Origin of the sequence: Salipiger aestuarii (assembly GCF_003259905.1) — a bacterium.
GTDB classification, from domain to species: domain Bacteria; phylum Pseudomonadota; class Alphaproteobacteria; order Rhodobacterales; family Rhodobacteraceae; genus Salipiger; species Salipiger aestuarii.
In genome coordinates this window covers 109,302-165,137 of sequence record NZ_QLMG01000001.1, presented here as the reverse complement: position 1 = coordinate 165,137, position 55,836 = coordinate 109,302, and the positions used below count along the sequence as shown (strand labels likewise).

At 65.3% G+C, this 55,836-nt stretch carries 55 protein-coding genes and 1 pseudogene (2 of these 56 running past the window's edge); 25 read left to right on the top strand and 31 right to left on the bottom strand.

Going from position 1 to position 55,836, the window contains the following annotated elements; translation table 11 throughout:
- On the bottom strand, positions 1–478 hold the 5' portion of the coding sequence (locus tag ATI53_RS00875; protein ID WP_111549483.1) for a haloacid dehalogenase type II. 194 nt of this gene lie to the left of the window's left edge; only the first 478 of its 672 coding nucleotides appear in the window; its start codon is at positions 476–478; its stop codon lies off the left edge, out of view.
- A 179-nt stretch (positions 479–657) separates the two neighbouring features.
- On the opposite strand from ATI53_RS00875, the gene ATI53_RS00870 reads away from it, so the two are divergent.
- From ATI53_RS00870 to ATI53_RS00855, 4 genes and pseudogenes are all read left to right on the top strand, one after another.
- Complete coding sequence (locus ATI53_RS00870; protein ID WP_009506212.1) at positions 658–1,086, top strand: FKBP-type peptidyl-prolyl cis-trans isomerase; 429 nt, start codon at positions 658–660, stop codon at positions 1,084–1,086.
- Between the two features lie 100 nt (positions 1,087–1,186).
- Positions 1,187–1,490: pseudogene (locus tag ATI53_RS00865) on the top strand (DnaJ family domain-containing protein).
- A 73-nt stretch (positions 1,491–1,563) separates the two neighbouring features.
- Entirely contained in the window at positions 1,564–2,784 is a 1,221-nt protein-coding gene (locus ATI53_RS00860; RefSeq protein ID WP_009506217.1) for a class I SAM-dependent methyltransferase, read from the top strand.
- A 130-nt stretch (positions 2,785–2,914) separates the two neighbouring features.
- Positions 2,915–4,858: an acyl-CoA synthetase gene (locus ATI53_RS00855; protein ID WP_111549482.1), complete on the top strand. Its 1,944-nt coding sequence runs from the start codon at positions 2,915–2,917 to the stop codon at positions 4,856–4,858.
- Here ATI53_RS00855 and ATI53_RS00850 read toward each other — a convergent pair.
- From ATI53_RS00850 to ATI53_RS00835, 4 genes are all read right to left on the bottom strand, one after another.
- Entirely contained in the window at positions 4,851–5,150 is a 300-nt protein-coding gene (locus ATI53_RS00850) for an ArsR/SmtB family transcription factor (protein ID WP_111549558.1), read from the bottom strand. The two genes, ATI53_RS00855 and ATI53_RS00850, sit on opposite strands and share 8 nt — an antisense overlap.
- A gap of 160 nt (positions 5,151–5,310) precedes the next feature.
- A complete protein-coding gene (locus tag ATI53_RS00845) occupies positions 5,311–6,021 on the bottom strand; it encodes an alpha/beta fold hydrolase (protein WP_111549481.1) in 711 nt (236 codons plus the stop codon).
- Positions 6,021–6,800, bottom strand: a complete 780-nt coding sequence (gene pcaD, locus ATI53_RS00840) for a 3-oxoadipate enol-lactonase (protein WP_009506227.1) — start codon at positions 6,798–6,800, stop codon at positions 6,021–6,023. The genes ATI53_RS00845 and pcaD overlap by 1 nt, the downstream gene beginning before the upstream one ends.
- Positions 6,801–6,918: 118 nt before the next feature.
- Positions 6,919–8,478, bottom strand: coding sequence for a bifunctional metallophosphatase/5'-nucleotidase (locus ATI53_RS00835; RefSeq protein WP_111549480.1), 1,560 nt, complete (start codon positions 8,476–8,478; stop codon positions 6,919–6,921).
- Positions 8,479–8,615: 137 nt separating this feature from the next.
- On the opposite strand from ATI53_RS00835, the gene ATI53_RS00830 reads away from it, so the two are divergent.
- The 5 genes from ATI53_RS00830 to arsC are packed head-to-tail and all read left to right on the top strand — an operon-like array spanning position 8,616 to position 11,138.
- Positions 8,616–9,257 (top strand): hypothetical protein, encoded by a 642-nt coding sequence (locus ATI53_RS00830; protein WP_146609863.1) that lies wholly within the window; start codon positions 8,616–8,618, stop codon positions 9,255–9,257.
- Positions 9,245–9,352, top strand: coding sequence for a VPLPA-CTERM sorting domain-containing protein (locus ATI53_RS00825; RefSeq protein WP_111549478.1), 108 nt, complete (start codon positions 9,245–9,247; stop codon positions 9,350–9,352). The genes ATI53_RS00830 and ATI53_RS00825 overlap by 13 nt, the downstream gene beginning before the upstream one ends.
- A 57-nt stretch (positions 9,353–9,409) precedes the next feature.
- Positions 9,410–9,748: a DUF952 domain-containing protein gene (locus tag ATI53_RS00820; protein WP_034453291.1), complete on the top strand. Its 339-nt coding sequence runs from the start codon at positions 9,410–9,412 to the stop codon at positions 9,746–9,748.
- Positions 9,745–10,803: a quinone-dependent dihydroorotate dehydrogenase gene (locus ATI53_RS00815; protein WP_111549477.1), complete on the top strand. Its 1,059-nt coding sequence runs from the start codon at positions 9,745–9,747 to the stop codon at positions 10,801–10,803. The genes ATI53_RS00820 and ATI53_RS00815 overlap by 4 nt, the downstream gene beginning before the upstream one ends.
- Positions 10,800–11,138 (top strand): arsenate reductase (glutaredoxin), encoded by a 339-nt coding sequence (gene arsC, locus ATI53_RS00810; protein ID WP_111549476.1) that lies wholly within the window; start codon positions 10,800–10,802, stop codon positions 11,136–11,138. Before ATI53_RS00815 ends, arsC begins: the two co-directional genes overlap by 4 nt.
- 4 nt (positions 11,139–11,142) lie before the next feature.
- Here the strand turns inward: arsC and ATI53_RS00805 are convergent, their stop codons facing one another.
- The 9 genes from ATI53_RS00805 to ATI53_RS00765 all read right to left on the bottom strand — a co-directional run bounded on the left by ATI53_RS00805 (position 11,143) and on the right by ATI53_RS00765 (position 21,657).
- Positions 11,143–12,363: a phenylacetate--CoA ligase family protein gene (locus ATI53_RS00805; RefSeq protein WP_111549475.1), complete on the bottom strand. Its 1,221-nt coding sequence runs from the start codon at positions 12,361–12,363 to the stop codon at positions 11,143–11,145.
- 43 nt (positions 12,364–12,406) lie between these two features.
- Complete coding sequence (gene thpR, locus ATI53_RS00800) at positions 12,407–12,964, bottom strand: RNA 2',3'-cyclic phosphodiesterase (protein WP_111549474.1); 558 nt, start codon at positions 12,962–12,964, stop codon at positions 12,407–12,409.
- A gap of 9 nt (positions 12,965–12,973) precedes the next feature.
- The gene (locus tag ATI53_RS00795) at positions 12,974–13,795 is read right to left on the bottom strand and encodes an ABC transporter ATP-binding protein (RefSeq protein ID WP_009506243.1); all 822 of its coding nucleotides are present in this window, start codon (positions 13,793–13,795) and stop codon (positions 12,974–12,976) included.
- A gap of 60 nt (positions 13,796–13,855) precedes the next feature.
- Positions 13,856–15,148 (bottom strand): ABC transporter substrate-binding protein, encoded by a 1,293-nt coding sequence (locus ATI53_RS00790; protein WP_009506245.1) that lies wholly within the window; start codon positions 15,146–15,148, stop codon positions 13,856–13,858.
- A 43-nt stretch (positions 15,149–15,191) separates the two neighbouring features.
- Entirely contained in the window at positions 15,192–16,268 is a 1,077-nt protein-coding gene (locus ATI53_RS00785; RefSeq protein ID WP_009506247.1) for a branched-chain amino acid ABC transporter permease, read from the bottom strand.
- Positions 16,269–16,352: 84 nt separating this feature from the next.
- Positions 16,353–17,306, bottom strand: coding sequence for a branched-chain amino acid ABC transporter permease (locus ATI53_RS00780; RefSeq protein WP_111549473.1), 954 nt, complete (start codon positions 17,304–17,306; stop codon positions 16,353–16,355).
- 10 nt (positions 17,307–17,316) lie between these two features.
- Complete coding sequence (locus ATI53_RS00775; RefSeq protein WP_051989525.1) at positions 17,317–18,162, bottom strand: ABC transporter ATP-binding protein; 846 nt, start codon at positions 18,160–18,162, stop codon at positions 17,317–17,319.
- 88 nt (positions 18,163–18,250) lie between these two features.
- Positions 18,251–20,215, bottom strand: coding sequence for an AMP-binding protein (locus ATI53_RS00770; RefSeq protein ID WP_111549472.1), 1,965 nt, complete (start codon positions 20,213–20,215; stop codon positions 18,251–18,253).
- A 155-nt stretch (positions 20,216–20,370) separates the two neighbouring features.
- Positions 20,371–21,657, bottom strand: coding sequence for an Nramp family divalent metal transporter (locus ATI53_RS00765; RefSeq protein ID WP_009506254.1), 1,287 nt, complete (start codon positions 21,655–21,657; stop codon positions 20,371–20,373).
- Between the two features lie 134 nt (positions 21,658–21,791).
- Between ATI53_RS00765 and ATI53_RS00760 the strand changes: the two genes are divergently transcribed.
- Both ATI53_RS00760 and ATI53_RS00755 read left to right on the top strand, forming a co-directional pair.
- Positions 21,792–23,663 (top strand): PAS-domain containing protein, encoded by a 1,872-nt coding sequence (locus ATI53_RS00760; protein WP_111549471.1) that lies wholly within the window; start codon positions 21,792–21,794, stop codon positions 23,661–23,663.
- A complete protein-coding gene (locus ATI53_RS00755) occupies positions 23,660–24,361 on the top strand; it encodes a response regulator transcription factor (protein WP_009506258.1) in 702 nt (233 codons plus the stop codon). The genes ATI53_RS00760 and ATI53_RS00755 overlap by 4 nt, the downstream gene beginning before the upstream one ends.
- Before the next feature lie 2 nt (positions 24,362–24,363).
- Here the strand turns inward: ATI53_RS00755 and ATI53_RS00750 are convergent, their stop codons facing one another.
- Positions 24,364–25,155 carry a hypothetical protein gene (locus ATI53_RS00750; protein WP_146609862.1) on the bottom strand — a complete coding sequence of 264 codons (792 nt, stop codon included), beginning with the start codon at positions 25,153–25,155 and terminating at the stop codon, positions 24,364–24,366.
- Positions 25,156–25,271: 116 nt separating this feature from the next.
- Positions 25,272–25,715 carry a DUF2383 domain-containing protein gene (locus ATI53_RS00745; RefSeq protein ID WP_009506260.1) on the bottom strand — a complete coding sequence of 148 codons (444 nt, stop codon included), beginning with the start codon at positions 25,713–25,715 and terminating at the stop codon, positions 25,272–25,274.
- Positions 25,716–25,838: 123 nt separating this feature from the next.
- On the opposite strand from ATI53_RS00745, the gene ATI53_RS00740 reads away from it, so the two are divergent.
- Entirely contained in the window at positions 25,839–26,348 is a 510-nt protein-coding gene (locus ATI53_RS00740) for a GNAT family N-acetyltransferase (RefSeq protein WP_009506262.1), read from the top strand.
- 20 nt (positions 26,349–26,368) lie between these two features.
- Here ATI53_RS00740 and ATI53_RS00735 read toward each other — a convergent pair whose 3' ends face one another.
- The 4 genes from ATI53_RS00735 to ATI53_RS00720 all read right to left on the bottom strand — a co-directional run bounded on the left by ATI53_RS00735 (position 26,369) and on the right by ATI53_RS00720 (position 29,311).
- Positions 26,369–26,800: an acyl-CoA thioesterase gene (locus ATI53_RS00735; protein WP_009506264.1), complete on the bottom strand. Its 432-nt coding sequence runs from the start codon at positions 26,798–26,800 to the stop codon at positions 26,369–26,371.
- A complete protein-coding gene (locus ATI53_RS00730) occupies positions 26,797–27,555 on the bottom strand; it encodes a TIGR02186 family protein (RefSeq protein WP_009506265.1) in 759 nt (252 codons plus the stop codon). The genes ATI53_RS00735 and ATI53_RS00730 overlap by 4 nt, the downstream gene beginning before the upstream one ends.
- A complete protein-coding gene (locus ATI53_RS00725) occupies positions 27,552–28,460 on the bottom strand; it encodes a sulfite exporter TauE/SafE family protein (RefSeq protein ID WP_009506266.1) in 909 nt (302 codons plus the stop codon). Before ATI53_RS00725 ends, ATI53_RS00730 begins: the two co-directional genes overlap by 4 nt.
- A 182-nt stretch (positions 28,461–28,642) precedes the next feature.
- On the bottom strand, positions 28,643–29,311 hold the full coding sequence (locus ATI53_RS00720; protein ID WP_009506268.1) for a TetR/AcrR family transcriptional regulator: 669 nt from the start codon (positions 29,309–29,311) through the stop codon (positions 28,643–28,645).
- A gap of 140 nt (positions 29,312–29,451) precedes the next feature.
- Between ATI53_RS00720 and ATI53_RS00715 the strand changes: the two genes are divergently transcribed.
- From ATI53_RS00715 to ATI53_RS00705, 3 genes are all read left to right on the top strand, one after another.
- Positions 29,452–30,765 carry an efflux RND transporter periplasmic adaptor subunit gene (locus ATI53_RS00715; protein WP_009506270.1) on the top strand — a complete coding sequence of 438 codons (1,314 nt, stop codon included), beginning with the start codon at positions 29,452–29,454 and terminating at the stop codon, positions 30,763–30,765.
- Between the two features lie 54 nt (positions 30,766–30,819).
- Positions 30,820–33,954 (top strand): efflux RND transporter permease subunit, encoded by a 3,135-nt coding sequence (locus tag ATI53_RS00710; protein WP_009506272.1) that lies wholly within the window; start codon positions 30,820–30,822, stop codon positions 33,952–33,954.
- A gap of 153 nt (positions 33,955–34,107) precedes the next feature.
- Positions 34,108–34,983, top strand: a complete 876-nt coding sequence (locus ATI53_RS00705) for an MBL fold metallo-hydrolase (protein WP_111549469.1) — start codon at positions 34,108–34,110, stop codon at positions 34,981–34,983.
- A 97-nt stretch (positions 34,984–35,080) separates the two neighbouring features.
- Here ATI53_RS00705 and ATI53_RS00700 read toward each other — a convergent pair whose 3' ends face one another.
- From ATI53_RS00700 to ATI53_RS00690, 3 genes are read right to left on the bottom strand one after another with little or no spacing between them, the layout of a single operon-like run.
- The gene (locus ATI53_RS00700) at positions 35,081–35,971 is read right to left on the bottom strand and encodes an amino acid ABC transporter permease (protein ID WP_009506274.1); all 891 of its coding nucleotides are present in this window, start codon (positions 35,969–35,971) and stop codon (positions 35,081–35,083) included.
- A 3-nt stretch (positions 35,972–35,974) separates the two neighbouring features.
- Positions 35,975–36,790, bottom strand: a complete 816-nt coding sequence (locus ATI53_RS00695) for a transporter substrate-binding domain-containing protein (RefSeq protein ID WP_111549468.1) — start codon at positions 36,788–36,790, stop codon at positions 35,975–35,977.
- 28 nt (positions 36,791–36,818) lie between these two features.
- Complete coding sequence (locus ATI53_RS00690; protein WP_009506276.1) at positions 36,819–37,664, bottom strand: amino acid ABC transporter permease; 846 nt, start codon at positions 37,662–37,664, stop codon at positions 36,819–36,821.
- 162 nt (positions 37,665–37,826) lie between these two features.
- Here ATI53_RS00690 and pheT point away from each other — a divergent pair, with 162 nt between their 5' ends.
- Complete coding sequence (gene pheT / locus ATI53_RS00685; protein ID WP_111549466.1) at positions 37,827–40,220, top strand: phenylalanine--tRNA ligase subunit beta; 2,394 nt, start codon at positions 37,827–37,829, stop codon at positions 40,218–40,220.
- 64 nt (positions 40,221–40,284) lie between these two features.
- Here the strand turns inward: pheT and ATI53_RS00680 are convergent, their stop codons facing one another.
- Positions 40,285–40,620 (bottom strand): carboxymuconolactone decarboxylase family protein, encoded by a 336-nt coding sequence (locus ATI53_RS00680; protein WP_034453296.1) that lies wholly within the window; start codon positions 40,618–40,620, stop codon positions 40,285–40,287.
- A 109-nt stretch (positions 40,621–40,729) separates the two neighbouring features.
- The gene (locus ATI53_RS00675) at positions 40,730–41,407 is read right to left on the bottom strand and encodes a GntR family transcriptional regulator (RefSeq protein WP_009506279.1); all 678 of its coding nucleotides are present in this window, start codon (positions 41,405–41,407) and stop codon (positions 40,730–40,732) included.
- 67 nt (positions 41,408–41,474) lie between these two features.
- Between ATI53_RS00675 and ATI53_RS00670 the strand changes: the two genes are divergently transcribed.
- Positions 41,475–43,169, top strand: coding sequence for a thiamine pyrophosphate-binding protein (locus ATI53_RS00670; RefSeq protein WP_111549465.1), 1,695 nt, complete (start codon positions 41,475–41,477; stop codon positions 43,167–43,169).
- Positions 43,170–43,704: 535 nt separating this feature from the next.
- Here the strand turns inward: ATI53_RS00670 and ATI53_RS00665 are convergent.
- The 3 genes from ATI53_RS00665 to ATI53_RS00655 form a co-directional block, all read right to left on the bottom strand.
- Positions 43,705–44,055 carry a hypothetical protein gene (locus ATI53_RS00665; RefSeq protein WP_009506282.1) on the bottom strand — a complete coding sequence of 117 codons (351 nt, stop codon included), beginning with the start codon at positions 44,053–44,055 and terminating at the stop codon, positions 43,705–43,707.
- Between the two features lie 147 nt (positions 44,056–44,202).
- Positions 44,203–45,663, bottom strand: a complete 1,461-nt coding sequence (locus ATI53_RS00660; RefSeq protein ID WP_111549464.1) for a D-alanyl-D-alanine carboxypeptidase family protein — start codon at positions 45,661–45,663, stop codon at positions 44,203–44,205.
- Between the two features lie 276 nt (positions 45,664–45,939).
- Positions 45,940–46,647, bottom strand: coding sequence for an HAD family hydrolase (locus ATI53_RS00655; RefSeq protein WP_009506284.1), 708 nt, complete (start codon positions 46,645–46,647; stop codon positions 45,940–45,942).
- Between the two features lie 123 nt (positions 46,648–46,770).
- Here ATI53_RS00655 and clpS point away from each other — a divergent pair, with 123 nt between their 5' ends.
- The 4 genes from clpS to hemF are packed head-to-tail and all read left to right on the top strand — an operon-like array spanning position 46,771 to position 49,928.
- A complete protein-coding gene (gene clpS / locus ATI53_RS00650) occupies positions 46,771–47,133 on the top strand; it encodes an ATP-dependent Clp protease adapter ClpS (RefSeq protein ID WP_034453299.1) in 363 nt (120 codons plus the stop codon).
- Between the two features lie 24 nt (positions 47,134–47,157).
- Positions 47,158–48,135: a class I SAM-dependent methyltransferase gene (locus tag ATI53_RS00645; protein ID WP_111549463.1), complete on the top strand. Its 978-nt coding sequence runs from the start codon at positions 47,158–47,160 to the stop codon at positions 48,133–48,135.
- A 44-nt stretch (positions 48,136–48,179) separates the two neighbouring features.
- On the top strand, positions 48,180–48,974 hold the full coding sequence (locus ATI53_RS00640) for an SDR family NAD(P)-dependent oxidoreductase (protein WP_111549462.1): 795 nt from the start codon (positions 48,180–48,182) through the stop codon (positions 48,972–48,974).
- A gap of 54 nt (positions 48,975–49,028) precedes the next feature.
- Positions 49,029–49,928 (top strand): oxygen-dependent coproporphyrinogen oxidase, encoded by a 900-nt coding sequence (hemF, locus tag ATI53_RS00635; RefSeq protein ID WP_111549461.1) that lies wholly within the window; start codon positions 49,029–49,031, stop codon positions 49,926–49,928.
- 10 nt (positions 49,929–49,938) lie between these two features.
- Here hemF and ATI53_RS00630 read toward each other — a convergent pair whose 3' ends face one another.
- Positions 49,939–50,577 carry a LuxR C-terminal-related transcriptional regulator gene (locus ATI53_RS00630; protein ID WP_240778538.1) on the bottom strand — a complete coding sequence of 213 codons (639 nt, stop codon included), beginning with the start codon at positions 50,575–50,577 and terminating at the stop codon, positions 49,939–49,941.
- 485 nt (positions 50,578–51,062) lie between these two features.
- On the opposite strand from ATI53_RS00630, the gene ATI53_RS23770 reads away from it, so the two are divergent.
- The 4 genes from ATI53_RS23770 to ade all read left to right on the top strand — a co-directional run bounded on the left by ATI53_RS23770 (position 51,063) and on the right by ade (position 54,456).
- Positions 51,063–51,476, top strand: a complete 414-nt coding sequence (locus tag ATI53_RS23770) for a putative pterin-binding protein (protein ID WP_223865872.1) — start codon at positions 51,063–51,065, stop codon at positions 51,474–51,476.
- A gap of 208 nt (positions 51,477–51,684) precedes the next feature.
- Positions 51,685–52,125, top strand: a complete 441-nt coding sequence (locus ATI53_RS00615; RefSeq protein ID WP_083840687.1) for a histidine kinase dimerization/phospho-acceptor domain-containing protein — start codon at positions 51,685–51,687, stop codon at positions 52,123–52,125.
- Positions 52,126–52,230: 105 nt separating this feature from the next.
- The gene (locus ATI53_RS24315; RefSeq protein WP_223865876.1) at positions 52,231–52,731 is read left to right on the top strand and encodes a response regulator; all 501 of its coding nucleotides are present in this window, start codon (positions 52,231–52,233) and stop codon (positions 52,729–52,731) included.
- A gap of 27 nt (positions 52,732–52,758) precedes the next feature.
- Positions 52,759–54,456 (top strand): adenine deaminase, encoded by a 1,698-nt coding sequence (gene ade / locus ATI53_RS00605; protein ID WP_111549456.1) that lies wholly within the window; start codon positions 52,759–52,761, stop codon positions 54,454–54,456.
- On the opposite strand, the gene ATI53_RS00600 is transcribed toward ade, so the two are convergent.
- Together ATI53_RS00600 and ATI53_RS00595 are read right to left on the bottom strand one after the other, a co-directional pair.
- Complete coding sequence (locus ATI53_RS00600; RefSeq protein WP_009506294.1) at positions 54,457–54,864, bottom strand: hypothetical protein; 408 nt, start codon at positions 54,862–54,864, stop codon at positions 54,457–54,459.
- Positions 54,865–54,903: 39 nt separating this feature from the next.
- A protein-coding gene (locus tag ATI53_RS00595) for a lytic murein transglycosylase (RefSeq protein WP_009506295.1) crosses the window boundary here: on the bottom strand, positions 54,904–55,836 show its 3' portion. 246 nt of this gene lie beyond the right edge of the window; 933 of the gene's 1,179 nt are visible here — the last part of the coding sequence; its start codon lies off the right edge, out of view; its stop codon occupies positions 54,904–54,906.

Genomic DNA, 55,836 nt, shown 5'->3' with positions numbered 1-55,836 from the left:
GATCGTAAACGGAGCGGGCGGGTTTGAAGACGCCGACGTCTTCGACCGACAGCACCGCCTCAAGCCGGGCGCCGATCCCGGCGCTGGACACCGCAGCCTCCAGCATGTCGGGCGAGCCGTTCGACAATATCGCCGCGCGCAGCCCTTTGGCCAGCAGCGCATCCAGCATCGCGGGCACTTCGGGATAGGCATCCAGCACGAAATACAGATCCATCAGGCGCGCGCGCAGGGCGTCGCCCGTCAGCCCGTGCCGTTCCATCGCCCAGTCCAGCGCATTGCCGGTGACCTCGCGAAAGGGGACGTGATCGCCGGTGATCGCCCGCAGCCAGGAATACTCCAGCTGCTTGCGGCGCCAGTCCTCGGACAGCGGCTGCCAGATGTCGGCAAGTGCCGGATCCGCATCCGCCGCGCGGCGCGCCGCTGCGGAAACATCGAACAACGTGCCGTACGCGTCAAAAACGCAGGTGGTTATGGTCATGGCATTCCCCTTTGCGGCAAAGCCTTGCACGGCGGCGGGCGATGGAAAAGGCCCCCCGTTTGCAATTTCTGCCAAGTTTGGGTACCCTGCCGGGGAGAAATACGAGCACCCGCTTTCGGCGGCCTCGTCCATTCACGCGATTTGCAAGACACGCAATCCCAGACACGAACGGAGAAACCATGACGCAGGTCAAGACCGGCGATACCGTCCGCATCCATTACACCGGCACGCTTTCCGATGGCACCACCTTTGATTCCAGCACGGGCCGCGATCCGCTGGAATTCACCGTCGGGTCGGGCCAGATCATTCCCGGCCTCGAAAAGGCGATTCCCGGCATGGCTCCCGGCGAGAAGAAAACCGTCGAGATCGCCCCGGAAGAGGCCTACGGCCCCGTCCACGCCGAAGGACGCCAGGCGGTGCCCCGTCAGGAAATTCCCGACGACATCCCGCTTGATCTGGGCACCCAGTTGCAGGTTCAGACCCCGAACGGCCAGACCATGAACGTCACCGTGGCCGAGGTCACCGAGACCGAAGTGACGCTTGACGCCAACCACCCGCTTGCCGGCAAGGATCTGACCTTTGCCATCGAACTGGTCGAAATCGCCTGATGACAGTTGCGGGGGCGGGGGGCACTGCGTCGCCCCGCCCCTGGCTTCCGCCTGCTCTTTGACCCTGCCCCCTGCCCCTGCCCCCTGACCCTGTGCGCCCATGGATCACCCCCTGATCGACCTGATCGACGCGCGTATCCGAAAGGCGCAGGCCGACGGCGCCTTTGACAACCTGCCGGGCGCGGGAAAACCTCTGCCCCCCCCGTGACGATCCGCAAAACGCAGTCTTTGACCGTATCCTGAAGGCCAACGGCGCGGTGCCCGAGCCGGTGTCGCTGATGCGCGAGATGTCCCGCCTGCGCGCGCAGCTGGCGAACACCGCCGATCGCAGCGGGCGCCGCCGCATCCTCCAGGACCTGTCGCTGTTGCAAGCCCGGCTTGATATCGCGCGCAAGTGCCCCTGAGCCTGCCCCTGGCGCTTGAACCCGTGCCCAACTGCGTGGCACATGGCACTGTCGCGCACTTCAGGGGACAAACATGGTTACCGTCAAACAGCAATACGAAGCCTACCCCTATCCCGAACGCGACCCCGCGGACGAAGATACGCGGCTGATCACCGGCTCTCCGTCGCATCCGTTCGAAATGGACCACATGCTGTGGAACGGCGCGCGCGACTGGTCCGTGCCGCTGCGCATCCTGGTGGCGGGCGGGGGCACCGGCGACGGGCTGATCCAGCTTGCCACCTTGCTTGACATGCTGGGCGCGCCGGCCAGGATCACCTATCTGGACCTGTCCACCGCCTCACGCGCCGTGGCCGAGGCGCGCGCCGCCCGGCGCGGTCTGGGCGGCATCGACTTTCACACCGGCAGCCTGCTGGATGCGGCGGATTACGGTCAGTTCGATTACATCGACTGCTGCGGCGTGCTGCACCACCTGCCCGACCCGGCGGCGGGATTTGCGGCCCTGCGCGGCGCGCTCGCGCCCGGTGGGGGCATGGGGTTCATGGTTTACGCGCCTTATGGCCGTTCGGGCGTCTACCCGTTGCAGGACGCGTTTGGCGCGCTGTTCGACGGGTTGCCGCCGCAGGATCGGCTGGAACAGGCCCGCCGCATCGTGGCCGACCTGCCCGAAGGCCACCCCTTTGCCGCCAACCGCAATCTTGGCGATCACCACGCCAGCGACGCGGGGTTCTACGACCTGCTGCTGCACGGACAGGACCGAGCCTTTGCCGTGCCCGAGCTGCTGGAAACGCTCGACGCCACCGGCTGGCGCCTTGCGTCGTTCACCGCGCCGGCGATATACGACCTTGCCCGCATCACGCCGGTGCCCGAAGGCATGAACCCGAGGCAACAGATGGCCATCGCGGAAAAGCTGCGCGGCACGATCCGGATGCATGTGGCCTATGCTGTGCCGGCCGACGCGCCGCCCTCGCTTGCCCGGCCCACCAACCGCGCCCTTGTGCCCCACCTGCGCGGCATCAAACGCCAGGCACTGGCCAAGGCCGTCGCGCAGGGCCGCCCGCTGCCGCTGCAACTGGGCCAGCTCAGGACCGACGTGACCCTGCCGCGCAGCGCCGCCGCCGTGCTGGCCGCGATCGACGGCCGCCGCGACCTGTCGCAGATCGCCACCACGGCCCGGCTGGACCCGCTGGCCTTCGGCACCGTCTGGGGGCGGATCGACGCGGCGCTCGCGCCGTGGGGCTTGCTGCATTACTCGGGATTGATGCGCCAGACCGGCAAGTCGCTGCGCGGCCTGTAGCGCGCCACCGCAACGTCGCATGCCGCGCTGGCTGCCGTCGCGTTTGGCGCCCTTGCGCGACCGCGCGTTCCTTTCCACACTGCGCAAGAGGAGAGCGCCCCGAAAGGGGTCACAAAGGGAGAAACAAGCCATGCGTTTCGCGTCTCTGCAAGACCGCGATGCCATCGAGGCGGAAAAATCATGGGCGGACCGCTCGCTTCCCGCGACGCTTTACGGGCAGATCGCGCGCACAGCCAAGGCATTTCCCGATCGCCCGGCGATCAGCTATCAGCTTTTGTCGGGACCAAAGGACCGCGCCGAAACCCTGACATGGAGCCAGCTTTTGGCGCAGATCAGTCAGGCCGCGAACCTGTTTCGCAGCCTTGGCATCGGGGAAACCGACGTGGTCGCCTATGTGCTGCCCAACTGCACCGAAGCGGTGTTGGCCCTGCTGGGCGGCGCGGTGGCGGGCATCGTGCTGCCGATCAACCCGCTGCTTGAACCCGAACAGATCGCCGCCATCCTGCGCGAGACGGATGCCAGCGTGGTCGTCACGCTCAAACCCTTTCCCAAGACCGATGTCGCGCAAAAGGTGGCCGAGGCCTGCCGCCACGCGCCGCATGTGCACACGGTGCTGGAGGTCGACCTGAACCGCTATCTGACAGCGCCCCGGCGCTGGATCGTACCGTTCCTGCGCCCCGGACGCGGCGCCAGCCACGCCGACACCAGATGTTTCCGCACGGAACTGGCGCGCCAGCCGGACCGGCTGAGCTTTGACGACCCGCAACGGGATCGCGTCGCCGCCTATTTCCATACGGGCGGCACCACGGGCATGCCCAAGGTGGCGCGGCATCTGTATTCGGGCATGCTGTACAACGGCTGGCTGGGCGACCGGCTGCTGTTCAGCGAACAGGACAACATCATGTGCCCGCTGCCGCTGTTCCATGTCTTTGCCGTGCATGTCATCGTTATGGCGGCGATCTGTTCCGGCGCGCATGTGGTGTTTCCCACGCCCCAGGGGTATCGCGGCGCCGGCGTGTTCGACAATTTCTGGAAGCTGTGCGAACGTTGGCGCATCAGCTTCATCATCACCGTGCCCACCGCCGTGTCCGCGCTGATGCAGCGGCCGGTGGATGCGGACATATCCTCGGTCAGGCTGGCGTTTTCCGGGTCGGCACCGATGCCGATGGAACTGTTCAAACGCTTTGAATCCGCCTGCGGCATCACGATTTGCGAGGGCTACGGGCTGACCGAGGCGACCTGTCTCGTGTCCGTCAATCCGCCCGAAGGGGTCAAGAAAGTCGGGTCCATCGGCATCCCGCTTCCCTACACCCACGTCAGGATCGTGCAGCAGACCGACGTGGGCCCGCGCGAATGCCCCCGCGGCGAGATCGGCGAGATCTGCGTGGCCAGCCCTGGTGTCTATGCCGGCAGCACCTACACCGAACAAGACCGCAATCACGCGCTGTTTCACGAAGGCATCTACCTGCGGACAGGCGATCTGGGCCGGATGGACGATGACGGCTATCTGTGGATCACCGGGCGCGCCAAGGATGTGATCATCCGCGGCGGGCACAATATCGACCCCGCCGAGATCGAGGATGCTTTGCTTGCCCATCCTGCCGTGGCCTTTGCGGGCGCCATCGGCCAGCCGGATTCGCATGCCGGCGAACTGCCCTGCGCCTTTGTGGAACTCTGCGCCGGGGCAGAGGTGACCCCCGAAGAGCTGATGGCCCATGCACGGGTTCATATTCACGAACGCGCCGCGCTGCCAAAGCACCTGGCGATCCTGCCGGAGCTGCCCAAGACCGCCGTGGGCAAGGTGTTCAAGCCCGCGCTGCGGATGCTTGCCATAACGCGGGTCTATGACGCCGCGCTTGGCGCCGCGGGGTTGTCGGCGCGGGTGGTGGATGTACGGGACGACCGTCGGCGCGGGCTGATTGCCCGCATCGCCCGCAACGGGTCGGACGCGGACCATGTGCGCCATTGCCTGGGGGCATTTACCTGCGCGTGGGACTGGTCTGACGATGGCCCAGTTGCCGGACCAGCTGTCGGGCGGGAGAAGCGGCCAGAGAAGCGGCCTGGGGTCAATTGACCCCGCCTTCGGGCGGCTTGCAGAAAATTTCGTACAGCAAACCGATCACGCGGCCCGTGTCATCGTTCGCGAGACTATAGAAAATGGTCTTGCCATCGCGGCGGGTGCTGACCAGCCCCTCTTCGCGCAAGCGGGCCAGCATCTGGCTGACCGCCGCCTGCCGGATGCCCAGCAGTGTTTCCAGCTCGCCCACCGACTTTTCACCCGACCCCAGGTGACACAGGATCATCAGCCGCCCCTCATGGGCCAGCGTCTTGAGAAATCCCGCCGCATCGCGGGCATTCGCGGCCATATGGTCGGCGGGCGGGACGATGGCAGAGCGGTCGGACACGTTCGGTTACCTTGCTGGCGAATGGACATCGTGCACACGGCCCGCCACGACATGCGAGGCGCGCAGGCCGGCGCGACTGCGTATGGCGTGTAACGCGGGGCCAGCGCCCCGGTTCCCGCCGTCAGGCCCGCGCGATGGCGTCCAGCAGCCGGGCCAGCCCCGCCGGATCGGACAGGAACGGCGAATGCGACCACGCGCGGGCATGCACATCCGCCGCCGGAATGCCCAGAGCCATGCGGCGCTGGTCGGCGGGCGGAATGGCGCGATCCTGGGTACACAGGATATAGCTGCGCGGCACTGCGCGGGCTGCCCCGGCAAGGCGCACCGGGGTTTCCTGCGGCGCGATCGGCTCGGGGCGCAGACTGGCGGTCGCGGCGCGCGCGACCGCCTCCGGGCAATCGTGATAGAACAGATCCCGCGCCAGTTCGGGCACAAAGTCAAAGCTATGCCCCTCCGGGGTGCGCCGAAGGGCGGGTTTCAGCGGTTGACTGTCCTGTTGCCGGCGCAGCGACGTCACGCTGTCGCCATCCTGCGGCAGGTAGGCGCACAGATAGACCAGCCGCGCAACGCGATCCGGGGCAAGCTCGGCGGCCAGCGTCGCGGGGACCCCGGCCATGGAATGGGCCAGCAGAATGGTGCCGGGCAGCAGCGCCGCCGCGATCGCGCTGGCATAATCGCCCAGCGTCGCCCCGGCGGCGGGCTGCGGGTCGTCGCCATGCGCGGGCAGATCGAAATGCGGCACGTCATGGCCAAGCGCCACAAGATGCGGCACCAGCGCGTCCCACGCCCACGCTCCGTGACAGGCGCCCGCCACCAGCAGCATACGCGCCATCAGACGTGACCCTGCGCGGTCAGGAATCCTGACAGGATTTCGGCGTATTCGGCGGGCTTTTCGACGCAGGCCATGTGCCCCGCCCCGCGCATCAGCCGGACCTGCGCGCCCGGAATCAGATCCACCGTTTCGCGCACCAGATCGGGCGGGGTCGACCCGTCATCGGCCCCGGCGATCCCTAGCGCGGGCAGACGCAACCCCGAGGTCGGCGTCATGAAATCCGTGCCCGAGATGGCGTGACAGCAGCCAGTGTACCCCTCCACCGGCGTGCGTTCCAGCATGTGACGGATCGCGTGCCGGTCGTGGCAGTCTGGGGAAAACCACTTGTCCAGCGTGTCCTCCACGATGGCGCCCAGGCCCTGCGCCTGGACCAGCGCGATCCGGTCGGCCCAGATCTGACGGGTGCCGATCTTGGCGGCGGTGTGCGACAGCACCAGCCCCCGCACAAGATCCAGCCGTTTGGCCGCCAGCCCCTGCGCCACCATGCCACCAATCGACAGCCCGACGAAAACGGCGTCTTTCATCCCGGCATGTTCCATCAACTGCTCGGCGTCGCGCACCAGCTGCCCCATGGAATAGGGTCCCTCGGGCGCGTCCGACAACCCGTGCCCGCGCATGTCGTAGCGCAGGATGCGCAGCCCCTCGGGCAGATGCCCGACGACGTCATCCCAGATCCGCAGATCGGTGCCAAGCGCATTGGCAAATACCAGCGGAGCGCCCCCTTCGGGACCGTCCAGACGATAATGCAGGCGAATATCGCCCAGGTCTGCAATCTGCATCGGGTCTCCTGTGTCATCCGTGCTCAGCATAGCGCAAGTACCGAAAAAGCGAAGGGCGCGCCTGGCAAAAAAGACGCGCCCGTTTGTCATTCGTGCGTCCGGCCTCTCGGCGGCAGGATCATTCCTTGATGGTGATCCGACCGTCCGTATAGGGCGCATAGGGCGCGTTGGCGGCCAGGAATTCCGCCGTCACGTCCGCCAGATCCGGCCCGAAGTCATAGGCGTTCTGCGCATCCATGAACATCTTGTAACCGTCGCCGCCGTTGCGAACGTAGTTGTTGGACACCAGACCATAGGTCTTGTCCGGGTCGATGGCGGTCCCGGCGACCATCACGTCGGACACGCGGCTGCCCGGTTCGGCCGACGGATCGACCGCAAAGCTGATGCCCGCGACCTGCGGGAAACGCCCGCCGCCGTCTTCGATCTGGCTGACACCGTTTTCCAGCGCCGCGACCACCGTCGCGCCGGAGACCTGAAACGTCGACAGCGTGTTCTGAAACGGCAGCACGGTCAGCACTTCGCCCATGGTGACCTCGCCCGCGTCGATCGACGCGCGCAGCCCGCCGCCGTTGGCGATCGCGATTTCGATGCCCTGGTCCTTGACCCGGTCCAGCATCGCGTCGGCGACGAGGTTGCCCATCGGGCATTCCACCGCACGGCACATATCGCGGCTGCCGGTGATTTCTGCGCTGGTTTCGGCAACCACCTTGTTGCGGATTTCCTCCAGCGGGGCGGCGGCCTCCTTGATGCGCTCCTTGGTGGGGGTGTCTTCGGCGACCGAGCCATCCATCACCAGCGGCGCGCCGGACGCCTGCGTGATGACTCCGTCATCGTCGAAGGTGACGTTCAATTCGCCCAGAAATTTTCCATAGGCATAGGCGGACACGATGGCCGTGTCGTTCACCATGGTCGGGTACGGGCCTTCGGCGCCGTCCATCTCGCCCAGCAGGGTGTTGGTGTGCCCGCCCACGATCACATCGACCCCGGTGGTGGTGTTGGCCACGTCGATGTCGACCTTGTAGCCCGAATGCGACAGCACGACGATCTTGTTCACGCCGTCTTCGGTCAGCTTATCGACCTCGCCCTGCACCGCGTCCGCCGGATCGGTGAAGACGATGTTCTTGCCCGGACTGGCAAGTTCGTCCGTATCCTGCGGCGTCAGGCCGATCAGGCCGATTTTTTCGCCGTTCTTTTCAATGACGGTGGATTTCGCGATCTTGTCGGTCAGCAGCGGTTCGCCCGAGATGTCGGCATTCGACATCAGCACCGGGAAATCGACCGAATCGACAAAGCCGCGCAGAACCTCGGGGCCGTCGTCGAATTCGTGGTTGCCCACGGTCATCGCGTCATAGCCCATCTTGTTCATCATCTCGGCGGCAAGCTTGCCCTTGTAATAGGTGTAAAACAGCGTGCCCTGAAACTGGTCGCCGCCATCGACAAGGATGTAGTTGTCCAGCCTTGCCTTGGCGTCGTTCAGCGCCGTGATCAGGCGCGCGGAACCGCCAAAGCAGTCCCCCGCCGCGTTGTCCTCTTCGCCACAGGACGAATCGTATTTGCTGATCGGCTCAAAGCGGGAATGGAAATCGTTGGTGTGCAGAATCGTCAGCGAATACTCGGCGCTGGCGGCCCCTGCGGTCAGCGCAAGCGCCGCTGCCGTGGACAGAAGACGGAACGTCATCGGAAAAAACCTCTCTGCGGTGTTTTGTGACGGAATTGTTGCAACGCCTGCGCGAAACTGTCAAAGAGCCGTTTCGCCTGACGTAACGCCCGGCGGAAACAGCCGCGTGACATCGCACCATTTGCGGCGCGGCACGCATGCAGCGCAGGTCCCGCCACGGATTCTACCCCAGATTGTGCGAGACGACCCGCGTCTTCGCTGTTACCCACCCCCTGCCATGCATTCTTGCGGCAGGGTGTTGTGCGGTCGCGCTGTCCGGGGCGGCGCCCGCCGCAACGGCTGCGACATTCTACACCGACGTCTCGGATTTCGCGATTGCGACGGACAACAGCATCGGTTTCCTCACGGAGGATTTCGAGGACGCGGCATCCCCCGCGTCCCCTCTGCCCAGCCGGACATTCGCCTGGGGGTCGGTCACCGAAACCGGCGGCACGAACGCCATCCATGTACATCCCTACGACATCATGCCGGGGCCGCTGTCCTACGGGTCCTACACCGGCGAGGCGCTGCCCGCCGCGCTGGGCAGCGACAGCGCGATCTGGTATCACAACGATGGCGCAAGCATGCTGACCATCGCCTTTGGCAGCGCTGTCAGCGCGCTCAGCCTGTATCTGTCCAGCGGTGACAACGGCCTCGTCACCGTCACGGGCAGCACCGGCTGGACGACGACCGCCGCGTCCACGGCCAACGATCCGTCCTATTGGGGCGTGACCAGCGACACGCCCTTCACATCGCTCACCTTGCGGGGCCAAGCGCCTATGTCGGCATGGATCATCTGAAATTCAACGCCGCCGCCGTGCCGCTGCCCGCGACCGGGCTGCTGCTGCTGGCCGGTCTCGGCGCGCTGGGGCTGCGCCGCCGCGCAAGGGGCTGATCGGCCCCGGACAGCTTTGGGATTGACCGCCGGGGCGAAGGGCGGCATTCCAGCCCAATGCTGATCTACAAGATCCTGAGGCCCGGGGAATGGGCTGCCCTGCAACAGACCGGCGAGACGATGGGCGCCCCCATCGACGTCTCGGACGGCTATGTGCATTTCTCGACCCTGGAACAGGTGCGCGAGACCACTGCAAAACATTTTTCCGACGAACCCGGACTGTTCGTGCTTGCGTTCGACGCGGATATGCTCGGCGATGCCCTGAAATGGGAACCCTCGCGCGGTGGCGCGCTGTTCCCGCATCTTTACGCCCCGCTGCGGCTGACCGATGTGCGCTGGTCGCGCCCGCTGCCGCTGGGCTTGGGCGGCCACATGTTCCCGGATGACATGACATGAGCCTTGTCGAACGCGCCGGTCTGGCGGCGATGCGCCGGCTTGACCCGGAAACCGCCCACGGCCTTGCGCTGAGGGCGCTGTCGTCCGGGCTGGCGCCGCTGCCCCGTGTGTTCGCATCGGACCGTCTGCGCTGCATCGTGGCGGGCATGCGGCTTGCCAATCCCCTGGGGCTTGCCGCGGGCTTTGACAAGAATGCCGAGGCGCTGGCCCCGCTGGCCCGCGCCGGGTTCGGGCTGGTCGAGGTCGGCGCCGTGACGCCCCGCCCCCAGGCCGGGAACCCCAGACCCCGGCTGTTTCGCCTGCCCCAGGACCGCGCGGTCATCAACCGCTTCGGGTTCAACAATCGCGGCATGCAGGACGCGCTGCCCCGGCTTGCCGACCGACCCGCGGGCATGGTGCTGGGGCTGAACCTGGGTGCCAACAAGGACAGCGACGACCGCGCCGAAGATTTCGCCCGCGTGCTTGCCGCCTGCGGCGCTCATCTGGATTTCGCGACCGTCAACGTCAGCTCGCCCAACACCGAAAAACTGCGCGACCTTCAGGGCAAGGCGGCGCTGACGGCACTGCTGGCCCGCGTGATGGCGGCGCGCGCCGGGGCCGGGCTGACGCTGCCGGTTTTCGTCAAGATCGCGCCGGATCTGGATGACGCGGGGCTTGCGGATGTAGCCGAGGTGGCGCTGGCCGCTGGTGTGGCGGGTGTGATCGCGACCAACACGACGCTGGCGCGCGACGGGCTGAGATCGCCCCACAGGCACGAGGCCGGCGGGCTGTCCGGCGCTCCGCTGTTCATCCGCTCGACGCGGGTTCTGGCGCGGTTGTCGCAGCTGACCGATGGGGCGCTGCCGCTGATCGGTGTGGGCGGTGTGGCGTCGGGGGCCGATGCCTACGCCAAGATCCGCGCCGGGGCGTCGGCCGTGCAGCTTTATTCGGCGCTGGTTTATCAAGGGCTGTCGCTGGTACCGCGCATCCTGACCGATCTGGACGCGCTGCTGGCACGCGACGGCTTTGCGTCGGTGTCCGATGCGGTCGGCACCGGGCGGGAGGACTGGCTGTGATCCTTTGGCACAACCCGCGCTGTTCGAAATCCCGCGCCGCGCTCGCCCTGCTCACCGGGCGTGGCGTGACCCCGACCATCCGCAATTACCTGGACGACGCCCCCGACCTCGACGAGTTGCGCGCCGCGCGGGCGGCACTTGGCCTGCCGGTCATCGACATGATGCGCCCCGGCGAACCTGACTTTCGCGCGCTGGGCCTGACCCGCGACAGTGACGACGAGACGCTGCTGCGCGCCATGGCGGCCAGACCGAAGCTGATCGAACGCCCGGTTTTGTTTTCCAGCGGGCGCGCGGTGATCGGGCGACCGCCGGAAAACGTGCTGAGCCTGTTGTAACCGCTCAGTCGTAGACGCGCTGATCCTCGATCACGATGCCGTCGCGCGGCAGGGAGCCCGGCTTGACCAGTTCGACCGCCCCCTTCAGCTTGAGCACATCCGCGATGGTCCCGGCATAGCGCGCCGGATCCCCGGACAGGGTTTCAAGACGCACCGTCATCACGTCCATCTCGCCGTCCCGGCTGACGATGACCCGTGCACGGTCGATTTCGGGATGACGGGCGACCAGCGCAGCGACCTGCTCGGGGCGCACGAACATGCCCTTGATCTTGGCGGTCTGATCGGCGCGCCCCATCCAGCCCCTGATCCGCAGGTTGGACCGCCCGCAGGGGCTCACGCCCGGCAGCACCGCGCTAAGGTCGCCCGTGGCGAAGCGGATCAGCGGGTAGTCGGGGTTGAGCGTGGTCACCACCACCTCGCCGACCTCGCCGGGCGTGACCGGGTTGCCGGTGCCGGGGGTGACGATCTCGATGATGACGCGCTCGTCGGAAATCATGCCTTCCATCGCGGCGCTTTCATAGGCGATCATGCCCAGATCAGCGGTGGCATAGCATTGGCGGCAGGCAATGCCGCGGTCCGTGTACCAATCGCGCAAGCTTGGGAACAGCGCCCCGCCGGACACGGCGGCGCGGGTGATTGCCAGCTCCAGCCCCAGCGTATCCGCCTTTTCGAGAACCAGCTTGAGGTAATCGGGCGTGCCCGCATAGGCGGTGACGCCAAGGTCACGCGCCGCGCGCGCCTGCAACTCGGTCTGGCCGGTCCCGGCGGGCAACACCGCCGCCCCCACCGCCCGCGCGCCGTTTTCAAAGATCATGCCCGCCGGCGTCAAATGATAGCCAAAGCAGTTCTGCACGATGTCGCCCTGCCCGATGCCGCAGGCGTGCAGAAACCGCCCCAGCCGCCACCAGTCATGCCCCGCCCCGCCCGGTTCATAGATCGGCCCCGGAGACTGGAACACATGCGCGAATCCATGCGCGGGCCTTGCCGCATAGCCGCCGAACGGCGCCGCCGCGCCCTGCGCGCTGACCAGCGCCGATTTACGCAGCACCGGCAGCCGCGCCAGCGCCGCCAGATCCGCCACCCTGGCCGGGTCGACGTCCGACAGCGCGCCCGCATAGCCCGGAAGCCCCCTCGCCAGCGCGATCTGTTCCGGCAGTGCCTTGGCCAGAGACGCCGCGCGCGCATCGACGCTGCGCGTTTCAAGATCGTCATAATAGCTGCTCATCAAAGCGGCCCTCCCTTGCCTGGCGCCGGGGGGCAGGCGCGGCCTACCCCGTCAAAGCCCCGCTCAGGGGCCAGGTCGCCAATGTCTCGTAAATTGCGCCATCGGGTGTCAGCCGCGAACCGACAAGGCGCAGTTCGCGCGCGGGTTCGGGCCGCGACGCCAGCCCGGCAACCCGCGCCACTCCGGCATCGAACCGGTCCCTGTCGCCCGCGCGCAAGCCGCTGCCGAAGCGGATCAGCGTGATATGCGGACGGAACCGTTCGCGCGGCAGCAGGATTCCGGCGGCGCGCACCGCCGACAGCGTTTGCCCCCGCAGCGCCAGCAACTGCGCCACCGGCGCGACCCCCGCCGCCAGCAGCCTGACCCGTCGCCCGCCAAAGCCTTGCACGCCTTGCAAGGCAAGGGTGCAGCCACACAGCGCCATGCCCGAAAGGGCGGCATCCAGTTCGGCCAGTGCGTCGTCGGGCTGTTCGCCCAGAAAGGCCAGCGTCAGGTGCAGGTTGTCTTTGGGGATCGCGCGGCCCACGGACAGCGTTTCCTGGACCGCCAGAAGCGGCGGCACAAGCGCGTCGGGAACAGCAAGGGCCAGAAAGCATCGCATCGCCCCCCGTCATGCCAGCCAGCGCTTGCGGCGTCGATAGCTGCGCACATCGCGAAAGGATTTGCGCCCGTCGTCCGACATGCCCAGATAGAATTCCTTGACGTCGGGGTTTTCGCGCAGATCGGCGGCGAGCCCATCCATCACCACCCGCCCGCTTTCCAGGATATAGCCGTAATGCGCGTAGCGCAGCGCCACGTTGGTGTTTTGTTCGGCCAGCAGGAACGACACGCCCTCGCCTTCGTTCACCGCCTTGACGATCTGGAAAATCTGTTCGACCAGTTGCGGCGCCAGCCCCATGCTCGGCTCGTCCAGCAGCACCGTTTCGGGGCGGCTCATCAGTGCGCGTCCGATGGCGCACATCTGCTGTTCGCCCCCCGAGGTGTAGCCCGCCTGGCTTTTTCGCCGTTCCTTCAGCCGGGGGAAATAGTCATAGACCATTTCCAGGTCGCGCTCGATCGCCGCCTTGCCGTCCCGCCGGGTGAAGGCGCCGGTCAGCAGGTTTTCCTCGATGGTCAGATGGCCGAAGCAATGCCGCCCCTCCATCACCTGAATCACCCCTTTGCGCACAAGCGCCGCCGGATCCAGATCCTGCACCCGCTCGCCGCGATAGACGATCGAGCCCTTGGTGACCTCGCCCCGTTCGGAATGCAAAAGGTTCGAAATCGCCTTGAGCGTGGTCGTCTTGCCCGCCCCGTTGCCGCCCAGCAGCGCGGTGATGCCCCCCAGGGGCACCGACAGCGACACGCCTTTCAGCACGAGGATGACGTGATTGTAGATCACCTCGATATTGTTGACCTCAAGAAGAGTCTCGGTGCGTCCGGCGTCCAGCATCGTGTTTTTCTCCTAAACCGCGGAATCCGGCGGCGCGTTGCCACGCCGCCGGACGTCAGATCACATCTGGCAGTCTTCGTTTACCGGCCAGGGGGCGTTCGCCTCGGCGTATTCCCGCGCCTTGGCGGTTTCGAGTTCGGAAATCGCCTCGCTTTCGGGCATGATGAGGTCGGAGGCCTTGACGAATTTCGCGCCGTCCCATTCCAAAATCCATCCACCCGAATGCCCGGTGTGGTTGGCGCAGGATGTCGAGAACGGCGGCACCATGCCGGACAGCCCCAGTTCATCCAGCCGCGCCTGGGTAAGGTTGAGGTTTTCCAGCCCCCAGCGCAGATCGGCGGGCGAGATGTCGGGTTTGCCCGCGTGCTCTTGCGCCACGGTGATGCCCTCGGCCAGGATCGCCGAGATCACAAGGCCGCGCGAATAGAACACGCCGTCCATCTCTTCGGGCGAGGTCTGGGATTTTCCCGCGTCGACCACCAGTTTTTTGACATCCGCCATGACCGGAGCGTCAGAGTTGGGGAACGACCAGCTGACCGACTTGTAACCCTTGCCATCCTCGCCCACGAGCCTGAGGTCGGCGTCATGCCCGGACCACCAGACGCCCAGCATCTTGTCCATCGGGAACTTGGTCTTGACCGCCTCGGTGATGGCGCCGGCATTCATCGCGCCCCACCCCCACATGATGACGTAATCGGGACGCTCGCGGCGGACCTGAAGCCACTGCGCCGACTGGTTCTGCATCTCCTTTAGGCCCACGGGAATCGGCAGCAGCTCGAACCCCTCGCTCTCGGCCTTCATTTCAAGATAGGGCAAGGGTTCCTTGCCGAACGGGTGGTCCAGGTGCAGGAACGCCACCTTCTTGCCCGACAGATCTCCCATTTCCTTGATGTATTTCAGGATGATCGACGCGCCGTCCCAATAGGACAGCGGCGTGTTGAACGCCCAGTGGAACACCTTGCCATCCGCCATCGGCGAAAAGCCGTAGCCCGACGCAAGGATCGGGATTTGATCGACATTGGTCTTGGGCAACACCTGAAGCGTGATCCCGGTCGACCACGGCTGGGACACGATGGCGTTGCTTTTGGTCTTTTCGTAGCATTCCACGCCCTTTTCGGTGGAATAGCCGGTTTCGCATTCGAAAAAGTCGATCGGGATGCCGCCGATGCCGCCGTCGCGGGCGTTGAGCATGGCCATGTAATCGGCCTGCCCGTTCATCAGCGGAATGCCGGTCGCGGCAAATGGCCCGGTGCGATAGGCCAGGTTGGGCGTCGACAGACCCTCGGCCATCGCCGCCTGTCCCACCATGGCCCCCAGTGCCGCGGCCGCGGCGATCCTCGTGAATTTGGTCATCGTCAAGGTCTCCTCCCTTATTAGATGAATGGATGGCCCCGCCTCAGTGCGGAAACGGCCAGATGATCAGCTTTTCCCGGATCAGCGCCCAGAGCCGCGCAAGCCCGTGCGGTTCGATAATCAGGAAAAACACGATAAGCGCGCCGACGATCATCACGTTCAGATGCTCGACCGTGGCCGAGCTGATCGGAATGCCCAATGCCTCGGGCACGGTGCCCAGCACCACCGGCAGACCGACGATCAGGATCGCGCCCAGATAGTTGCCCATGACCGACCCGAGACCGCCGATGATGGCGATGAACAGGATGCGAAAGCTAAGCGGAATGTCGAACAGGTTGGGTTCCGCCGCCCCGCGCCACATGAACACGAACAGCGCCCCCGCGACCCCCACCACATAGGATGACACGGCGAATGCGGTCAGCTTGGAGCGCATCAGGTTGATGCCGATCAACTCGGCGGCGATGTCCATGTCGCGGGTGGCCTTCCAGGTGCGCCCCAGCGTGCCGCGCGTCAGGTTGATGCACATCCATGTCATCAGCATCACCACCGCCAGCACCACGTAGTATTGCACCCGCGAATCCGCCTGCGGCCCGGACACATAGATCCCGAACATCGTGAGGTTCGGCACCTGGATCGCGCCAGAGGCGTTATAATTGTAAAGCCAGCCCCATTTTTCGAACAGCCAGACCAGAAAGAACTGCGCGGCGAGCGTTGCAATGGCAAGGTAGAACCCCTTGATCCGCAAGGACGGAATGCCAAAGGCCACGCCCACCCCGGCGCTGAAACCGCCCGACAGCAGGATCGCCACCACCGGGTTCATCCACGGCATCAGGGTCACCATCTTGTAGCAGGCATACGCCCCGACCCCCATGAAGGCCGCCGTGCCCAGCGACAATTGCCCGGCAAATCCCGTCAGCAGGTTCAGCCCCAGAGCCGCCAGCGAATAGATCAGGATCGGGATCAGCAGCGTCTGAAACGCGAACTCGCTTGCCAGCAGCGGAAGGCCCCCCCAGGCGAAGGCAAGGATGATGGCCAGCAGCACCGCGTCCTGGCGGACGGGAAACAGCGCCTGGTCGGCCTGATAGCTGGTCTTGAACTGTCCTGCCGTGCGGTACAGCATTGGCGAAGTCCTTTCTTGAAAGTACGGGTGTGCGGGCCGGTGCCCGAACGATTTCTGTCTGGGGCCGCGCGACCTGGCGCGGCGTCAGACCCGTTCGATGATGCGTTCCCCGAACAGCCCCTGCGGGCGAAACAGCAGCACGATGAGCGCAAGGACAAAGGCGAACCACGTCTCGGTGTTCCCCCCAAGCAAGGGCTGGCCCCAGTAGATCTCGAACAGCTTTTCCATCATGCCGATCAGCAGCCCGCCGATGATTGCGCCGGTGATGCTTTCAAGCCCGCCCAGCATCAGAACGGGCAAGGCTTTATAGGCGATCACTTCGAGCGCAAAGCTGACCCCGGCCCGCGCCCCCCAGGCGATGCCGGTGACCAGCGCGATGATCCCCGCGATGAACCACACCAGCACCCAGATCTGTTGCAGCGAAATGCCCACCGAAAGCGCCGCCTGATGGTCGTCGCCCAGCGCCCGGATCGCCCGGCCCATCCGCGTCTTGTTGAGAAACAGCAGCAGCGCCACCACCAGAAGGGCTGCCACGATCACCGCCGTGATGTCCTTTTGTTCCAGAATCAGCAGCCCGCCCCAGGGTTCGAGCACCACGCTGTCGGTCGGAATGCCCAGTTCCTCGGTAATCATCACCTTGTTTTCGCCGCCAAAGATGATCTCGCCCAGTCCGATCAGAAACAGCGTGATGCCGATCGTCGCCATGAACAGGATGATGTCGGGCTGCCCCACCAGAGGCCGCAGCACCACCCGTTCGATGGTGACCGCCAGCAAGAACATCACCCCCAGAGTCAGGATCACGCAGATCCACGCCGGAACCCCCATCGCGTGCAGGCCCACCAGCGTCAGCGCGGCGAACACAACCATGATGCCCTGCGCAAAGTTGAAAATCCGCGACGAGCGAAAGATCAGCACGAACCCCAGCGCGATCAGCGCGTACAGGATCCCCGAAACCAGCCCCTCCCATAGCACCTGCAACAGGAAATCGGGCGCCTCGACCATGTCGATGAATGGCTTGATGAAGATGTCGTTCAGCATTGCTCTCTCCTCAATGCGCCACGCCAAGATAGGCGTCGATCACGTCCTGATTGTTGCGCACCTCATCGGGCGGCCCGTCGCCGATCTTTTTGCCGTAATCCATGACGACGACCCGATCGGACAGATCCATCACCACTCCCATGTCATGTTCGATCAACACGATGGTGGTGCCGAATTCGTCATTCACATCAAGGATGAACCGGCTCATGTCCTCTTTCTCCTCGACGTTCATGCCCGCCATCGGCTCGTCAAGCAGCAGCATGGACGGCTCGGCCGCCAGCGCGCGGGCCAGTTCGACCCGCTTTTTCAGCCCATAAGGCAGCCGCCCCACCGGGGTCTTGCGGATCGCCTGGATTTCAAGGAAATCGATGACCTTCTCGACGACCGCGCGGTTGGCGATTTCCTCGTCCCGCGCGCGGCCCCACCACAGCGCCTGGCTTGCGATGCCCGCCTTCATATGCGTCAACCGCCCGGTCATGACGTTGTCGAGCACCGACATCCCCTCGAACAGCGCGATGTTCTGAAAGGTGCGCGCGATGCCCATGCGGGCGACCTCGTAGGGCTTCATCGGGGGACGCTTGGCCCCCTTGTACCAAAGCTCGCCCTCCGACGGCGTGTAGAACCCGCTGATGATGTTCAGCATGGAACTCTTTCCCGCCCCGTTCGGGCCGATGATTGCCCGGATTTCCCCCTCGCGGATGTCAAACGAGATGTCCTTGATCGCCACCACCCCGCCGAATTTCAGCGTGATGTTGCGCAGCTCCATCAGGGTGCCGCCGATCTGCCGCCCGTCGGCGGTGATGTATCCCGTATCGGACACGGCGCCCTCCTTTTCATCGTTCCGGTAAGTTCTCATCGCGCCATCCATCAGACTTTCCCCTCGCCGCAAGGCGCCATGGCGGGATGGTGGGCGGGGCGACTTGCGCAGCAAGAGCGCCCGGCCATCATTCCGCCGCCATCGCGGGCGGCGCCACCGGCACCGCCTTTGCGTCCATCAGCGTCAGCGTCGCCTTGATCTGGCCCTTGCGCCCGTCTTCGTAGGTGACTTCGGTCTCGGTGTAGACGCTGTCGGATCCGTCGTACAAAGCCGTCACCAGATCGTGGAATTTCTCGGCGATGATCTTGCGCCGCACCTTGCGGGTGCGCGTCAGTTCACCATCGTCCGCATCCAGTTCCTTGTGCAGAACCAGAAACCGGTGGATCTGACAGCCCGACAGCATCGGATCTTCGGCAACGCTGGCGTTGACCTCTTCGACGTGGCCGCGGATCGTTTCCAGCACCTTTGGGTGCCCCGCCAGTTCCTGATAGGACGCATAGGCGATGTTGTTGCGCTCGGCCCAGCTGCCAACGGCGGTCAGGTCGATGTTGATGAAGGCGGCGCAGCGGTCGCGGTCCGCGCCGAACACGACGACCTCAAGGATATTGGGGAAGAACTTCAGCTTGTTCTCGACGTATTTCGGCGCAAACAGTGCACCGTCGGCCATCTTGCCCACGTCCTTGGCCCGGTCGATGATGCGCAGATGCCCGGTGCCTTCCTCGAAGAACCCTGCATCCCCGGTAGCGACCCAGCCGTCAGCGTCCTTGGTATCGGCGGTGCTTTCGGCATTCTTGTAATATTCGACGAACACCCCCGGCGAGCGGTAGAACACCTCGCCGTTCTCGGCGATGCGGATTTCCACGCCCGGAGACGGGACGCCCACCGTATCGGGCCGCACCTGATTGTCGGGCTGCTGGGTGATGAACACCGACGCCTCGGTCTGTCCGTAAAGCTGTTTGAGGTTGATCCCCAGCGCCCGATAGAAATCAAAGATCTCCGGGCCGATCGCCTCACCGGCGGTATAGCCCACCCGAACGCGCGAAAACCCCAGCGCATTCTTGAGCGGCCCATAGACCAGCGCCGCCCCCAGCGCATAGCGCGCCCGGTCAAGCGCCCCCACCTGCCCGCCATCCAGAATCTTCGGCCCCACCCGCCGCGCCAGCCGCATGAAATGATGGAACATCCGCTTCTTGAACGCGCCCGCATCCTCCATCCGGATCATGATCGACGTCAGCTGGGTTTCGAACACCCGCGGCGGGGCGAAATAATACGACGGCGCAATCTCTCGCAGATCGGTCAGCATGGTTTCGGCGCTTTCGGGGCAGTTGACGCAGAACCCCGCCCAGAACGCCTGCCCGATGGAAAAGATGAAATCCCCGACCCAGGCCATGGGTAGCCAGGCCAGCACTTCCTCGCCCGGCCCGAGATGATCGAATTCCGACGATGCCCTGGCCGTCTCGATGATGTTGCGGTTCGACAGCACCACCCCCTTGGGCTTGCCCGTCGTCCCCGAAGTATAGAGCATGACGCAGGTATCATCATACCCCAGAGCCCCGCGCCGCGCGTTCAGCTCGCCGATCAGCTCATCGCGAGCCGCCCGCCCCTGCGCCTGAATGTGTCCGTATTCATGCAGCTGCCGGTGATCGTATTTCCGCATACCACGCGGATCGACATAGATCATGTGTTCGAATTGGTGCAGATCGTCCTGGATCTCGATGACCTTGTCGACCTGTTCCTGATCGGCGGCGATGATGAACCGCGCGCCGCAATGCGACAGGACGTATTCCATTTCGTCCGCGACGGCGTCCTGATACAGTGGCACCGGCACTGCGCCGCACATCTGCGCGGCGACCATCGCCCAGTACAGCGTCGGGCGGTTGCGCCCGATCACCGCCACATGATCGCCCGGCGCCAGCCCGAGATTCAGTAGCCCCAGCGCAAAGGCCTCGATCTCATCGGCCCCTTCGGCCCAGGTCCAGCTTTGCCAGATCCCGTATTCCTTTTCCCGCCACGCAGGCCGGCCGCCATACAGCGACACGTTGCGCTGCAACAGCTGCGGAATCGAGCGCAGGCCCTCTGCGCCCTCGGACATATACGCCAAGTCTCATCCCTCCGTTGATCGCCCGGGGCTCCTCTTCCCCGGTTGCCCCTTGGGGCAGCGCGATTCCGATCCCATTAGGATCACGGACAGGCTGGCGGTCAATCTTTACGTCATCTTTGCGGGACTCTAACGAATTGTAACAGACGTTACCCCAGACCCGGCGCGCTGATCCCGAACACCCCCGCCAGCAGCACGAAATTGAGCGTAAGCACAACGCAGGCCCCCGCGATGGCGGGCCAGCGCAGCCACGGGCCGATGGCGAACCGGCCCATAACTTCGGGCCGCATGGAAAAATACAGCAAGGCCAGCATCGGCACCGGCAACGCCACCGACAGCACCACCTGGCTCATCACCAGCGCATCGGTGGCGTTGACGCCCATCGCCACCACGCCAAAGGCCGGCACCATGGTGACCGCCCTGCGCAGCCACAGCGGCACATGAAACCGCAGGAATCCCTGCATGATCATCTGTCCCGCCATCGTGCCCACCACCGAAGACGAAATCCCCGAAGCGATCAGCGACACAAGGAAAATCCCGGCGGCAGCGGACCCCAGCAAAGGCGACAGCGTGTGATAGGCGGTTTCGATCTCGGCCACCTCGGAATGGCCACGGTGAAAGGCGCTGGCCGCCATCATGACCATCGCCATGTTGACCATCCCCGCGACCGACAGCGCCAGCATCACCTCGATGTTGGACCAGCGCAGCACGCGGGCGCGGTCGGCGTCGTCGCGGATCGCACTGCGGGCCTGCGTCAGCCCCGAATGCAGGTAGATCGCGTGCGGCATGACGGTGGCGCCGATGATCCCCACAGCGATGGTCAGCGCGGCGGTATCGGGCAGCCGCGGCGTCACCAGCCCCATCCCCGTTGCCGCCCAGTCGACCGGGGCGATCAGCACTTCGGCCAGATAGCACAGCCCGATGGTGCCGACGAAGGCACCGATGATGATCTCCATCCGCCGTTGCCCGCCGCGTTCAAAGATCAGGATGCCGTAGGTCACCGCAGCCGTGATCGCCATGCCCGCGATCAGCGGCAGCCCGGTCAGCAGCGCCAGCCCGATGGCCCCGCCCAGAAATTCCGCCAGATCCGTCGCCATCGCCGCCACTTCGGACACCGCCCACATCATCCAGACCAGCGGACGCGGCAGATGATCGCGCGACAGCTCGGCCAGATTGCGCCCGGTGACGATGCCCAGACGCGCCGACAGCGCCTGAAACAGCATCGCGATCAGATTCGCCATCAGCACCACCCACAGCAGCGCATAGCCATAGCCCGCGCCCGCCTGGATATTCGTCGCATAGTTGCCGGGGTCCATGTAGGCGATGGACGCCACCACCGCCGGCCCGATGAACATCAACCGCCGTGCAAGGCCACGCGGCCCGCGCCCGTTCGGCGCCTTGGCCCCGTCGGGTGTCTGTGACGTCGTTCCGGGCATTGTACCGTTCCTTTCCTGGGTTCTGGCCGGTGTATGACCTCGGGCGCGCGGGCTGCAACGGGACATATCGTCTTCGCCCCCCGCCCGCTGGCCCTTGGGCCGCGCCGGTGATAGCGTCCCGGTCCGGGGGGACGATGCAGAAATACAAGCTGACTCAGGCGGGCCTGAACCTGATCCAACAGGCGCTGTCGATCTATGACAGCGATCTGCGGCTGGCCGTGTCCAACCGGCGCTTTGCCGAAATGTTCGATCTGCCGCAGGCGCTGTATACCGAAGGCGCGCGGTTCGACGACACCATCCGCCACCTTGCAACAGACGGCGAATACGGCCCCGTCGGCGATATCGACCGCTTTGTCGCGGCGCGCGTCGATCAGGCCCGCGCCTTCAAGGCGCATTACATGGAACGCACCCGCGCCAACGGCCGCACCATCAGCGTCGAAGGCGCCCCCCTGCCCAACGGCGGCTGGGTCACCGTTTATACCGACATCACGCCGGTCAAGCAGCAAGAGGCCCTGCTGCGCACCCGGTCCGAGCTGCTGTCCGAAGAGGTGCTGCGCCGGTCCGAAGAACTGTCCGCCACCAATCGCCAGCTGGCTTCGGCCAACGCGGCCCTGCGGGAAGCGCAGGCCGAACTGCGCGAAATCGAGGCCCGCACCCGCCTGACCACCGAAATGATGCCGGCCCATATCGCCCGTGTCGACGACCGGGGTGTCTATACGTTTTCCAATCGGCGGTTGTCGTCGGTGATGCCGGGGCGGCCGTCGGACATCGTCGGGCTGCACGGCTCGCAGGCGCTGGGGCCATCCTGGGCCAAGGTGTCCGCGCGCCTGGATCTGGCGCTTGCGGGCGAACAAAGCATATTCGAATTCACCGATGACGATTCGCAGCGGCGCATCCGCGCGGTGTTCACCCCCGATCCCGCCGAACCGGGCGTCTACATCCTGTCCCATGACGTGACCGGGGAAACCCAGGCCCGCGCCGCGCTGCAACAGACCCGGCGGCGCGAGATGGCGGCGCAACTGACATCGGGGCTGGCGCATGATTTTTCCAACCTTCTGACGATCATCCTGGGGATGCAGTCGAAACTGTCGCGCATGGTCGGGCCAGATGCCGCCCCGCTGGTCACCGCCACCTTGCAGACCGCCCGGCGGGGCGGCGACCTGCTGAACCGAATCGCCGACATCACCTCGCACCGTATCTGGCGGCCCGAGCCCGTGGCGCTGCCCGCCTTTCTGGACGATCTGGCGACGCTGGCGACGCCCTCGCTGCCCGGCGGCGTGTCGCTGACGGTCGAGGCCACGGCGCGCGCCGTCTACCTGCTGGATGCCGGAATGCTTCAGGATGCCGCGCTCAACCTTGTGCTGAACGCCGCCGACGCCTGCGGAGCGCGGGGCGCGATCCGGGTGGCGGCGCGGGCGGTGGGCGACACCTGGCTGGAACTGGTGGTCACCGACACCGGGCCCGGCTTTGCACCGCTGGCTCTAAGCCACGGGTTGGACCCGTTTTTCACCACCAAGGGCGGCGCCGGGTCCGGCCTGGGGCTGGCGATGGTCTATGACATGGCCAAGCTGGCGGGAGGCGATGTGCGCCTTGCCAATGGCGACAGCGGCGCGCGCGTCACCCTGCGCCTGCCGTTGCGCGAGGCGGTCTCGCTGTTGCGCCCAGGTCTTGTTCTGCTGGTCGAGGACGACCCCGACCTGCGCGCCCAGCTGCGCGAGACGCTGACCGGGCTGGGCCACGCGGTGGCCGAGGCATCATCGGTCGACGAGGCCTGCGCCCTGGCCGAAGGTCTGGACGTGGATGTCGTGCTGTCCGACATCACGCTGGAAGGCACCGCGCCCGGCACCGACCTGCCCGCCCGCCTGCCGGGCCTGCCCGTGCGCCTGATGACAGCCCTGCCCGAGTCCAGCGCGCTGTATCAGCGCGCCGCGGCCCTTGGCCCGGTGCTGCGCAAACCGTTTTCCCCCGAGGCGCTGGCCGCCTTCCTGACCGAGGTGCCCGCATGACCGCCCCGCTCGTGTCGATCCTTGACGATGAACCGGCTATCCGCTCGATGTTGTCCGAGGCGCTGGCCGACGCGGGGTTTCGCACCAGCGCCTTTGCGCGCGCCGCCGAATTCGAGGCCGCGCTGAAACGCGCCCGCCCGGATGTCTGCCTTGTGGATCTGGGCTTGCCCGACCGCGACGGGCTGAGCCTTGTGCACCGGCTGGCGCTGGAACAGGGGGCGGTGGTCATCATCATCTCGGGGCGCGCGCAGGTGCAGGACCGGGTAACGGGGCTGGAACTGGGCGCCGACGACTACATCATCAAACCCTTCGATCCAACCGAGGTGGTGGCGCGCATCCGCGCCCGCCTGCGTGCGCCCAGACGCGAAACCCAGCGTGGCAACACCGCGCGGTTCGCCGGCTGGACCGCCCATTTCGACCGCTATGCGCTGGAAGACGCGGGCGGCGTGGAAACACCGTTTTCCCATGCCGAGGGCGAGGTGCTGCGACTGTTTCTGGACGCCCCCAAGCGCCTCATCACCCGTGCGCAAATGCAGGAATCGCTGGGGGGCGCCGCCGGCGAAAGCTTTGATCGGGCGATGGATGTGCGGATTTCGCGGCTGCGCCAGAAGCTGCGCGAAGACCCAAGAAACCCGCGCCTGATCAAGACGATCTATGGCGCGGGCTATATCTTTCTGGGCGACGTGGAGTGGGGCTGACGTCAGCTAAGGCACCCGGCCAGACGTTTCATGTAGTCGTCGTCATCGGCTTCGGCGCGGGTTGTCAGCAATGCGTTGGTGACCGTGATCGTGTCTTCGGTTTTCAACGCCCCCTCGGTCGAACTCTCCGAAAGACAGGTCACCAGATCGGTGATGTTAAATCTGCGGCGTTTCAGACGCTGACGCAGATTGTTGTGCGACCAGCGCAGCGCGGCAACGAATTTCGTGCTTTTCTGAAAATCATTTCCGGCCCCAGTGCCCTGCGAGGTGGTGGTCGCCATGCAAAGCGCATCGCTTGCGGCAAGCCTCAGGGCGCGCGCGGCTTGATTGGAATCCGCATAGGTGGCGATTTCGCTAATGCCCAAAGCCGCGACCGTCCGCCGCGCAATCACTTCATCGGTCACCCCGTAAAGCGGGTTGAGCGCAAGAGCCATCGCCGAAACGAACATCGCGCCATTCAGCGCGATGTTCACCTGTTCGGTCTGAAACGCAAGTTGCTGATATTCCCGGTCAAGTGCAAAGGCAAAGCGGGTCAGGTCCTGGGTTCCCAGCCCGACAAGGCCGTCGCCAGAGCTTCCCAATCGCTTTTCCGTCGGAGCTGGTCGATAAACCGGATGATCCGCCGCGATTGATTTCGACTTAATCGCGACGGTTGGTGGCAAAGTACACGCAGCGGCAAAGGCCAGGGCAAATGCAGGGAAAAATCTGATAATTTTCATGCCATCTCTCTTATTTTCACAATGGCGTGATAAAAAGGGAGAAGACATGACGCCAACAAGCGGCACGTCGCGCAAAACGGACCGTTCCGCGTTTCTGGTATCATCCGCGCAAGGATTACGAAGGCAGATCCATCAATCGGGCAAAAAGAAAACCCTGCCCGGCTTATTTATCTGCCCTGCAATGGCGCCGATCAGTTGATGGGTTCATCCGCCAGAAGCGCGATCAACTCGCGCTTCATTTGCGCAAGCTCATCGCGATAGGGCGACGGCGGCAGACAGCTGAGTGCCGCGTCGAAATCGCCCAGCACCTGCGCTTCGGCGTCTTCCACGGCGGCCATCATGTCGCCGTCGACGTCTCCGAACAGAGATCGCAGCGACACGGTGGTGCGGCTGATCGCGGCCCTGAACCCTTCGCTCCCGTCCGGATCTCCGCCCAGCGCCGTGATGATCGCTGCGATGCGCTGGCTTTGCTCGACATGCAGGCCGCGGAATTTCAGCGCGACAAAGCGGAAATCCGGCTCGGCCTTGTCGGCCATTTCGGCAAACCAGGCGCGGCAATCGGCGCTGCGCGACAAAAGATGCTGAAGGACCGAAAGCTGGTCCTTGGTCGCGGTGATCGGCGTGACGTCATTCATGGCATATTCCTTGCGGCTGACCTGGCCGAACGCACTGACCTTGGGGCGGGTTCCGCGCCCCCGCCGCCACCAAAGTCACGGCGGGGCATTCACCTTGCCCCCGAAAGCTGTCATCCTGCGCCGATGCTGCTTCGCCCCGCCCGACTGTCAGATGCATCAAGCATTGCCGCGATCTCGATCGAGGTGTGGATCGGCACCTATATCAAGCGGGGCGTTAGCGCATTTTTCGCGGATTACGCGCTACGCACCTTTACGCGCGAAAACACCGAAACCCTGATCGCGGACCCTGACCAGACCTTTCTGGTGTCCGAAAACGCCGATGGGATCGACGGCGTGCTGCGCCTGGCGCGAGGCAGCCCTGCCCCTGTCGAGGGTTGCCACGATGTCGAAATCGCGACCTTGTACGTTCAGCCGCGCCATCAGGGCAAAGGCATCGGCCGGGCGCTGCTGAACGCCGCGTTCGAATTGTGCCACGATGAAGCTGCGCCGTCCGTCTGGCTGGCGACCAATGCGGAAAACACCCCCGCGATCGGCTTTTACCTTGCGACCGGGTTTCGACAGGTCGGGCAGACGCAGTTTCGCATCGGCGATCAGGCTTATCCGAACAACGTCTACGCCTGCCGCCTTGCGTGACCCGCCCGGCCCCGGACCCGTCAGACGATCAGCGCCGTCAGCCGGGCGCGCGCATCCTGCGGGATCGGAATCGGCCGGGTCTGCGGGTTGACCAGAACGTGGATGAAAAAACCCTCGACGCAGGCGGTGGATTCGTCGCCCCGAAAGATGCCGATCTCGAAGCGCACCGAAGAGCTGCCCAGCCTGCCGACCCGTATGCCGGCCTGCAACGGGTCGGGAAAGCGCGCCTCGGCGTGGTAGGTGCAGCCCGATTCGACCACCAGAAAGCGCAGACCGCCCTCTTGCGCGATCTCCATTCCCTGTTCGATCTGCCACAGGCTGACCGCCGTGTCGAAATAGGACAGGTAAGTGACATTGTTGATGTGCCCGTAGGCGTCGTTGTCCTTCCACCGGGTCTGGATGGGATAGAATCGCGCATAGGCGCTACGGGGCGATGGGGGGCGGCGACTCATCCGGATTTCAACGCTCTGAAGGCCGCCGAGGCCCCCCAGCCCGCGGCGATGGCGATCACCAGGGACAAGAGACCATAGAGGGCGGACTGGTTTCGGGACAGGTTGAACAGCCAGCGTTCCAACCCGACTTTGCGCACCTCAAGGGTGGATGCGTGCTGTGACACCACCGTGCCGCCGCGCGTCAGGAAGACGCGGGTGGTGTAGGTGCCTTCGACGATGGTCGCGGGCATGCGGATCGCCACGTCGAACAGCGTCGATTCGCGAAATTCGACGCTGTCGTAAAAGGTCTTGTACAGGCCCGCCCTTTCGCGAACCCGGATCAGCGCGTCGGTAAAGCTCTGACTGTCGGCAATGGCCATCGGCGCACCGACCGACCGGATGGCGCGTTCGATGGACACCTTGTGGCGCAGGTCCTCGACCTCGGAAATCGACTCATCCCAGGGGGCCGAGCTTGCGACGGCATAAAACGACGGGGCGGCGTCGATCTCGACCGCCTCGGTGTTGACCCAGATGCCAAGGCGGCGTTCCTTGCGCCAGACGGTGACCGGGGTCACCGGCCCCGCGACCGACACGATCACCCGCAGCGGAGGATCGGCCTGGATCGCCGCCTCGCGCTTGACCGCGCCAAAGATCAGCACCTCGGAACCGTTGAAATCGGTGGTGATCGCGACGCTGTCACGGCTAAGGCCCATGACGACCTCTTCCGCGCGGGCAGGCAGGGTCAGCGCCAGCAGCAAAAGCAGCGCGCGGATCATTCGCCCACCCCCAGTTCGAACAGGTCGGCCGGGGTCAGGAACAGATCCAGCGCCAGCTTGCCGCAGACCAGCAGCACCAGCGCCGCCAGCGCGATACGCAGTTGTTCGGCCTTCAGACGCATGCCCAGGGCGGTGCCGATCTGCGCGCCGATCACTCCGCCGATCAGCAACACCAGCGCCAGCAGGATGTCGACCGTCTGGCTGGTGATGGCATGGGCCATGGTGGTGAACGCGGTCACAAAGATGATCTGGAACAGCGAGGTGCCCACCACCACCTTGGTCGGCATCCCCAGCAGATAGATCATCGCGGGCACCATGATGAACCCGCCGCCCACGCCCATGATCGCCGACAGCACCCCGACGCACAGCCCCACCAGCGCCGGCGGGATGGCCGAGATATACAAGCCGGATGTCCGGAACCGCACCTTGAACGGCAGCCCGTGGACCCAGCCGTGATGTTTGCGCCTGGGCGGACCGCCCCGGCGCGATCGGCGCAGCGCGGCCAGGCTTTCAAAGAACATAAGCCCGCCGATGATTCCCAGAAACACCACATAGCACAGGCGGACCAGCAGATCGACCTGGCCCATCCCCTTGAGCAGGTTGAAAACCCAGATCCCGACCGCCGCGCCCACGATGCCCCCGGACAACAGAACCGTGCCCATGCGCAGATCGACCGTTCGCCGTTTGAGATGCGCCAGCACGCCCGACACCGAACTGGCGACGATCTGGTTCGCCCCGGTCGCCACCGCCACCGCAGGCGGGATGCCCATGAAAAACAGCAGCGGCGTAATCAGAAACCCGCCCCCGACGCCAAACATGCCCGAAAGGATGCCCACCAGCGCGCCCAGCCCGAACAGCAAGAGGATATTGACCGAGATCTCGGCGATGGGGAGGTAGACCTGCATGCCCGCGACTTTGCGAGCGTGCGGCGGAATTGGCAAGCGGCGCCGGTCAGAAGGGGCTGCGGCTCTGGCCAAAAAGCCTCAGCCTGCGGCGCGGGCTTCGGGGCCGAACGAACGGGCGCCGCGCCGATCACGCTCCCCGTCACACCTCCCCCCCTCGGCGGCCCAAGGCCGGGCACGCCGCCTCAGCGCGGTTGAAGCCCGTGCAGGAATATATCCACGGCGTGATCGCGGCGGCGGCACTTTTCCTCGTAGGGATCGCAGGATTTTGTCTCGCTGGGGGTCAGCAGGTGGTGCAGCGCGTTGCCCATCACCATGTCCGCCAGCAGCTCTGCCGCGTCAAACGGCGTCATCCCGTGCAACACGATCTCTCCGGCGTCGGCAGCCGATTCGATTTCGTGTGTTATGTAGCCGATCAGCGCGCCCCGCCCTTCGGCGTCGAACTGCTGGGCGATGCCGGGATACATCGGCGCCTCGGCGACCACAGCCCTCAGCAGCTCCAGCGGGGCCTGTTCGAATTGCGGCATCGGGTTAATCGTCAGCAGCTTGCGCAACCGCTCGCAAAGCGGGCGGGCGTGGTCGCGGGATTCCAGCGGGCGAAATATCGTGCGCCCGATTCGGGCAAAGGTGGCACCCAGCAATTCCTCACGGCTGCCGAAAATCGCATAAAGCGTGCGCTTGGACATGCCCACCTTGCGGGCGATGCCCGCCATGCTGACATCTTCCAGCCGGGAATGGCCCAGCAAATCGGCCACGGCGTCCAGCACCATTGCCTCGCGCGTCTGCGCATCGATCTGCACCGGACGTCCCCGCCGGCGGGGCACATCCTGCCGTTTTGCCGAGTCTTGTTGCACTGCACAACTCCTGTGCTTCAACGCAGGGAAAAACGAGGCGGTTCCTGCGCTCCGCACTTTACAAAACTTGCCGGTTTCCATATCGGCCTGCAAGAGCCATCCGCATCTGTTGCGGCCCCAAGCCTTCCTGGAGTGACGACATGCACATCGAAACGCCGTGCAAACTGCGCCGCCTGCTTGCCGTGGCAGGCCTTGCGCTGACGGCCCTTGCCCTGCCCGCATCCGCCCAGCAGGAGGGCGCTGAACGCCCCCCCCAACCTGTCACCGTGGTCACGCTGGGGGCGCAGGATGTGACCCTGACAGCAACCCTGCCGGGCCGAGTGGCGGCATCCGCTGTGGCCGAGGTGCGCCCCCAGGTGAGTGGCATCATCATCGAACGCCTGTTCCAGGAAGGCGCCGAGGTCAGCCAGGGCGACCCGCTTTATCGCCTCGACGCCGCCAGCTACGAGGCGCAGAAAGCCGCCGCCGAGGCATCGCTGGCGCAGGCCAATGCGACGCTGCGCTCGGCCGAACGCGAATCGGCGCGCCAGCAGGAACTGCGCGAGCGCAACGTGACCAGCCAGCAGACCTTCGACGACGCGCTTGCCGCGCACGATGTCGCCAAAGCGGCGGTGAAGGTGGCCGAGGCCAATCTGCTGGCCGCTGAGATCGACCTTGAACGCGCCACCATCCGCGCGCCCCTGTCCGGCGTCGCCGGCCTGTCCGAGGCGACGCAGGGCGCGCTGGTGACCGCCGGTCAGACCAAGGCGCTGACGACGATTCGCCAGCTTGATCCGGTGAATGTGGATGTGACGCAATCGGCGGCCGAGCTGCTGCGCTGGCGCCGGTCTGGCCAATCGGCACCCGACGATGCCGTGGTCAGCCTGACCCTTGCGGATGGCACGACCTATGAGCACACCGGCCGCCTTGCCGCCGCCGAACCGCATGTCAACGAACAGACGGGCGTTGTGGTGTTGCGGCTGGAATTTCCAAACACCGAACAGTTCCTGCTGCCGGGCATGTATGTGCAGGTCGAAATGCCGCAGGGCAAGGTGTCGGACGCGGTGCTTGCCCCGCAAGAGGGCGTGACCCGCGACCGCCGGGGCCGCCCCATGGCCATGGTGGTGACGGCCGACAATACCGTAGAAACCCGCGAACTGACGGTCCAGCGCGACCTTGGGGTCAACTGGGTGGTGACCGACGGCCTTGCCCCCGGGGACCGCGTCATCGTCGAGGGACTTCAGAAAGTATCGCCCGGTATGACGGTCGCTCCACAGGAGCGCCAGGCAGAAGCTCCACAGGAGCGCCAGGCAGAAGCTCCGCAGGAGCGCGAGGCCGAAGCTCCACAGGAGCGCCAGGCAGAAGCCCCGCAGGAGCAGGGAGCACAAGCCGCGCAGGAGCAGGGAGCACAAGCGCCGCAAGGCCAGCAGGCCGAAGACGCCCCCGCCGACACCACCGAGACCGCTTCGGAATAACCCCCGGATAACTTCGGGCGCCCGTCAAGGCGCGCGTCCAGCCAGGAGACCTTCATGGCCCGTTTCTTTATCGACCGTCCGGTTTTTGCCTGGGTGATCTCGATCCTCATCATGGGGATCGGCGTTCTGTCGATCCTCACGCTGCCCATCGCGCAATATCCGCAGATCGCGCCGCCTTCGGTGCGCGTTTCGGCGCAATATCCCGGCGCCTCGGCCCAGACCGTGGCCAACACCGTGACCCAGATCATCGAACAGCAGATGACCGGGCTGGACGGGATGCGCTACATGTCGTCCTCGTCGACCTCGGCGGGCACGGCCAGCATCACGCTGACCTTCGAAACCGGCACCGACCCGGACGTGGCGCAGGTGCAGGTGCAGAACAAGCTGAGCCAGGCCACGGCGCTGCTGCCCGAGACGGTGCAGCGCCAGGGGGTGACCGTGGAAAAGGCGTCGTCGTCGTTCTTTATGGTGATCGGCCTGATTTCCGAAGATGGCAGCCTGGACCAGGCGGATCTGTCGGATTACCTGAACTCGAACCTTGTGGATGAATTCAGCCGCATCGAAGGCGTCGGCGGCGCCCAGGTGTTCGGCGCGCAATACGCCATGCGGATCTGGCTTGACCCGTCCAAGCTTTCGGCATTCGAAATGACGCCCTCGGACGTGGTCAGCGCCGTGTCGGCGCAGAACGCACAGATTTCCGCAGGCAGCTTTGGCACTCTGCCCGCCCCCGCGGGCCAGCAGCTGAACGCCACGATCACCGCGCAATCGCTGCTGACCACCCCCGAGGATTTCCGCAACATCGTGCTGCGCAGCGAAACCGATGGCGGCCTCGTGCTGCTGCAGGACGTGGCCGAGGTCGAGGTCGGGGCGGAAAACTATTCCACCATCGCCCGGTACGACGGCCAGCCCTCATCGGGCATGGCGTTGCAGATCGCATCCGGGGCGAACGCGCTTGATACCTCGGAACGGGTCAAGCAGCGGATCGAGGAGTATTCCGAATTCTTCCCCGACGGGATCAGATACGTCATTCCCTACGACACCACCCCGTTCATCGAAATTTCGATTCACGAAGTGCAAAAGACGCTGCTGGAAGCCATCGTTCTGGTGTTCTGCGTGATGCTGCTGTTCCTTCAGAACCTGCGCGCGACGCTGATTCCGACGCTGGCGGTGCCGGTCGTGATCCTGGGCACCTTTGGCATTCTGGCGCTGGCCGGCTTTACCATCAACACGCTGACCATGCTGGCCATGGTGCTGGCGATCGGCCTGCTGGTGGATGACGCCATCGTGGTGGTCGAAAACGTCGAACGCATCATGGAAGAAGAGGGGCTGAACCCGCGCGAAGCGACCCGCAAATCCATGGACCAGATCACCGGCGCACTTGTCGGCATCGCGCTGGTGCTGTCGGCGGTGTTCGTGCCAATGGCGTTCTTTCCCGGATCGACCGGGGTGATCTATCGCCAGTTCTCGATCACCATCGTGTCGGCCATGGGCCTGTCGGTGGTGGTGGCGCTGACGCTGACCCCGGCGCTGTGCGCGACCCTGCTGAAATCCAAGGATGCGCACCACACGCGGCGCGGCTTGTTCGGGCTGTTCAACAAGGGGTTCGACAAGACGACCAACGGCTACGGCGGCACGGTGGGCTACATCATCCGCCGCCCCTTCCGGGTGCTGATCGTTTACCTGGCGCTCGCGGGCGGCATGGTCTGGATGTTCGACAACACACCCACCGGCTTTCTGCCCGCCGAGGATCAGGGCATCCTGATGACCCTGATCCAGGGACCGACCGGGGCCACCGCGGAACGCACGCTGGACGTCGTCGAACAGGTCCAGCAGCATTTCATGGAAAACGAATCCGAGAACGTGGAATCGGTGTTTGGCGTGGTCGGCTTTTCCTTTGCCGGTCAGGGCCAGAACATGGGTCTTGCCTTCGTGCGGATGAAAGACTGGGAGGAACGCCCGCGCCCCGACCAAAGCGTCCAGGCCGTGGCGGGCCGCGCCTTTCCGGCGTTCATGGGCATTAAGGACGCGATGGTGTTTCCCATTGTGCCGCCGTCGGTGATCGAACTGGGCAACGTGTCGGGTTTCGATTTCTTCCTTCAGGGCCAGGCCGGGCAGACGCATGAGCAGCTTCTGGAAGCGCGCAACCAGCTGCTGGGCATGGCGTCGCAAAGCGAGCTGATCGCGTCGGTGCGCCCTTCGGGGCTGGAGGACGCGGCGCAGTTCAACATGGACATCGACTGGCGCGCGGCCGGGGCGGTGGGTGTGACCCCCACCAACGTGGGCAACCTGCTGTCGATTGCCTGGGCGGGCCAGTACGTCAACGATTTCAACGACAATGGCCGCATCAAGCGGGTCTATGTGCAGGGCGCGCCCGACAGCCGCGCCACGCCGTCGGACCTTGCCAAATGGCGGGTGCGCAATTCCAGCGGAGAGCTGGTGCCTTTTGCCAACTTCACCTCGGAAAGCTGGACCTATGGCCCGCAGGGCCTGACGCGCTACAACGGCGTGCCCTCGATGCAGATCCAGGGTCAGCCGGTGCCCGGCGTCACCACGGGCGAGGCGATGGCGGAAATGGAACGGCTGCTCGGCGAACTGCCCCCCGGCTACGCCATCGCCTGGACCGGCCTGTCGCTGGAGGAACGCGATTCCGGCGGCCAGGCGCCGCTGCTGTACGCGCTGTCGCTGGCGGCGATCTTCCTGTGCCTCGCAGCGCTTTACGAAAGCTGGACGATCCCGTTCTCGGTGATGCTGGCCATGCCGGTCGGCGTGCTGGGCACCATGGGTGCGGCCTATTGGTTCGGCTTTGAAAACGGGGTGTTCTTTCAGGTGGGCCTGCTCACGGTCATCGGCCTGACCGGCAAGAACGCCATCCTGATCGTGGAATTCGCACGCGAACGGTTCGATGCCGGCGAAGACCTGTATACCGCCACCAAGGAAGCCGCCAAGCAGCGGTTCCGTCCGATCATCATGACCTCGCTCGCGTTTACGCTGGGGGTCGTGCCGCTGGCGCTGTCCTCCGGCGCGGGCGCGGGCGGGCGCAACGCGGTCGGCTCGGCCGTGCTGGGGGGCACCATCACCGGCACCGTGCTGGGGGTTGTCTTTGTGCCGCTGTTCTTCGTGGTCGTCTACCGGATCTTTGCCCGCAAGCAGGTGCGCGCCCATGCGCAGTCGGCCGCGCCCGCCGAGTGAACCTCGGCCTCGGCCGGCCATCAGGCGCCGCCCCCGTCATCGGGGGCGGCGTTATTATTTTGTCGCGCGGGTCTGGACAATTGCGTGCCAGAAAACACATTCCAATAGAAGAAGGTGATACGCACCAGCGCAGCGCATAACGGAGCACATGTCATGACCCATTCGCCCACGGTTCGGAGTTTCTGGGACGAAACCACAGGCAGTTGGCAGTATGTCTTTCACGACCCCGCCACGATGCAGGGCGCCATCGTCGACCCGGTGCTGGATTTCGACCCGCGGGCCGCGGCGGTCACCACCGAAAACGCCGAAGCGATCCTGGGCTATATCCGCGACACCGGGATCACGGTCGCCTGGATTCTGGACACGCACCCCCATGCTGACCACTTTTCGGCGGCGCATTGGTTCAAGACCCGGCTCGGCGCACCTCAGGCCATCGGCGCGAAGGTGACCGAGGTGCAGGCGTTGTGGAAAGACATCTACAACCTTGGCGACGAATTCCCCACCGACGGATCGGCCTGGGATCGGCTGTTCGCCGATGGCGACACGTTCATGGTCGGGAACATCCCGGTGCGGGTGATGTTTTCGCCGGGTCATACGCTGGCGTCGATCACCTATGTCGCCGGGGATGCGGCATTTGTGCACGACACGTTCATGATGCCCGACAGCGGCACCTCGCGGGCGGATTTTCCCGGCGGGTCCTCGGCGACGCTGTACGGGTCGTTGATGCGCATTCTGTCGCTGCCGGACGATACGCGTCTATATGTCGGGCATGATTACGCGCCGGACGGGCGCGCGGCCCGGTGCTGCGCCACGGTGGCTGAGCACAAGGCCCATAACATTCATCTGTGTGACGCGCCCGGCGAAGCGGCCTATCGTGCCATTCGGGACGCGCGGGATGCCACGCTGCCCCTGCCCAAGCTGATGCTGGCGGCGTTGCAGGTGAACACGCGCGGCGGGCGGATGCCCCCTGCCGAAGACAACGGGCGCAGCTACCTGAAGATTCCGCTGGGGTATTTCGAACCTCGGTAATCTGTCCGGCGTTTTGCGCGGGTTGCCCGGACGGGATGCCTCCGGCGGGAGTTTATCCGGCAAGATGAAGGTGGGGGCGGCGTGTGATCCCGGCCTGTCAGCTGCGGCCGTTGGCGGCTTGTCGGCGTTCCAGCGTTGCGAACAGCCGGGACAGGCCGAAACACAGGATGAAATACAGCGCGGCGACCACGATATAGGTTTCGAACCGGCGCTGCGACGACACGGCGATTTCGGCGCCGGTGAAGGTCAGTTCCTGTACCGAGATCAGCGACACGATCGCGCTGTCCTTGACCAGTGAGATGAACTGGTTCGCCAGTGGCGGCGTGACCTTGCGCAGCGCTTGCGGGAACACGACAAGGCGGAAGGTCTGCCAGGATGTCAGGCCGAGGCTGCGGGCGGCTTCGATCTGCGCCTCGGGCACCGCCTGGATACCGGCGCGGGTGATGACGGCGATGTAGGCGGCCTCGAACATGGCAAGGCTCAGGACTCCGGCGATGAAGTTTTCCAGCCGCGCGTGCGGGCCGGCCAGAAAGGTCACCGCCTGTCCGGCCAGAGGGGAGAGGTCCCGCGCCCAGCGGGAGATGCCCAAGGCGGGGATGACCTGCGAACTGATAAAGAAAAAGAACACGAACACAAAGACCAGCGGCGGGATGTTGCGGATCAGACCGACATAGGCGGTGGTTGCCAGCCGGGGCAGCAGGCGGCGGCGCGCGCCCATCATCCCCAGTACGCCCCCCAGCAGCGACGCCAGCAGCATCGCCCAAAGCGACAGGCGGATCGTGGTCAGAAATCCCGTCAGCAAGAGGTTGGGTTCGTAGCCGCCAGCGGTTTCGCGAAACAGCACGCCGGGCAGGTAGGCCCAGTTCCAGTTATAGGCCAGCACGTCAGACACCCGGTGCCACACAAACGCCCCCGCGGCAAGCACCGCGAGGATCAGGATCAGGTCGATCGCGCCGAAGCGGCGCTTGCGATCGGGGTCGGGGTACACGCGTTATTCCGGCACTTGCCCGGCCCAGGGACGCCCGCCGAACCAGAAATCGTGGCGCGCGTCCAGCCAGCCATCGGCGGTGCGCACCAGGATCCAGTTGTCGAAGAAATTCAGCGCGTCCGGGTCGCCCTTGCGCAGGGCAAACCCTTCGTTGGATGCTTCGATCAGCTCGTCGGTGGGGGCGAACACAGTTTCGGGGTTGTCGTAGATGATGAAGGCGGGCAGCGGCTGGGACGACATCATCGCGTTGGCATTGCCGTTCAGCACCTCCTGGATCACCTGGTTCTGGTCGTCGAACATGCGCACGGTGGCCTTGGGAAAGGTGTCGCGGATGTAATCGCAGGGCGACCCGCCCCGGCGGCAGGAAAAGGTCACATCGGGCGTGTTATAGCCGTCAGGCCAGGCGATGTCGCTGGACGTGGCGCTGTTGGCCATGACACCCAGCGACGAGCGCGCGTAGGGCGCGGTGAAATTGACCGTCAGGTTGCGTTGCGGCGTGATCGACATGCCGCCGATGATGACGTCGAACTGCCCCGACAGCAGCGCCGGGATGATCCCGTCCCAGGCGGTGGGCACGAATTCGATCTCGACCCCCATATCCTCCGCCAGCGTGGTCGCCACGTCGATCTCGAACCCGATGAGATCGCCGTTCACGTCACGCATCGCCCAGGGCACGAAGGTGGACATGCCGACGCGCAGCACGCCCTCGCGCTTGATGCTTTCAATGACGCTGTCCTGCGACAGGTCCTGTTGTGTGTCCTGCGCCTGTGCCGCCGACGCGAATCCGGTCGCGGCGAGGGCGATTGCCTTGAGGTTCATTGGAATGGTTCCCTGTTGTCGTTCGGTGTTATCGTTCGGTAAATTTGCGCGCCCGGCGGTCAAGCAGGGCGGCAATGGCGGAAAGACTGATCGTCAGCACCAGATAGATCGCGGCGACGGTCAGCCAGACCTCGAAGGTCATGAAGGTGTCGGCGATGATGGTGCGGCCCTCATTCGTCAGGTCGAAAATGGCGATGGTCGACACGATGGCCGAGCTTTTCACCAGATTCACCACCGCCGAGGTCAGCGGCGGCAGCATCAGCGGCACCGCCTGCGGCAGCACCACCTTGCGATAGGTGGCATAGCCGCGCAGCCCCAACGCCGATGCGGCCTCCCACTGGGCGCGGGGCACGGACAGGATACCGCCGCGCAGGATTTCGGAAATGAAGCTGGCCTCGAACACCGCCAGCGTCAGAACTCCGGTCCAGAAGCGGGGGATGCCAAGGATCGGCGACAGGACGAAGTAGAACAGGTACATCTGCACCAGCAGCGGCGTGTTGCGGATGATTTCGAGATAGGCGCTGGCCAGCGCGTGGCCCGCCCAGCTGCGCGACAGCCGCAAGAGCGCCACGCACAGCCCGATGCCAAAGGCCAGCAGCGCGCCCCAAAAGGTGATGTCCAGCGTGACCAGCAGCCCTTTGATGAACGGGCCGAGGACGATCTCGCCGTCGATCTTGCGCCAGAAATAACCCGGAATGCGGTACCATTGCCAGTTGTAGCGCATCGCTCCGGCGCCCGCGACGACGCCCCACAGGATCAGCCCTGCCCCGGCCAGGAACAGCGTCCAGTCGGTGCCCCCCTGCTGGCGGCGCAGGCGGCGCGCACGCTGCTGGCTTTGCGCAAGCAGGGTGCCTGTATCCGTCTCGAAGGTCATACTGCGGCGGGGCCCCTGCCTTGGTCGCGTATGCATAGCCTAGGGGGAAATGCCGCGATGGCAAACGCGCATCGCGCCTCAGCGGTGCCCTGCCCCTTTCCCCCTGCCCCGCGATGCGGTAAGGCCCTGCCGCAATGGACCACAACAGCGGGCGGCTTTGCGATGAAATTCACGCTTTCCTGGCTGAAGGAACACCTCGACACAAGGGCTTCGGTTGATGACATCACCGAAGCCCTCACCGATCTTGGCCTTGAGGTCGAGGGCGTTGAAAACCCTGCCGAGACCCTTTCCGCCTTTACCATCGGCAAGGTCATCGCGGCCGAGAAACACCCCGACGCGGACAAGCTGAACCTGTGCCGTGTGCTGACGGGCAGCGGCGAAACCCAGATCATCTGCGGGGCGCCCAACGCGCGGGCGGGGATCACGGTGGTGGTTGCCAGCCCCGGCACCTATGTGCCCGGTATCGACACGACCATTCAGGTCGGCAGGATACGGGGCATCGAAAGCCACGGCATGATGTGTTCCGAGCGCGAAATGGAACTGTCCGAGGAACACGACGGCATCATCGAACTGCCCTCGGGCGAGGTCGGGCAGACCTTTGCCGACTGGCTGGCGAAAAACGACCCCGCCAAGGTCGATCCGGTGATCGAGATCGCCATCACCCCCAACCGCCCCGACGCGCTTGGGGTGCATGGCATCGCGCGCGATCTTGCGGCGCGCGGGCTGGGCAGGCTGAAACCGCTGGCCGAGGTGACCGTGCCCGGCGCCTTCCCTTGCCCGATCACCGTGACCATCGACGACACGGCCGAAGGCTGCCCGGTGTTCTACGGACGCGTCATCCGGGGCGTGAAAAACGGCCCCTCGCCGCAATGGCTGCAACACCGGCTCAAGGCCATCGGCCTGCGCCCGATCAGCTTTCTTGTCGATGTGACGAACTTCTTTACCTTTGACCGCAATCGTCCGCTGCATGTGTTCGATGCCGACAAGCTGACCGGCGCGCTGCGCGTGCACGCCGCCGCGGGGGGCGAAACGCTCGACGCGCTGGACGAACGCACCTACACGCTGACCCCCGGCATGACCGCGATTTCCGACGATGCGGGCGTGCAAAGCCTTGGCGGCATCATGGGCGGCACCGCGACCGGCGTATCCGACGACACGGTGAATGTCTTTGTCGAGTCTGCCTATTTCGACACCGTCCGCACCGCCTACACGGGCCGCGCGCTGAAAATCAATTCCGACGCGCGCTATCGGTTCGAGCGGGGCATCGACCCGGCCTCGGCCGCGCCGGGGATCGAGGCCGCAGCGCGGATGATCATCGACATCGCCGGTGGCGAGGCGTCAGACGTGGTGGTCGCCGGCAGCGCGCCGAACGTGGCGCGTGCCTACAAGCTTGACACCGACCGCGTCGTATCGCTGGTGGGCATGGACATTCCCGCCGACACCCAACGCGCCACGCTGACAGCCCTGGGGTTCACCTTTGATGGCGACATGGCGAACGTGCCCAGCTGGCGCCCCGATGTTCTGGGCGAAGCGGATCTGGTCGAAGAGGTCGCGCGCGTCGCATCGCTGACCAGACTGCAAGGCATCCCGATGCCGCGCCCCACAGCGGGCGTGCCCGCGCCGATCCTGTCACCGATGCAAAAGCGCGAACAGATCGCGCGCCGCACCACGGCGGAACTGGGCTATAACGAATGCGTCACCTACAGCTTTGTCGACCAGGGCTCTGCGGCGCTGTTCGGCGGCGGCGATGACGCCACAAGGCTCGCCAACCCGATTTCCGCCGATCTGTCGCACATGCGCCCGCACCTGCTGCCGGGGCTGTTGCAGGCCGCGGCGCGCAACCAGGCGCGCGGCTTTGCGGATCTGGCGCTGTTCGAATGCGGCGCCGCGTTTCAGGGCGGCGAGCCGGGCGAGCAGCATCTTCAGGTCTGCGGCCTGCTTGTCGGGCGCACCGGGCCGAAGGACGTGCATGGGGCGTCGCGCGCGGTCGACATCTTTGATGCCAAGGCCGATGCCGAGGCGGTGCTTGCCGCCATCGGCGCCCCCGCCAAGATGCAGATCCTGCGCGGCGCCGAGGGCTGGTGGCATCCGGGCCGTCACGGCAGGCTGTGTCTTGGCCCGAAAAAGGTGCTGGGCGTGTTCGGCGAAATCCACCCCGGCGTTCTGACCGAGATGGGCGTCAAGGGGCCCGCCGTGGGCTTTGTGCTCTATCCCGAACAGATCCCCCTGCCCCGGTCCAGGGGCGCGTCGCGCCCGGCGCTGGTGGCCAACGATCTGCAGGCGGTCGAACGCGATTTCGCGTTTGTGGTGGACGCCGATGTGGCCGCGCAGGATCTGGTGAACGCCGCCGCCGGAGCGGACAAGGCGCTGATCGACGACGTGCGCGTGTTCGATGAATTCATCGGTGGCAGCCTTGGCGAAGGGCAGAAATCGCTGGCCATCACCGTGCGCCTCCAACCCACCGACGCGACGCTGACCGAAAAAGACATCGAAGCGGTCGCGGCCAGGATCGTGCAAAAGGTCGAAAAGGCGACCGGCGGTTCGCTGCGCGGGTAAACCTTTGGCATTTATGAAAAGGCGCGCCCCCCTTCGCGGGGCTGCGCCTTTTTTTGCGGCCCGGTCAGCCCGACAGCTCGTCATAGGCCGCCAGCGCCCTTGCCCCGTACATCACCGCCGGGCCGCCGCCCATCTCTACCGCCACGGCAAGCACTTCGGCGATTACCTCCCGCGTTGTACCCATGCGGATCAGCGCCTCGGTGTGCAACAGAATGCACGGCTCGCACCGGATCGCCACGGCGATGCCAAGGGCGACGCATTCCTTGTGCTGGTGGCTGAGCGCCCCGTCTCCGTGCAAACTGGCGGCAATGGCGCCAAAGCCCCTGGCGGTGTCGCCAATCGCAGTGTTGAAGCTTTTGACCTGCGGCTTGAGGGTGGCCAACGTGTCCTTGTAGCTCATCATGTTCTCCATATTCAGGTTTCCGAACATGTAAGACCACAGCGCGGGACGCCCGGCCTTGATCCGGATCAGCCCGGCGCGGCATCGCCGGGCGGCGCGCCGCACATCGCTATTCGGGGACGTACAGTTCGCAATATGCCAGCCGCACCAGCGCCCGCGTTTCCTCGCCGCGCCGTTCGATGTGACCACGCAGCGCGGATTCTCCGGCGTCGATGTCGCGCGCCAGAACCGCTGCGGCAATGCGGCGGTGCGCGCCCGAATCCCCGGCGTTCCGCCCGGTGCGCAATTCGCGCAGGTTGACCATGCGCACAAAGCGGATGCGTGCGTTGACGTTGCTCAGCATCCGGCACAATTCGCCATTGCCCGACAACGCCGCCACCGACAGGTGAAACGCTTCGTCCATATGGACAAGCGCCGCGGGATCGGTGGTTGCGACATAGGCCGGGTCGGTTGTTTCGAACCGCGCCCCGAACGTGGCCAGCGTTGCGTCATCGGCCCGGATTATGCCCTGCCGCAGCGCCTCGACCTCCAGCGCGGTGCGCAACTGGTACAATTCCAGCACCTGCCCAGGGTCCAGCGCGCGGCAGAAAAACCCCTGCCCCCCGCGCAGCGTCAGAAAGCCCTCGGCGGCCAGCCGGTTCAGCGCCTCGCGCAGCGGTGTGCGGCTGACGTTCAGCGCGCGGGTCAGCGCGGATTCATTGATCCGTTCGCCCGGCTTGAAGGCAAATCGGATCGCCCTGTCGCGCAGGGCGTCATACACACGGTCAACACTGCTTGGCGCGGTCATTCCGGTCCTTCTCATCTGTATCAGGCGCTGTATACAGACTGCGGTACGATTGAGGAAGGGCGCGCGCATGGCAGGTCACCGCAACCGGATGAACGGCGCCGAAGCCATGGTGCGCGCGCTTGAGGCCCACGGCGTCACCCATATCTTTGGGCTGTGCGGCGACACCACGCTGCCGTTCTACGACGCCATGCTGCAACTGGATCATGGCATCACCCATGTGCTGACCCGCGACGAACGCTCTGCCTGCTACATGGCCGACGGCTACAGCCGTGTCACCGGGCGTGTGGGCGTGTGCGAAGGGCCGTCGGGCGGGGGCGCCACCTACATCCTGCCCGGCCTGATCGAGGCGAACGAATCGTCCTATGCCGTGCTGTCGATCACCACCGACATTTCCGTTGCCTCATATGGCAAATACCCCCTGACACAGGTTGACCAGGAATCGCTGATGCGCCCGCTGACCAAGTGGAACACGGTGATTTCCCGCGCCGATCACATCCCCCGCATGGTGCGCGCTGCGTTTCGCGCGATGACCACCGGGCGGCCCGGTTCGGCGCATCTGGGGCTGCCCTACGACATCCAGTACGATGCCGTACTGACCGAGGACATCTGGGCCGATCCCGCCCTTGCCAGCTATCCCGCGCATCGCGCCGCCCCGGCGCCCGGCATGGCCGAGGCGGCCGCCGACGCAATCCTGTCCGCGAAACGGCCCTTAGTGGTTTGCGGCGGCGGCGTGGTGATTTCCGGCGCGATGGACGCGCTTGCGCAATTTTCCGAGGCGCTGGATCTGGCGGTCGCCACGTCGATCTCGGGACAAGGGGCGCTGGCCGATACGCATCCGCTGTGCCTTGGGGTCGTGGGGTCCAACGGCGGCACCGATGAAACGTGGGAGATGATGCAGGCCGCCGATCTGGTGGTTTTCATGGGGTGCCGCGCCGGATCGACCACGACCGCGCGCTGGGAACAGCCCAGGCGCGGCCAGCGCATCGTGCATATCGACAGCGACCCGATGGTGATCGGCGCGAATTACCCGACCGAGGTGGGGGTCTGCGCCGATCTGAAACTGACGCTGAACGCGATGAACGACGCGCTGCAGGGCCGCGAGGTGCCGCAGTTTGGCGGCGCCGCCGCAATCGCCGACATCAAGGCGCGCAAATTCGCCCGCTTTGCAGCCCTCGCCCGGCGCACGGGCGACCAGATCCGCCCCGAGATGATCATCGGCGCGCTGAACCGCCTGCTGCCCGAAACCGCCACCGTCGTGTCGGACCCCGGCACATCCTGCCCGTATTGGAGCGCCTACGGCCAGCTCCCCCTGCCGGGGCGGCGGTTCATCACCAATCGCGCGCACGGGGCGTTGGGCTATTGCCTTGGCGCCGCACTGGGGGTGTGGTTCGGCAGGCCCCACAGCAAGGTGGTGGGCCTGATGGGCGACGGCAGTTTCGCCTTTGCCTGCGGCGAGCTGGAAACCGTGGCCCGCATCGGCGCGCCGGTGACCTATATCGTGCTGTCGAATGCCGCGTTCGGATGGATCAAGGCCAGCCAGCGCGACGATTGCGACAAGCGGTATTACAACGTCGATTTCAACCGCAGCGATCAGGCGATGGTGGCGGCGGGTTTTGGCATCAAAAGCTATTCGGTCAGCGACCCCGCCGCGCTGGACGGCGTGCTGGCCGAGGCGCTGGATTTTGACGGCCCGACGTTGGTGGATGTGCGCTGCCAGCCCCTGGAAGAGGCCGCCGCCCCGGTGCGACGCTGGATGGGGTAACGCATTGGTCGACCACAGGGTCAGCCGGATGCATGTCCACCGTACCCGCCTTTCCGGCAAGGCGGTGCATTCGCGCGGCATCGGGGACGCGGCGGGCATTCACAGGGTGAGCCTCGTACTGGGCACGGGCGCCGGCCAGAGCATCGGGCCCGAGCATCGGGCCAGACCACCGCGCCAGACCACCGCGCCAAGGGGCGAACTGGCCCGTCTTTACCGGGCCCGCCGACGCTGAGGCCGCCGCGCTGCGTGCCTTTCTGCGCCCCCGGTATCCTCGGCGCAGACCGGTGCCGGTCGAACCGCTGATGAAAACCGCCGGGGCCGCCATCCCCGGCCTCCCCAATGCCAGCACAGCGCTGGAAATGCTGCTGCGTGAGGCCGATTTCGGCATATCCCCCGTCCATACGACCGGAGGCATCCTGAGGGAAAGTCCTGCGTGGCCCGGCGCCTGTCGAGGTGCCGACCGGGCCAGGCCCTGAAATCACCGTCGGTCCCGAAATGCGCGACACATGCCGGCAGGGCCGTCGCTAGGGCCGACCTACTGCCCGTCGCGGCCCGACACCTCGTCCAGCACCCGCGCCAGCAGCAGCGCCGCACCGCCCAGAATCAGCGAGCGGCCCATCGAATCGGTCACGTTCACCGGCGCGAACGCCTGCACCCCGTCGCGGCCCTTTTGGGCGGCGCGGCGCCAGCGGCTGCGGCGCGGCAGGGTTCCCATCTGATTGGGCTGGGGCACATTCCCGACGCGCGGCTTGGCGATCAGCAACACCGCGCCGATGGCCAACAATCCGCCCGCATAGGCCAGCGGCATCAGGCGCGCGCGGTTCACGGGCAGCCTTTTCGGGGGTATGGACAACAGCGAGGACCGGCTCGGCAGCTTGATCGACATCGGAGTCTCCTTTTGCCCGGTCAACCCCCGAAAGACCCACCGGGTTCCGCACAAAGGAAAAAGCCCCCGGCGAGGTGTCCGGGGGCATCAGGTTTCTGGAGGTCCCGGCCGGGGTGTCTTGTCTCCCCCGGTCCAGGCAGTCTCTGGTCAGCTTGGCCCCATCATGAAACACATGACCTGGCGTGCCTGAAGACGCCGACAGGCCAGATCCGCGGTTTCACGGGTCAGCCCGATGAAATTGGCGTCGTACCCGCCCCCGCGACCGACCACCTTGCGCAGCGATCCGTCCAGCGTCGACGATTCCATCAGCGACGTCTTCAACAGCACCTTTTCAGCTTCGAACTTGTTCGGGTAGCGCCCGACGTTGATGCCCCAGTGATGCCCGCCGGATGTGGACAGCCGCGTCACGACCTCTTGCTCGGGCGTCGGGGCGGCGTCGGTCAGGACAGCGCCCCGAACGCTGGCCAGCTGCACGCCGGCAAGATCCGCCGGGCGGCGCATCGGCTTGATCGATGCATCAGGAGCATCTCCGGCGCTGGCAACATCCAGCGCGGCCACCTCGGATACGGCCTTGACCTTGGCGGTCTGCACCGCGGCAAGAACGGTTTCGATGTCGCCCTTGACCGAGGCCACCAGCGGCGCCACGTCGCTGCCTTTCGCGCCCGCGCGCGCCAGAGGACGCAGCGACCGGGTCGGAGCGGCGGCCACCACGCGAATGGTCTTGCCGCGCGCGCCTTCGGGATCGGGATTGGCGCTTTCGGCGATCATCACGTTGCCAAGGCCCCTGTTGCCAAGGTACGGCGGCAGTCCCGGCTTGCGCATCGCCACATTGGTCTTGGCACGCTTGAACCCCAGATCCATCAGCTCGGCGACCTTGGCATTGCGTGACGCGGTCGACCGGCCCCCGAACACCACGGTGATGATGCGTTCGTTGCCGCGCTTTGCCGAGGCGACAAGGTTGAAGCCCGCCGCGTTGGTGTAGCCCGTCTTGATCCCGTCGGCGCCCTGGTAGGCCCCTAGGAACCGGCGGTTGGTGTTGGACACCTGGCGCAGACCCGCATCTTCGGTGATGCGCGAGAACAGATTGTAATACTGCGGGTAGTCATAGACCATGTGCCGCCCCAGCAGCGCCATGTCATGCGCCGTCGACAGGTGGCCCGACTGGGTCAGACCGTTGGCGTTCTTGAAGGTGGTCCGCTTCATTCCCAGCGCCTTGGCGGTGCGGGTCATACGCGCCGCAAAACTGGATTCGGACCCCGCGATATGTTCGCCGATCGCCGTTGCCGCGTCGTTGGCCGACTTGATCGCCGCCGCACGCACGAGATAGCGCAGCTTGATCTTTTGCCCTTGTCGCAGGCCCAGCTTGGATGGCGGCTCGGCGGCGGCATTGCGCGACACGGTGACATAATCATCCATGCTGATTTCGCCATGCTGCACCGCCTCGAAGGCGATATACAGCGTCATCATCTTGGTCAGGGACGCCGGGTGTAACGGCGTCTCCGCGTTTTCGGAATGTAGTATCTCGCCGCTGCGTGCATCCATCACCAGCCCCGCGTAGGGGGCGCTGAATGCAAGAGCCGGTGCCATCAGAAAGCACCAGGTGAGCATGAACAAATGAAGGCCTGCTCGGCCCGGCGTACGCCTGTGCCGTCCCGTCACGGTATCTGCCTCTTTTTCTGCCTCGGGTTCCCGGGTTAGCCCCGGTGAACGTCTGTTTTGATTGCCTGTGACCGTAGCACGGGCATCGCTTCAAATAAACCCTGCAATCGCTTGATCCGTTGCGGTTTTTACGTCAAGCGGCTCCCCATATATGGGGGGTTTCGGGGGCATCGCCCCCCAGAAAAGCGATTGTGGCAGGATTAAGGCATACGACTCGGGGCCGGATCACGCCCCCTCGCGAATCCGCGAGACAAGTGCCGCCAGCCCGCCCAGATCGGCAAGCTCGACGAAACGTGAATGATCGGGCGCCTCGGCCAGTTCCAGCCCCCAGACAAGATCATGCGGCACATGCACGCCCCAGGCACCGGACGCAATCGCCGGAACCACGTCGGATTTCAGCGAATTGCCCACCATCATCGCGCCGTCCGGTCCGCCGGGGCTGGCGGCAAAGATGCGGGCGTAGGTCGCGGGCGTCTTGTCCGACACGATCTCGACCGCATCGAAACGGCTGCCAAGGCCGGACTGCGCCAGCTTGCGTTCCTGATGCAGAAGGTCGCCCTTGGTGATCAGCACCAGGTGGTGGTCGGGGGCCAGCGCCTCGATGGCGTCCTGCGCACCGGGCAGCAATTCTATCGGGTGGGCCAGCATGTCCTGCCCGGCCTTCATGATGTCGGAAATGACGCTGCCGGGCACGCGACCCTCGGTGACCTCGATGGCGGTCTCGATCATCGACAGCACGAACCCCTTCACGCCGAACCCGTAATGCCCGACGTTGCGCCGTTCCGCGTCCAGCAGGCGCGCGTCCAGATCGGCGGTGTCGGCGTGATCGGCCAGCAGTTCGGCAAACCGCTCCTGCGTGAGCTTGAAGAACCGTTCGTTGTGCCACAGCGTGTCATCCGCATCGAAACCAATTGTTTGCAAATTCATGGCCATGTGACAGGACTCCACTACGCACCCTTTCCTCCGGGGGCACATCGCCTTATATAGTCGCTTCGAACCCTGAACCGCAAAGCGCCAATTCGCATGGCGCGTTTGATCCTGAGCCGAGCCACCGAGATGACACAGACCATCACGGACCACCCCTTTCGCCTTGCCAACACCCCGCCGGACGACGACGGGGGCATGGATGATGCCGATGTGGTGGTGCAGACCAAGCCCAAGACCAAGCGCCCGCCGCTATACAAGGTGCTTTTGCTGAACGACGATTACACTCCGATGGAATTCGTGGTCCATGTGCTGGAACGGTTCTTTGGCATGACTCACGCCCAGGCGTTCGAAATCATGCTCACCGTTCACAAGAAAGGCGTCGCCGTGGTCGGCGTCTTCAGCCATGAGATCGCCGAAACCAAGGTCGGACAGGTGATGGATTTTGCGCGGCGCCACCAGCATCCGCTGCAATGCACCATGGAAAAGGAGTAGGCCGGCAGCTTTTCCGGCCCGACCATGACAATCGACAGACTGAGCTTTGCCGCCGAGGCGGGAATGACCCTGCCCAAAGATGGATGCATCCTGGTCATCGGCGCGCCCGGCGACCTGATGAGCCATGCCCTGCCGCTGGACCGCTGTACCGTGGTGCAACGCTTTGCCCCCGATCATGACGCCTGGGCGCAGCGGGGCGTCAACGTGGCGCTTGCCGCCGAGGGCAGGTTTGACGCCGCCGTGGTGTTCCCCGCCCGCGCCCGCGAACTGTCGGAATCGCGCATCGCCGAAGCCTGCGCCGCCGTGCCCACCGGCCGCATCGTCGTGGACGGTCCCAAGACAGACGGGATCGAACCGCTGCTCAAGGCAATCCGCGCGCGGGTGCCGTTGACCGGGCAGGTGTCGAAAGCGCATGGCAAGTGTTTCTGGTTCGACAGCACGCCCGACTTTGCCGACTGGGCGCGCGGGCCAGCATTGAACGGCATGGGCATGTGGACCGCGCCGGGAGTGTTTTCCGCCGATGCGCAGGATCCGGGCACCGACATGCTGCTGGGCGCCCTGCCCGACAAGCTTGGCACGCAGGTGGCGGATCTGGGCGCGGGATGGGGCGGGCTCGCCGCCGGACTGCTGTCGCGCGACACCATCGCGACGCTGCACCTTGTCGAAGCCGATCGCACCGCGCTGGACTGCGCCGAAAAGAACATTGCCGACCCGCGCGCCCGGTTCCACTGGGCCAACGCACGCACCTGGGCCGCGCCCGAACGGCTTGACGCGGTGGTGATGAACCCGCCCTTTCATATCGGTCGCGCCCCCGATCCCGCGCTTGGGCGCGCCTTCATCACGGCCGCGCGCAAGATGTTGAAACCCTCGGGCAACCTTTGGCTGGTGGCCAACCGCCACCTTCCCTATGAATCCCAGCTTGAGACCGATTTCAGGCATTTCGAAGAAATCGCCGGCAACAGCCGCTTCAAGATCCTTCATGGCTATCGCCCGAAAGCCTGAACTTTCCTAACGTCGCAAGACCGGAACCCAACCAGGACCGCCCCATGAGCTATTCGATCGAAGGCAAGACGGCCATCGTCACCGGCGCTGCAAACGGCGTGGGCCTTGCCATCGCCCGGCATTTCGCCAACAAGGGCGCCAACGTCATGTTCGCCGACCTGGACGAAAACCGCCTTGCCAAGGAATGCGGCCAGGAAACCGCGAACATGGTCTATTTCGCCGGAGACCTGCGCGAACGGCTGACCCTTGCGAACCTGCTGTCGGCCACGCTGGATGCGTTCGACCGGGTCGACATTCTGGTGAACGGTGCACGCCAGATGCTGCCGGGCGATCCGCTGGACCTTGAAGACACCGCGCTGGAAACGCTGCTGGGCCAGAACCTGATGCCCGCCATGCGGCTGAGTCAGATCGTCGCGAAACGCATGATAAAGCAGGCCGAAGGCAGCGATGACCGCGAGGTCGGCGCCATCGTGAACCTGTCTTCGATTGCGTCATCGCGCACCCAGAAGCAACTGATGGCCTATTCGATCAGCTGCGCGGCACTGGACCAGATGACCCGGTCCCTGGCGGTGGAACTGGCGCCGCACCGGATTCGCGTGAACGGGCTTGGCTTTGGCTCGGTGATGTCGACAAGTCTCAAGGACCGGCTCAAGACCCACCCGGATTACCGTCTTGAAATCGAAAGTCACACGCCCCTTGGCCGCATCGCGGGGCCGGGGGCGCTGGCCGAGACGGTGCAGTTCCTTGCCTCGGACAGCTCCGGCTTCATGACCGGGCAGGTGCTGACCGTGGATGGCGGGCGCACTCTGATCGACCCGGTGTCGGCGCCCGCACACTGATTGCCTCTGCCTGCGCGTGGCGTTACCACGGGCAAACGCAGAGGAGACCACGCCATGACCGACGATTTCGACACCCGCAAAGCCCGTGCGTCGGACTGGTTTCGCGCATTGCGCGACCGGATCGCCGCGGCGTTTGAATCGCTGGAAGACAGCCACGCCACCGGCCCGTTCGCGGACGCGCCGGCGGGGCGTTTCGAAATCACCCCGACAACCCGCGCCGCCGCCGACGGGTCCGACGGGTCCGACGCAGGCGGGGGGGTAATGAGCGTGATGCGCAACGGACGCGTGTTCGAAAAGGTCGGCGTCAACGTGTCGACCGTCTACGGCACTCTGGGCGAAGCAGCACAAACGTCGATGGCCGCGCGCGGTGTTCCGGGGGTCGAGATCGACCCGCGGTTCTGGGCCAGCGGCATCAGCCTGGTCGCCCACATGGCCAACCCGCACGTCCCTGCGGTGCATATGAACACCCGGATGTTCTGGACACCCGGCGCGTGGTGGTTCGGGGGCGGCTCGGACCTCAACCCCTGTCTGGAGTATGACGAGGACACGGCGCATTTCCACGCCACGCAAAAGGCACATCTGGATCGGCACGGGCCTGCGCTTTACCCTGAGCTGAAGGCGTGGGCCGACGAATACTTCTATATTCCCCACCGCAAGCGGGCGCGCGGCGTCGGCGGGATTTTCATGGACGACCGCAACACCGGCGACTGGGAGGCGGATTTCGCCCTGACCCAGGACATCGGCCGCGCCTTCCTGCCTGCGTACCTGCCGCTGGTCGAACGCCGCCGGACCCTTTCGTTTTCGCAATCCGACCGCGAGGCGCAACTTGTCCATCGCGGGCTTTATGCCGAGTACAACCTTGTCTATGACCGGGGCACCAAATTCGGCCTTGCGACCGGCCACGATCCGGATGCCGTACTGATGAGCCTGCCGCCGCTGGCGAAATGGATCTGACCTTCCGCCGCTAGACAAGCCCTGCCTCTTTTGCCAGCATCGCGGCCTGCGTGCGGTTCGCGGCACCGATCTTGCGATACGGCGTCTTGACGTGCAGCTTGACCGTCGGTTCGCGGATTTCCAGGTCGCGCACGATTTCCTTGTTGGCTTCCCCTGTGTAAGGCAGTCCTGCACTTCGCGTTCGCGTCGCGACAGCATCTCGCCCATCGCGTTCGGCGCTGCGTCGACCTCGGCGCGCATGAAGTCGAGCGGCGCATAGTGTTCGCCCATCGCCATGAGACGCACCCCGTTTACCAGAGATTTGGCTGACAGCGTCTTGGGCAGGACTCCTGCCGCCCCGGCTGCAAGCGCCTTTTGCGCGCCCTCGCGGCTTGCGGTGCCCGAGAGGATCGCCACGCGCCGCGCCTTCCAGTACGCGCATCCGTTCAATCCCTTCCAGCGCGTTCATCCCCGGCATCGCGTCATTCAGCAGCACCAGATCGAAACCATCGCCGTCCATCCCCACCAGCTTCGCGATACGCTGAAGCTGTTCCTCGAAAGCGGCGGAATTTTGAAACCGCGACCGTCGCCAGCTATTGCAGGGCCGAAGCCAAGGTGACGGGCGGCGATCCGGATGCAGTCCGGGCGCACCTGCCCCGTGATCGCGCATCGTCTGCTCACCGGGCCTCACTGTTCTGCCTCCTCCTGTTTCAGGGGGTCAGTCCTGCACCTGACCCGTCGCAACACCGAACGAATTGGCCGTTTTCAAACATCGACCTTGCACGGAATGTCCCCCATAAATGCTAAGATCGGTGGATTTCCCACCCGTTGGCACCGCGACACGATCCGGAATTTCGAAATCGCGTCAGAGAGATCTTAATCCCCGGGTGTAGCCAGTCCCTATCGGGGTGTGCCGCCGACGGGCCGGATGCGCCTGTTTCACGGCGATGCGGAAACCGCGACGCTGGCCCGCCCCACACCGAACGGCGCCATTCATACCAGTGGCCCTGGTCGGCACGACCGCGCGCGCACCGACCGGAACAACGAGGATATGCGTATGCTTGCGCCCTTCACCCTGCTTCGCGCCCTTCTCGCGGCGCTTTGCCTGGCCATGCCTGCCCTCGCGGCGGAACTGCCCCCGCCCACGGGGCCGGCGTGGTTGACCGTGACCGGCGCAATCTTCGTCCGAAATCAGGCGGATGCAGCGGTGTTCGATCTTGCGGCGCTCGAATCCACGAAGCCCCGCGGCTTCGCGACGATGACACCCTGGAGTCGGGGGAACAGGCCTTCACTGGCGTTCCCCTGTACGACCTGCTCGCCGCTGTCGGCGCCTCGGGGCGCCACGCCCGCGCCATGGCGTTCAGCGATTACATCGTCGACATCCCGCTGACAGGCGGAACCGACGCTGGACCGATCACCGCCTATCGCCACAACGGATCGCTGATGGCGGTCCGCGACAGGGGGCCGCTCTGGATCGTCTACCCCTACGATTCCCGCGCCGCCTATCAGACCGAACAGATCTCTTCACGACGCATATGGCAACTCGGTCGCATCGTCGTTGTCGAATGATTGTGAACCATGCCCGCAGCCGCCAAGGGCGCCCGCCCCAGTAAACCGCAGCCCCCGGCCCGAGGAACGCGATTTCGACGTCTGCCTGCAGGCGCGTGACGAACGGCGCTTTTCCGCGGATTTCTCGATGGACCGTGCCGAGGCCACCACCCCGCTTTAGGTCGCCTGCTTCCGAGATGTATCGCGATGTCGCGACGCCGAACGTCAGTTGACCGAAGCCCGCGACCGGGCCCTCGCTGGTGAGCGTGGCACATCGCGTTTCCTTGCGGTGATGAGCCATGGAATGCGCACGCCGCTGAACGGTCTTCTGGGGACGATTCAGCGGTTTCCTGACCATTCCCTGACCGTGCGCCAAAGCGACCTGCTGGAGCGGATGCAGCAGTCGGGGCGGCTTTTGCTGTATCTGGTGAACGACGTTCTTGATCTTGCAAAGCTCGAACCGGACAAGATGGTTGCCGAAAGCGCGCCGTTTTCGCTGCCCGATCTTCCTGAAGGCGCGATCGAGACGACAGCTCCGTTAACACCGACCTCCGTTGGACATGATCGGCCCGCCCGCAACAACCGTGCAAGGGACGCGCGGCGGCTGCGCCACGTCCTGCTGAACCTTGTTTCGAACACGGTGAAATTCACCCGCGACGGCACGATCTAGATCGGGGCAGAACCACTCGGCCGACCCCGGAACGACATCGCATTCCGCGTGATCGACCCCGGCGCGGTCCCTGGCCAAGAACCGCTTGGCCCGCTGAAAATTCTCATGGTCGAGGACAACGAAATCAACCGGTTCATTCTAAGCCAGATGCTTGCCGCCGGAGGCCATCGACTCACTGTGGCGAGCAATGGCCGCATTGGAGCGGAACGCGCCGCCGCGCAGCGCGTTGACATCATCCCGATGGATATTTCCATGCCCGAGATGGACGGCGCCACGGCCGCGCGCGATCCGCGGCGGCTTGGGCCCATCGGCGCAGACCCCGATTGTCACGCTTACCGCCCATGTCTTTCCATGCCTTTGCCGAAGAGCGCGCACAGTTCCAGCAGGCCGGAATCTCCGCCTGCCCGACCAAGCCGATCGACAGGGCGGTGTTGCTGCCCACGATTGCCCGGACGCTTCGCCTGGCGCCCATCTGCACCGCCGTTCCGCAGCCTGCCCCCGTCCGGACGCAGGCACAGGTTCGGCCCCGAACGGCCCCGCGCGCGGCAGCGCGGCAGCCGACCCAGGCCCCCCACGCCCTCGCGCCCGGCCGCGCACTGTGCTTAGATAAATCAAACGGCAGGAGAGCATGGGATGGCAGAGTTGGAACGGCGCATCGCGCAGGGGCGCGGTGACATGCCCGCGGACATGGTGCTGCGCGGCGGCAGAATGCTGGACCTCGTGACCGGCGACTTGCTGGACGGCGACGTCGCGATCTGTGACGGTGTCATTGTCGGCACGCTTGACGCCTACGATGCGACCGAAGTGATCGACGTGACCGGGCTGACCCTGGTGCCCGGCTTCATCGACACCCACCTGCATATCGAAAGCTCGCTCGTCACGCCGTTTGAATTCGATCGCTGCGTGACGCCGCGCGGGGTCACCACCGCGATCTGTGACCCCCATGAGATCGCCAATGTGATCGGCGCGGACGGCATCCGCTATTTTCAGCGGGCCAGCGAGCACACGCTGATGGACATCCGTGTGCAACTGTCGTCCTGCGTGCCCTCCACCCACATGGAAACCGCCGGGTCCGAACTGCTGGCCAGCGATCTGCAAGCGCTGATGGCGCACCCTTCGGGGATCGGGCTGGCGGAATTCATGAATTACCCCGGCGTGATTCACCGCGACCCGCAAGCCATGGAAAAGCTGCGGCTGTTCGAGGGCGGGCACATCGACGGCCATTGCCCCTTGCTGTCGGGCCGCGATCTGAACGCCTATATCGCGGCGGGCATCCGCACCGAACACGAAGCGACAAGCGCCGCCGAGGCACTGGAAAAGCTGCGAAAGGGGATGCGGGTGCTGATCCGCGAAGGTTCTGTCAGCAAGGACATGCACGCGTTGCAGCCGCTGCTGACAGAACGCACCGCGCCCTACATGTGCCTGTGCACCGATGACCGCAACCCGCTGGACATCGACGAACACGGGCATCTGGATTACATGATCCGCACGATGATTGCGCTGGGGACGCCCCCGCTTGCGGCCTATCGCGCCGCCACCCTGTCGGCGGCGGAGGCGTTCGGCCTCAAGGATCGCGGCATGATCGCCCCCGGCAAACGGGCCGACATCGTGGCCATCGACAGCCTGGGGGGATGCCATGCCCAACTGGTGATCGCGGGCGGCAGGCGCGTCGACGACGCCGCGTTTGCGGCGCGGAGCACCGTGGCGCCGGTCGGGCGCCGCTCGGTCAAGGCGTCCGCGCTGAGCCCCGCTCAGTTCCGCGCCACCGGCAACCGCGAGGCCACCGATGTGATCGGTATCCGCGAAGGCCAGATCCTGACCGACCATCTGCACGAGACCATTGCCATCGCCGATGGCGACAAGCGCCCGGACCCCGCGCGCGATCTTGTCCGCATCGCGGTGGCCGAACGCCATGGCAGGAACGGCAATGTGGCGACGGGCTTTGTCAAGGGATTTGGGCTGACCTCGGGGGCCATTGCGTCGACCGTTTGCCACGATCATCACAACATCGCCTGCGTGGGGATCGACTATGACGACATGGCGTTTGCCGCCAACCGGCTATCGCAGATCGAGGGCGGCTTCGTCGTGGTGAAGGATGGCACGGTGCTGGCCGAACTGCCGCTGCCCATCGCGGGGCTGATGAGCCTTGCGCCCTTCGAAGAGGTCCGCGACCGGCTGGTCGATCTGCGCGCCGCCGCCCGTGGGCTTGGCGTCACGCTTGAAGAACCCTTCCTGCAACTGGCGTTTCTGGCGCTGCCAGTGATCCCGACGCTGAAGATCACCGACCGCGGCATGGTCGATGTCATGAAATTCGAGATCATCCCCGGTTGATCAGCCACATCTGCCATACTTCAGCGAAACCGGACCCGCATCGGGGTCGCTGAGCGTTCGGGTCAGCGTCGAGCCATCCCCGGACAGCGAAAGCGTCATGTCCCGCGTCCAGGTCATACCGTCGCCGGCAAAGCTGTAGCTGGCGTCGATCCGGTGCGGGGTGACCTCGTGACTGTCGCCCAGCCGGGCGCGGGAGTCGTAGAACCCCAGCATTTCGGCCGACACCAGCATCGCGCCCGTCGCATCGTCCCGCGTCACGTCACAATCGGCCGCAGTCAGACCCCACCGACCGCGCATCTCGATCGGGATGGCCGAGTCCACGACCCCGGGCGCCTTGTCCGCCTCGTGGCAGAAGGTCAGTTGGGCGAGCGACAAGAGCGCCATGGGAAGGAAAAAATCGCGGATCATGCCACAGAAACGGCACAGGCCGCGCGCGGGTTCCCGCGGTTACAGCCGGCTCAGCAGCTCCGCAGTGGGCCAGCCATCCGCCGGCAAGCCAAGCTTTGCCTGCATGTCGCGCACCGCCGCCCGCGTCCCCGCCCCCAGAATACCGTCGATCGCGCCGACGTCATAGCCGCGCGCCGCCAATGCGCGTTGCAGCGCTTGCATCCGGTCTCCCGCAAGCCCCGGCACCGGGCTGCCGGCATCATAGACCGGCGCGCCTTGCAGCCGCGTGGCGAAATAGGCGGCGGTTGTCACATAGGTAAAGCTTTGATTCCATTCAAAGTAAACGCGAAAGTTTGGATAGGCGATGAACGCCGGGCCGCCCCGACCCTGCGGCACCAGGATTGACGCCTCAAGCCGGGCGTCATCCAGCGCGCCGTCGCGTGCCCGCACGCCCAGCCGCTCCCATTCCGCGACGCTCATGGTGGTTTCCAGCCCGGTGCGCGACCAGTCGATGTCGGGCGGCAGCACGACCTCTTGCAACCACGGCTCGCCGTAGCGCCAGCCCAGCCCGGACAGCATCCGGGCCGCCGACATCAACGCATCCGGCGCCGAGGTCTTGAGCCGCACAAGCCCGTCGCCGTCGCCATCCACCCCGTTTTCAAGGATGTCGCGGGGCAGCATCTGAACCTGTCCGATTTCGCCCGCCCAGGCGCCTGTCGTGGTCGCGGGATCGAAATTGCCCTGCTCGAACAGCTCCAGCGCGGCAAAAACCTGCGGGCGAAAGATTTCCGGGCGGCGGCAGTCATGCGCCAGCGTCACCAGCGCGTTCAACGTGTTGAAATCGCCCTGAACGGCGCCGTAATCGGTTTCGAACGCCCAGAACGCCAGAAGCACCCCGCGCGATATGCCGAAGTCGCGCTCGATCCGGCTGAACACCGCGTCGAACCGCTGCCCCAGCGCCCGCCCCCGATCAAGCCGGTCCTGGCTGATTAG

Excerpts from the sequence above, each read along its gene's own strand:
- ATI53_RS00870 (WP_009506212.1), top strand. The coding sequence starts at position 658 with ATGACGCAGGTCAAGACCGGCGATACCGTCCGCATCCATTACACCGGC.
- ATI53_RS00860 (WP_009506217.1), top strand. The coding sequence starts at position 1,564 with ATGGTTACCGTCAAACAGCAATACGAAGCCTACCCCTATCCCGAACGC.
- ATI53_RS00855 (WP_111549482.1), top strand. The coding sequence starts at position 2,915 with ATGCGTTTCGCGTCTCTGCAAGACCGCGATGCCATCGAGGCGGAAAAA.
- ATI53_RS00850 (WP_111549558.1), bottom strand. The coding sequence starts at position 5,150 with ATGGCCGCGAATGCCCGCGATGCGGCGGGATTTCTCAAGACGCTGGCC.
- ATI53_RS00845 (WP_111549481.1), bottom strand. The coding sequence starts at position 6,021 with ATGGCGCGTATGCTGCTGGTGGCGGGCGCCTGTCACGGAGCGTGGGCG.
- pcaD (WP_009506227.1), bottom strand. The coding sequence starts at position 6,800 with ATGCAGATTGCAGACCTGGGCGATATTCGCCTGCATTATCGTCTGGAC.
- ATI53_RS00835 (WP_111549480.1), bottom strand. The coding sequence starts at position 8,478 with ATGACGTTCCGTCTTCTGTCCACGGCAGCGGCGCTTGCGCTGACCGCA.
- ATI53_RS00830 (WP_146609863.1), top strand. The coding sequence starts at position 8,616 with ATGCAGCGCAGGTCCCGCCACGGATTCTACCCCAGATTGTGCGAGACG.
- ATI53_RS00825 (WP_111549478.1), top strand. The coding sequence starts at position 9,245 with ATGGATCATCTGAAATTCAACGCCGCCGCCGTGCCGCTGCCCGCGACC.
- ATI53_RS00820 (WP_034453291.1), top strand. The coding sequence starts at position 9,410 with ATGCTGATCTACAAGATCCTGAGGCCCGGGGAATGGGCTGCCCTGCAA.
- ATI53_RS00815 (WP_111549477.1), top strand. The coding sequence starts at position 9,745 with ATGAGCCTTGTCGAACGCGCCGGTCTGGCGGCGATGCGCCGGCTTGAC.
- ATI53_RS00805 (WP_111549475.1), bottom strand. The coding sequence starts at position 12,363 with ATGAGCAGCTATTATGACGATCTTGAAACGCGCAGCGTCGATGCGCGC.
- thpR (WP_111549474.1), bottom strand. The coding sequence starts at position 12,964 with ATGCGATGCTTTCTGGCCCTTGCTGTTCCCGACGCGCTTGTGCCGCCG.
- ATI53_RS00795 (WP_009506243.1), bottom strand. The coding sequence starts at position 13,795 with ATGCTGGACGCCGGACGCACCGAGACTCTTCTTGAGGTCAACAATATC.
- ATI53_RS00790 (WP_009506245.1), bottom strand. The coding sequence starts at position 15,148 with ATGACCAAATTCACGAGGATCGCCGCGGCCGCGGCACTGGGGGCCATG.
- ATI53_RS00785 (WP_009506247.1), bottom strand. The coding sequence starts at position 16,268 with ATGCTGTACCGCACGGCAGGACAGTTCAAGACCAGCTATCAGGCCGAC.
- ATI53_RS00780 (WP_111549473.1), bottom strand. The coding sequence starts at position 17,306 with ATGCTGAACGACATCTTCATCAAGCCATTCATCGACATGGTCGAGGCG.
- ATI53_RS00775 (WP_051989525.1), bottom strand. The coding sequence starts at position 18,162 with ATGAGAACTTACCGGAACGATGAAAAGGAGGGCGCCGTGTCCGATACG.
- ATI53_RS00770 (WP_111549472.1), bottom strand. The coding sequence starts at position 20,215 with ATGTCCGAGGGCGCAGAGGGCCTGCGCTCGATTCCGCAGCTGTTGCAG.
- ATI53_RS00765 (WP_009506254.1), bottom strand. The coding sequence starts at position 21,657 with ATGCCCGGAACGACGTCACAGACACCCGACGGGGCCAAGGCGCCGAAC.
- ATI53_RS00760 (WP_111549471.1), top strand. The coding sequence starts at position 21,792 with ATGCAGAAATACAAGCTGACTCAGGCGGGCCTGAACCTGATCCAACAG.
- ATI53_RS00755 (WP_009506258.1), top strand. The coding sequence starts at position 23,660 with ATGACCGCCCCGCTCGTGTCGATCCTTGACGATGAACCGGCTATCCGC.
- ATI53_RS00745 (WP_009506260.1), bottom strand. The coding sequence starts at position 25,715 with ATGAATGACGTCACGCCGATCACCGCGACCAAGGACCAGCTTTCGGTC.
- ATI53_RS00740 (WP_009506262.1), top strand. The coding sequence starts at position 25,839 with ATGCTGCTTCGCCCCGCCCGACTGTCAGATGCATCAAGCATTGCCGCG.
- ATI53_RS00735 (WP_009506264.1), bottom strand. The coding sequence starts at position 26,800 with ATGAGTCGCCGCCCCCCATCGCCCCGTAGCGCCTATGCGCGATTCTAT.
- ATI53_RS00730 (WP_009506265.1), bottom strand. The coding sequence starts at position 27,555 with ATGATCCGCGCGCTGCTTTTGCTGCTGGCGCTGACCCTGCCTGCCCGC.
- ATI53_RS00725 (WP_009506266.1), bottom strand. The coding sequence starts at position 28,460 with ATGCAGGTCTACCTCCCCATCGCCGAGATCTCGGTCAATATCCTCTTG.
- ATI53_RS00715 (WP_009506270.1), top strand. The coding sequence starts at position 29,452 with ATGCACATCGAAACGCCGTGCAAACTGCGCCGCCTGCTTGCCGTGGCA.
- ATI53_RS00710 (WP_009506272.1), top strand. The coding sequence starts at position 30,820 with ATGGCCCGTTTCTTTATCGACCGTCCGGTTTTTGCCTGGGTGATCTCG.
- ATI53_RS00705 (WP_111549469.1), top strand. The coding sequence starts at position 34,108 with ATGACCCATTCGCCCACGGTTCGGAGTTTCTGGGACGAAACCACAGGC.
- ATI53_RS00695 (WP_111549468.1), bottom strand. The coding sequence starts at position 36,790 with ATGAACCTCAAGGCAATCGCCCTCGCCGCGACCGGATTCGCGTCGGCG.
- ATI53_RS00690 (WP_009506276.1), bottom strand. The coding sequence starts at position 37,664 with ATGACCTTCGAGACGGATACAGGCACCCTGCTTGCGCAAAGCCAGCAG.
- pheT (WP_111549466.1), top strand. The coding sequence starts at position 37,827 with ATGAAATTCACGCTTTCCTGGCTGAAGGAACACCTCGACACAAGGGCT.
- ATI53_RS00680 (WP_034453296.1), bottom strand. The coding sequence starts at position 40,620 with ATGAGCTACAAGGACACGTTGGCCACCCTCAAGCCGCAGGTCAAAAGC.
- ATI53_RS00675 (WP_009506279.1), bottom strand. The coding sequence starts at position 41,407 with ATGACCGCGCCAAGCAGTGTTGACCGTGTGTATGACGCCCTGCGCGAC.
- ATI53_RS00670 (WP_111549465.1), top strand. The coding sequence starts at position 41,475 with ATGGCAGGTCACCGCAACCGGATGAACGGCGCCGAAGCCATGGTGCGC.
- ATI53_RS00665 (WP_009506282.1), bottom strand. The coding sequence starts at position 44,055 with ATGTCGATCAAGCTGCCGAGCCGGTCCTCGCTGTTGTCCATACCCCCG.
- ATI53_RS00660 (WP_111549464.1), bottom strand. The coding sequence starts at position 45,663 with ATGCTCACCTGGTGCTTTCTGATGGCACCGGCTCTTGCATTCAGCGCC.
- ATI53_RS00655 (WP_009506284.1), bottom strand. The coding sequence starts at position 46,647 with ATGGCCATGAATTTGCAAACAATTGGTTTCGATGCGGATGACACGCTG.
- clpS (WP_034453299.1), top strand. The coding sequence starts at position 46,771 with ATGACACAGACCATCACGGACCACCCCTTTCGCCTTGCCAACACCCCG.
- ATI53_RS00645 (WP_111549463.1), top strand. The coding sequence starts at position 47,158 with ATGACAATCGACAGACTGAGCTTTGCCGCCGAGGCGGGAATGACCCTG.
- ATI53_RS00640 (WP_111549462.1), top strand. The coding sequence starts at position 48,180 with ATGAGCTATTCGATCGAAGGCAAGACGGCCATCGTCACCGGCGCTGCA.
- hemF (WP_111549461.1), top strand. The coding sequence starts at position 49,029 with ATGACCGACGATTTCGACACCCGCAAAGCCCGTGCGTCGGACTGGTTT.
- ATI53_RS00630 (WP_240778538.1), bottom strand. The coding sequence starts at position 50,577 with ATGCGCGATCACGGGGCAGGTGCGCCCGGACTGCATCCGGATCGCCGC.
- ATI53_RS24315 (WP_223865876.1), top strand. The coding sequence starts at position 52,231 with ATGGTCGAGGACAACGAAATCAACCGGTTCATTCTAAGCCAGATGCTT.
- ade (WP_111549456.1), top strand. The coding sequence starts at position 52,759 with ATGGCAGAGTTGGAACGGCGCATCGCGCAGGGGCGCGGTGACATGCCC.
- ATI53_RS00600 (WP_009506294.1), bottom strand. The coding sequence starts at position 54,864 with ATGATCCGCGATTTTTTCCTTCCCATGGCGCTCTTGTCGCTCGCCCAA.